This window comes from Clostridium sp. 1001271st1 H5 (genome assembly GCF_005845215.1).
Taxonomy (GTDB): domain Bacteria; phylum Bacillota; class Clostridia; order Lachnospirales; family Lachnospiraceae; genus Enterocloster.
On the sequence record NZ_SPHO01000002.1, the window covers coordinates 346,028 to 401,704 of the forward strand.

A 55,677-nucleotide genomic window follows, 5' to 3' on the forward strand; every position below is an offset into this window, starting at 1 on the left:
GCCATGAAGAACGGGGACCCGGATGTGTCCATGATGCGGGAATCCTACAATCAGCGCAGGCGTTTCCTTCTCCATGCCTATGAGGAGATGGGGCTTACCTGTTTTGAGCCAATGGGAGCATTTTATACCTTCCCCAATATCAGCCGTTTTGGCATGACTTCTGAAGAATTCGCCACCCGGTTCCTGGAAGAGGAAAAGGTAGCCGTGGTGCCGGGCACTGCATTTGGTGACTGCGGAGAGGGATTTGTCAGGGTTTCCTACGCCTACTCCCTGGATAACCTGAAAGAGGCCCTGGGGCGCATGGCAAGGTTTGTAAAGAGACTGGACGGCAGGGAATAGCGGAAAGAGGCAGCATACCATGATGAATATTGTACTTTTAGAACCGGAGATGCCCTCCAATACCGGCAATATCGGCCGCACCTGCGTGGCCACCAAGACCAGGCTCCATCTCATCGAGCCCCTGGGTTTTAAGCTCAACGAAAAGGCGTTAAAGAGGGCCGGACTGGACTACTGGGACAAACTGGACGTGACTGTGTACAGCGATTACGGGGACTTCCTGGAGCGCAATCCCCAGGCCCGGGGCAGCATGTATTTTGCCACCACCAAAGCCCACAGGGTGTATTCCGACGTGTCCTACGGTCCGGACTGTTATCTCATGTTCGGCAAGGAAAGCGCCGGCATCCCGGAGGAGATACTGGTGGACAATGAGGACCGCTGCATCCGGATTCCCATGTGGGGCGATATACGCTCCCTGAATCTGTCCAATTCAGCAGCCATTGTGCTGTATGAGGCGTTGAGACAGAATGGGTTTGAGAAGCTGGAGCTGAACGGCCGTCTTCACCATCTGCACTGGAAGGATGAATAGGCATCGATGGTTATTAGATTAGTGATAATACAAGAGTACCCCTGGAGCGGATGAGAATTCGCTGCTCCAAGGGTACTTTTTAGATTTGTTTGGGAAGTGCTGCTGTTCCAGGCACAAGACATATGGTCATATCTTTTAATAACAAGAAGATATATGCCGATTAACTCTCTTTTTCATAGACATGCTCAGCACGAATTTTATCTGTTAAAGCTTCATCAATAGAGTAATGCCGGTCCTTTTTCCGGATTACTACCCCATAACAATCCCTTGCGCGTTCAATTGAAATCAGTTCTTCACGCACATCTTTCAGGACTTTCTGAGGGTCGCGCGTGAAGGGATCTCCCCAACCGCCTGCGCCGGGAGTTATGATGGTCACGATTGTATCCGTATCCACAGGAAGCGTCATTTTTGAGTAAGCCAATTCTCTGACAACCTTATCAGGAGTCTGAAGAATGCAGTGTGATGTACCTCCTCCCATTCCGCCATAGACGCCCCAAGGATGCTTCGCCATACGGTCCGTACTTAAGGTGAGAGTGGTTTTGGTGCTTAGAACCTGTATACATCTGCGCATTCCAAGCCCGCCACGGAAACGTCCGGCACCGTCCGTGTCCGGCTCGAGAGAGTTGGAACGGACCATAAGAGGATAGGTCATCTCAATGACTTCGGCAGGTGCATTGCGCGTGTTAGTCATATGTGTCTGCACTGCATCCATTCCATCCAGTGTCTTCATTGCGCCCTGACCTCCGGCATATGTCTCAATGTAGTTATAGAGGTTGCCACGGCTATCCGTGCCTCCAATATTAAAGAGGCTGGTGACGCCATTGGATGCTGCGGCCGAACGCTCGGGAGCCGCTTTATAGAGAGCGCCCATTAGGACATCCACAACTTTTGGTGCAGTTATGATGGTTGAATTTGCAATCGCTGCTGGGGCCTTACAGTTTATTACGCTGCCATAGGGGGCTTTCACTGTAATCGGACGATATGTACCAATATTGGGTGGCAGACCTGGGTCCACTAAAACTTTGACTACATAATAACATGCAGACCTGGTGCAAGCAATATTACTATTGAATGAATCATCCACCTGTGGGTCAGTTCCTTCAAAATCAAAAAGGATTCCGTCATTGTCAATGATGGTTTTGACCTTAATTTTTACAAGGGGTGGGGTACGTTCCGTACCTTCAATGTAATCTTCATAGGTATATATACCGTGAGGTAAAGCTTTCAAACCTTCGCGCATACGCTTTTCGGAATAATCAAATTGCGCTTCAATATAGTTCTGTAGACTTGCCACCCCATATTGTCCGCACATTTCCTTCAGCCGCTTGGCCCCCACGTTATTGCAAGCCATCTGAGCATGAAGATCTCCCCGTACTTCCGTACTTGTACGCACATTTTGCACAATGAATGAGAGAAGTTCCTCATCTACAATCCCCTTTTTAACAATTTTAAGAGGTGGAATCTGTAAGCCTTCCTGATATATTTCTCTAAGGCCTGACGCCATGCTGCCGGGAGCATATCCGCCAAGGTCAGAATGATGGGCCATGTTGGCTGCTATGAATTCTATTGTTCCATTGACGAATACAGGAGTTAATAATAAGATATCGTTTAAGTGGCCTGGACCTACAGGATAAGGTACGTTAAATATTATATGGTCTCCCTCGTCTAAATCATCAAGGGACATCTGTTGGAATACATAGTCCAAAGCTGAGGGCATTATGCCAAGGTGTATCGGACAGCCCAGCTCTGTCTGTGAGATAACCTCAAGATTCTTTGTATATATAGCGCAAGAACAGTCTCGGCGGTCCTTGATATTAGTAGAATAGGCGGTACGAATCAATGCCAGGTTCATTTCATCGGTTATTGAATACAGCGCATTCATGATAACCTGCAGGGTAATCATATCAACATTTTTGCGGTTCATTTGTGTACTCCTTCCGTTGTTCAATGATTAAATTACGGTATTTATCTACGATGGCATCATAGCCTTCAAAAAGGACTGTGGTGGAATCTGCCTGCTCTACAATGGCCGGGGAGAAAATTTTGTTGCCATGGCGCAATTTCCGGCGGTCATATATATTTATTTCTTTATATGTACCATCCATATATACCCGTCGCATTCCTTTTATAGCAGCACTACAGTCCTCGCCTACATAAGGTTCTTCTGCAAGTTTAGGTTTACTAAGCAAACCGATGGCAGTTAAACGGATATTGACAATCTCCACAAATTCATCTTCCATTGCATAGCCATATTTATCCTTGTGAGTATTGCTGTAATCACGACAAATTGTGCGCAGGTCCTCAGCGGAGTACTGGTCGATATTAGGTATAGACAATTCCAGTTCATAGCCCTGTCCCTTATAGCGCAGGTCAGCGGAGCGATGGAATATGATATCATTTTCATGAACATGTTCTTCCACAAGTTGCATAAGCGCCCCTTGTTCCATTTGGGCATATTCTTTACTGAGTGCGGCAGAGTCCAGATTCCACAGATTATGAAGAAAGGTCTTTGAATAATCATGACGGAAGTCTGCCATTAGAAGACCCAGCGCGCAGTTAACACCAGGTGCTTCAGGCACAATTAGTTTCTGTATATTCATCTGTTTTGCCAGAGCTACTGCATGGACAGGGCCTGCACCTCCGAAGCAAACTAACGCAAACTTTCGGGCGTCATGGCCTCGTTCAACAGACACCATGCGGATTCCACGCACCATGGTGGCGTTTACGACCTTGAGGATTCCTTCAGCAGCCTCCTCAACGGTTAAATCCATTGGTTTTGCAATATGTTCATAGATTGCTTTTTTTGCGCCCTCTATATCCAGTCCCATATCACCGTTGGCAAAGAATTCGGGGTTTAGATAACCAAGCACTGCGTTGGCGTCGCTTACAGTCGGCCTTGTACCACCGCGCATATAGCAGACAGGTCCAGGGTCTGCACCGGCGCTCTCAGGGCCAACCTGCAGCGCACCGCCTGCGTCAACCCATGCTATGCTGCCGCCGCCAGCTCCCAGAGTCTTAATATCAATCATTGGAACCTTTATGATATGACCATCTATATCGCTTTCCACAGTATAAGAGGGTTTGCCGCCGCTGGCAAGGGAAACATCAAAGCTGGTGCCTCCCATGTCTACCGTGATGATATCTTCAATGTCAATCATCTTTGCTGTTACGAGACCACCAAGCAAACCGGCCGCCGGACCGGAAAGAACTGTCTGGACGCTTTTTTTGCTGGCTTCCTGGCTGGTAGCTACGCCGCCGTTGGATTGCATGATATGTAAATCTGACTGAATGCCCATTTTTTTGATTTCTTTTTGTATTTTTCCAAGATATTGTTCAATTATGGGCATTACATAAGCATTGATGACTGTAGTGCTGCTTCTCTCATACTCCTTATACTCAGGAAGGGTTTCGCAGGAAAGACAGACGCGTAGTTCGGGAGCAGTTTCTTTCAATATATCCCGAATACGGAGTTCATGGGAAGGATTCGCATAAGAATGGAGTAAACAGACTGCCACAATTCCAATGCCCTCATCCACCAGGATTTTAGCTATTTTGCGAACTTCTTCCTCATCAAGGGGGACCTGTACCTCGCCGGTATAGAGCATACGCTCATCTACTTCGAAACGATACTCCCGCGCAATAAAGGAATCAGGACGACGTGAAAAGTAATCATATAATTTTGGGCGGGACTGCCTTGCAATATGCAGAACATCACGGAATCCCTTTGTGGTAATAAGCGCAGTTGGTACACCCTTGCGCTCGATTAGTGCATTTGTGGCGACCGTTGTTCCATGTATAAGAAAGTCTACCTGACTCAGGTCCACATCATACATATCAACAATCTTATTAATCCCATTGATAACGGCCTTATTAGGTGCTTGCGGTACAGACGGGGTTTTGGTGAGGTTGATGGTGCCTTTCGCCTCATCAATCACCACCACATCTGTAAATGTACCGCCTACGTCAATGCCAAGTCTTACCATGTTTACCTTTACTCCTTTCAAATTAATATTAGTTGGAATTTTATTTTATGTTACATTGTGCCGGGCAGCCAGGTGGCAAGCTCCGGGAACAGGTAAAGAACGAAGACATATATTAACATTATAAAGAAATATGGCAAAGAGCCTCTTATTACCTGACCAAGGGTAAAACCATCCGGACTTTCAGGATTGGGATAGTTCTGAGCGATTCCGTGAATTACAAACAGATTCATGCCGATTGGAGGCGTTAGGCAGGCCACCTGAGCCATAACTACAAAAAATACTGCAAACCACAGCGGGTCAAACCCAAATGCAATAATAGCCGGGTAGAGAACGGGCATTGTCAGATAGAGCATGCAGGCAGACTCCATCAAACATCCAAGTACCAGATAAATCCCAATACAGATTAGGAAAAACCCAAATTTCGTGAGGTTTAGTGAAAGCAACCATTCGGTAACGGAGCGGTTGATACCAGTATTGACCAGAAGATAATTGTATACCTGGGCGCTGACAATGATGAGCATCAGAACAGCTGTGGTTTTACCTGCACTAATCATAGAATCACGCAGCATTTTCCATGAAAAAGAACGATTGATAATTGCAAAGAAACAGGCCACAGCCGTTCCCACGGCTGCTACCTCCGTCGGAGTGGCAATACCACCGTAGAGACAGCCAAATATGGTAACCATCAGCAGAATCATAGGCAGGATGTCGGGAATTGCCCGCAGTTTCTCTTTGCCGGTAGCTGCTTCAGGCGCAGGGGTTAGCCCTTTTTTTATAGTGCACCGGATACCAATGTAGAAAATGAATATTAAGGCAAGAAGAAAGCCGGGCACTACACCTGCCATAAACAGTTTGGTTACGGAGCCATTTGTCAGTGTACCGTAGATAATGAGGGGTATACTGGGAGGGATGAGAAGACCAAGGGTGCCGCCGGATGCAAGAGAACCAAAAAGCATTTCTGAGTTATACCTGCGCTTTGTCATTTCCGGTATCGATACCGACCCGATTGCCGCAGCTGTAGCTATTGCAGATCCGCTTATAGCAGCAAAAAATGCGGTGGCAGCGATATTAGACTGCAGAAGTCCTCCTGGCAGTTTTCCAATGAGTTTGGCCAGGCCGCGGTAAAATTTTGCGCTGATGTCAGCGCGAAGTACAATCTCGCCCATGAGTACAAAGAGGGGGATTGCCGTCATCGTATAGCTGATTGAGTTGTTCCAGACAATGGAACCGATAGCTGTCATGGCTGCTGCAGAGGTAGGTTTACCAAAGATAAGAAGTCCGATAACACCTGCCGTACCAAGAGCGAAAGCTACCCACTCACCGATGAAGAAAAGAGCGAATAATATGACCATAGTGAGGATAAATGTTACTGCCCAAGACATTATTTTTTATCCTCCTTTACTATGCTTAATTGCTCGATTATCTCTTTTTCTGTTGCAGACTTCTCTTCCTTCAGCAAAATCTTTCCGGTCGTTTTCAAAAAGTCCCGTCCGGTGAGAACGGTCAGACACAGGAATAGAATTAAACTCCCAAGAGGTATAAACAGTTGCGGAATCCACAGCGGTGTCTTAATGAAGCTTACAGAACGTGCACTGTTGACAAGAGATTTGTACATATAGTCAAAGGTGTACTTGAATAGAATTACGGTATAACACAGCACTACCAAATCAATGAAAATATCCAGGAAACATCTGAGTTTTAGAGGGAATCTGTTATATAGGATATCGATACGGACGATTGCGCCCTCCTGAAGGGCATAGGCTGAAGCAAGGAAAAAGCCGCCTGCCATAAGATAGCCGGAAATCTCATCCGAAACCATGGTAGAGCTGTTGAAAAATGTACGAAGCACCACTTCTGTGAATACCAGCAGAAACATCAGTACCAGCATGAATCCGCCGATATAGGCGCCGGCGTATGTTATTTTACGAACAAGCTTTTCATAGGAGTACCAAAGTTGCATTTTAAAATCACTCCTTTCGATAGTTGCAGGAGTTGTGAAGCCTGCTAGTTTGTATTGACTTTATTGATGGCCTCCAGGGCGGCTTCAAGCGCTAATTTTACATCGCCGCTGATAGAAGTTTTATAGGATTCAATGACAGCCGCTGCGGCTTGTTTACTTTTCTGCATTTCTTCTTCCGTAGGCTTAATCATCAGCACATCGCCTTCTTTCTCGGCACGTTCAAGATATTCGGCATCTACCTTCGGCATTATTTCACGGCAGCGGGTTTCCAGGTCGGTAAAGCATTCCATCATGGTTGCCCGCAGGTCCTCGGGAAGGGAGTTAAGGGCATCCTCGCTGGCTAAAATGTACTGAATGCCAGGCCCGTAGTTTGCCAAATAACACCAGTCCAGAGGTTCATGGAGATGGGAGTCAACTATGCCCATGGCGGAGGTAATAAGAGTGTCAAATATTCCGCGGTTAAGCGCATCCGGTACTTCTGCCCAGGTAAGAGCAATGGGAGTTCCTTTGAACTGCAGTACAAAATCGCTCTGGGTGCTGGCAAGTGTCCTTACTTTATGGCCTGCAAGGTCCTCAAACCCGCTCATTGGCGTACCTGTTCCCCAGATATACTGGCCGGGATACATAAAGAAACCCACCTCGGTAACACCGTATGTTTCGTGGAGATATTTGCCCATATACGGGCGTATAGCAGTGTCGCAGGCAATTGCCTCATCCAAATTGGTTACAAGATAGGGCAGCATGGGAATTTCTGTAAACTCACACTGGCCGCCCGCATAGCCGCCGTTGATGCTGCACAACTGTACGCCTCCGTCAGCCATGACCTGGATAATTTCATTGCCGGAGAAGGGAAGTTCGCCCTGGCTCTGGACCGTTATTTTGACGCGGCCACCGGTTTTTTCAAGAACATCTTCAGCCCATACCTTTTCCAGCTTTGGTATAGTAGACTCGCTGGTCATGTAATCAAACATAATCCATTCATAAATCTGACCATCATCAGTAGTTTTCGCTTCGTCTGTTTTTTCTTCGCTCTGCTTTTCGCTGGTCTTTGTGTTGGCGCCGCCTGAGCTGGAGCAACCGGCTAGGGCTAATATCACTAACAATAGAGATGCAGACAGTACAGAATGTCTTATTCGCATTTTTTAACCTCCTTATCATAATCATACATTTTGGGTTTGTTTTTAATACAATACAGAATTTATATCCAAGTGCGTGAAGCAGAGAATCCATTAAGGGATAAAATTGTTATATGTCCCTGCTGTTATGGTTGTATCTCTGCTTCACTATACACAAATTACTGTATGCAGCTTTCAAAACAAATTTTGCTTATTTTGGTATATTAAATGTCAGTATTTGCATTGTTCCTCTTCAGTATCTCAACCGTGCCGTTCCCTCCATCTACGCGGATATAGTCTCCCGTCTTGATTATGGTGAGGGGATTTATGTTTGTAAAATCGCATACGCAAGGTGTTTCAGTACTGGTAACTGCACCGCCTATGCGGCTGTCCATGTGCAGCACCACCCATGCGGCTGGAGCAAAACCGGACAACTTAGCAGATTTGAAATGTGCTGAAAATCCGTTTGAACCTTTACCCCCGGGAAGCACCAGAATACAATCCTTGATGCATATGCCTGCATGGGGATTACCTGGCTCATAAATAACACCATCCTTATCTCCGATACCACCGCTGTTACCTGATATGCCTTTGGGACAGACGATAGCAGTTCCTTGGGCAACACCTGGAAAAGCTCCACGGCCCTGTAAAATTGTGTTTTTCGTATATTTCCCCCTTACTTGAGTCAGACATTCCACTTGCCGCATAAAGCAGAATTAATACAATCGTCAATGGTTCCATAAAATATCTTTGCTTTTGTCTGGTTCCGCAGATTATGTGCCTGTTTAGCGCTGTTGACAAGGATAGATTTAGCATGACCATGGCTTTGAGCTCGCATAACCAGGGGACAAGTGCTGTTAAGAAGATGACCGCCACTGCGCTCAATGAATTCCTGATAACCATTTAGTTTTGCCAGAGCTTGAACTGAGTAGTCTGTCCATATCCAGAGCTCGAGATTTTCGGATATTTTTTTCCCATTCAAACGATTTGCGATATAAGCTACTTCTTCCAGGCTCAGATGGGGGCAGCCAATTGTGACTAAGTCAATGGAACTGCCATTGTCATCACACAGCATCTTTACCGATTGGTCGAATTCTTCCTGTGTAAGATTCACGGAAATCACTGGTTTATGCCCGCCTAAGGCGTCTTCCTGGTTTCTGGCTTCTGGAGTCAGCCCGTCAATATGGCAAATCTCTGCTGGACTGGGAACGGCGAGAGAGGCAAAGCATTGCTTTAGTTTAGTCATATTTGGCCTGTGGTAGTTTCCTGTGAGGAAAGGGCGGCCGCCAGGAGAAAGAAGGCGTCCCACTGTGTAGCCAATTACGTCCCAGTCAAAGGTGGTTTCGGACGGACAGCTTATATTAAATATATCGGTGGCATAACGCATTTCTTTGCAATGCATACCCCACAACGGAGTATATCCGGTTATAGCTGCACAGATTGCGGTTTCCACACCGTCACTGTTTCCATATGCCCCCATGATAGAGTTGCTGACAACGGCATTACTGGATTCATTGGTCACAAAATGTTCGCCGTGCAGCGGTAACCATCCACTGTAATAGGGAGTACATGTGTTGACTGTAGTTACGCCATATTTCCTCATATATGCAAGAATCCAGTTGTTTAATTCAAATTTGTCATGGGGCATATGAGTTACAACGTTATCGAAAAGATCAAAGGGCACGGAATCACTGATAGTAATGCAATCATGGCAGAATTGTTCTATTGGCAGTGTCTTATCGCTGTTCAAGATAAAACGGCTGAAATCTGATAGATAACTATCCTTGGTAAGATTTGGCTGCCAATGTTGGGCGCCAATACAGATTGTTGCTCGTTCTACCTTGCAGAGTTCCTCTGCACCAAGGACTTTGGCATAGTTTACAATCATCTCCATAGCCTTTTGTTTAAATTCGCCTTGTCTGCCATCTAGTATTTCTTGTTCTTGTTTTTTTAATTTTACCATGGCTATTTATCCTTACCATTAGAACTTAAAAACCAGGAGAAATTTTATTTTAGCCAATACTGTTTATCCCAGAAAGTCAAAATTTGTCCTATATTCTCCTTATTGGCACGCTCAAGAATCTTTTTCCCCCAGGCAACATCCTCTACAGCCATACCACTGGTAATGAAGATGATTTTATCATCCGGATTTACTCTGGCCGGTGCATTGCCAATTATGACATCTCCTACGCTTTTGATAGTGTCTCCGGATAGCTTGCCCTTATAAACTGCGTCAATAACTGGAGCAGAAGGGGCCCAGGACAGGATTTCATCGCGGATGCCTTCCCGTGGGTAATCCATTTCGTGAATGAATGCCTGATGCAGTTTCCAGTTATCTGCATAGATACTGCAATCATTAATCCAGTCTTCATTAATAAACTCGGCAGCTCCGGTCAGGCATAGTAATGCTCCCTTTTTGAGATGATTCGTATTAATGGCCGGCAGTTTTTCACCTGAAGCTGCAATATGTACGATGTCCATATCTTTTACTGCATCTTCCATAGTGTGTACAATGACTCCTTCAATACCGATTTCTTTTTCTGCATACTGCAAAAATTTTTCAGAAGCACTCTCAAATACATCATAAATGTAAACCCGTTTTAGTGTCTTGACAGCGGCAGAGATTCCCAAGAGAGCAGTCTTACCTACCATACCTGCGCCAATAATACCTAATGTTTCTGCGCCACTGCGCGCCAAGTATTTTGACGCTACGCCAGGAACCGCGCCAGTCCGCATCTGGCTTAACAGATTGCCCGACATGAATGCCAAGGGCTTTACATTATCGGGGTCATTGAGGATAACCGAATGGATGGATCTGGGCAGACCTATCTCGCGGTTGGCGATGTTGGAACCATACCACTTCTCTCCACATATGTGATAATCCCCTCCCAGATACGCAACCATGGCCATAAAACGACGGTCAGGACCGGCAACTGGCATCCGTGGCCCCCTTGGTTTTGGCGGAAACCAAATGAGATGCCCATGGTCGTTCTCACTGGGTCCGCCCATAAGGTAGTCGCCCTTTGCAATCAGAGCAAAGGAATCGCTTACTGCTTCCAGACACCCGTCCATGTCCATAACACCAGCTTTAATCATATCTGGCTCAGACAGAAACCTTAACCGTACACTTACATCCATAATAACTATCTCCTTTCTATATATGGGCGGTCCCGGTAATTCTGAGCTTCCCGAACCGCCATTTTTGGGTTCATTTTTAATGTTTACTAATTATTGGTCAGCATATACTATGAAGCAAATTAATAGGGGGGTGAAAAATGTATAAAATTAGGAAATGGGGAGGAGCTGTATGGTAAAATGAAAAGAAACATTTTGAAGTGTCTGTAACCTACTTTTATATTGATTTTATAGCAAATGAACACTATAATCAAATATAAATAATTGAAAGTTATTATAAATATAAATAAATATTTTTTTATATCAGAAAGAAGGGGGCTGGGTATAATGTTTCGTATATTCCATTATCTTGATGCAGTTTGTAAAGAGCAAAGCTTTTCTAAGGCTGCACAACGGCTTTATATTTCACAGCCTTCACTTAGCATCACGATTAGAAATTTTGAAAATGAAATCGGTATTCAGCTATTTGACCGCAGCAGCTTTCCTATCCAACTTACGGATGTTGGAGTGGTGTATATGGAAGGTGTTCAGAGAATATTAGCAATCGAACATGAACTGGAAGCTTATATTGATGATATTACTGAATTGAAATCAGGCAAACTTATTTTAGGTGCAGCTCATCTATTTGCAAGCTACCTTATACCAAGGTTTATTGCACAGTTTTCTGAGAAATATCCACAGCTTGAAATTCAATTGAAGGAGGCAGATATGTTCACTTTGCAAAACCTTCTTTTAAAGGGGGAAGTGGATATTATTATTGAAAGCGGTGAATTTGATGATGCTTTGTTTAAGGCTGTTCCACTATATAAGGAACAAACTCTTTTGGCGGTACCTTTAAGCGACCCAATTAATCTGTCTTTGGGGAGTTTTAGGCTAAGCGTTCAGGATGTTTTATCCAATCGACATATAGACGAAAGCGTGCCTTGCGTATCCTTTGTTGCATTCAGTAAGAGGCGCTTTCTGATATTGGAGAAGGGTCATGACATGCGCAATCGTCTGCTCCAGGCATGTAGGGAGAATGGTTTTGAACCGCAAATCTGCATGGTTATTAATCAGTTGATGACAGCGTATAATATGGTGGAACAGCAGATGGCTGTTTCATTTGTTTCGGATACAATTGTTAAATTGTGCGGTAAGAAGGAGAATGTCGCATTTTATAAGATTCCGCAATCTGTTAGGAATATTAACCTAATTTACAGCAAGAATCGGTATGCTACCAAAGCGATGCAGGAATTTATCAACTTTGTGACTACTATCAGTAAGTGTGGGATTGATTCCCTGCTAAAAAAAGAATAATAGTAACCATTCGATTGATAAGACGGATGGAGTAAAAGCAACCCTTTGTATAGAATGATGATTCCACCAAATATAGGCGGTTGCTTTTTTGTTGCACTACTATATTTATTTATTTAAATATTATTATTATTTTTATATATTTGACCGTATAGAATGTCGCCTATATAATCAAGTTAAAATAACGTACGTATTTTTCAGCACCTATGTAAACCTCTATAGTGTGACTTATAACATGGCATCTCAGTGAAGTAAATACGATATGGTTGTCAAAAGCGGCAAAAAAGGAGGCCAAGATGACGTGTCATTTTAAGATTTTGTTAAATGAAAAATGGTGTAAAGATTGTGGGATTTGTGCTGCATATTGCCCAAAGACGGTACTGGTAATAAACGAAATGAAGAAGCTTATTGTTGCGGGAGAGGAAAAATGTATTGGCTGTGGATTGTGTGAATTTAGGTGTCCGGACATGGCTATTACAGTTGAAAAGAGGGAGGTCAAATAAGAATGGGTAAGAATCAGCTTCTACAGGGGAATGAGGTATGTGCATTGGCTGCGATAAATAGTGGTGTCAAATTCTCAGCCGGATATCCCATAACACCCTCATCAGAAATCATTGAAGTATTGTCGGCTAAGTTACCGGATGCCGGTGGAAAATTTATCCAGATGGAGGATGAACTTGCCAGTATGGGAGCCATTGTCGGCGCTTCCGTTATGGGCGTTAAATCTATTACAGTAACAAGCGGTCCTGGTTTTGATCTTATGCAGGAAAATCTGGCATTTGCTGCTATGGCAGAGATTCCCTGTGTGGTGGTTGATGTTCAACGCAGCGGTCCCAGCACGGGAGGGGCTACTAATCCATCGCAGGGGGACTTGATGCAGGTAAAGTATGGGAGGTCAGCGGATACCTCGGTTATTGCTCTTTACCCTAATTCAGTGAAAGAAATCTATCAGATGACGATAGAGGCATTTAATATGTCAGAGACATACATGACTCCTGTAGTTCTGCTAATGGATGAGATAATCGGACATTTAAGAGAGAGTATCTGTATGGATGACTATTCGGATATTAAGCTCGTCACACGTAAACTTCCGGTATGTGATTCGAAAGATTACCATCCATATGCTACAGATGAAACCGGAATTGTAAAATTGATGCCATTTGGAAACAAAGAAGGTTTTCATTATGTAATAAATGGAATGCATCATACGGAAGACGGCATGCCAAACATCAGCCCGGTTAATACAAGGAAAACAATTTCGCGGATTAATGATAAGATTGACCGCTATGAAAGGGATATCTGGCGCTGGGAAGAAAAGAATGTAAAGGACGCAGAGATTTTGATTGTTGCATGCGGCGCGGCTTCACGTTCAGCAGCCGAAGCTGCCGATATCGCACGGAAAAAAGGGAAAGGTGTAGGCGTATTCAGACCTATAAGCATCTGGCCGTTTCCAATTGAACCATTCAGGATAGCAGCCAAGGGTGTAAAGAAGATAATTGTACCTGAAATGAACCGGGGGCAGTTGGTTCACATTATAAAAGAAAATACTCCTGAAACCATTGAAGTGGTGTCGATACAGCACTATGACGGTACTGCCATAATGCCTGAACATATTCTTAAAGCGCTGGAGGAAAACTAAATGAGTATGCATGATTATATAAAAGAGAAAGAATTTCCTTTGTTTATCTGTCCAGGGTGCACCCATGGAACTGTGACGAACGCGTTTCTTCATGTAGCAAGTCAGATGAATCTGGATAAAAATAATACGGTTCTTGTTTCTGCAATCGGATGTGCCGGCCGCATTCCTGTTTTTCTTGATTTTAATGTGTTGCGGGTCACCCATGGCAGAGCCCTTGCCTTTGCTACAGGGGTAAAGTTGGCAAAACCGGAAGTGAAGGTGATTGTGTTCATGGGGGATGGAGATGCCGTAGCAATTGGTGGAAATCATTTTATACATGCGGCAAGGAGAAATATCGACCTTACTGCTGTGGTGTGCAGAAACGAGATTTATGGAATGACTGGAGGCCAGTATGCGCCCACCACGCCTATGGGCTGCAAAGCGGTGACAGCTCCTTATGGTATGTTGGAACCCACCTTTGATGTATGCGATTTGGCAGCAGGAGCCGGCGCCACCTATGTGGCGCGCTGTGATGCATATCATGTAATTCACCTTCAGAAGACATTGAAAAAAGCGATGGACCATAAAGGTTTTTCTATGGTTGAGGTGGTTACCAGTTGTCCGACTCAGTTTGGACGCAGAAATAAGATGCCTGACCCGGTTGATATGCTGAACGACATAAAAAATTCTTCAATCATGAAAGAAGAAGCCGAAAAGCTAAGTAAGGAAGAATTGGATGGAAAAAACGTAATCGGTGAATTTGTAAACATAGCCAGGCCGGAGTTGTGTGATTCATTTATGAAACTGGTGGAACGGCGCAAATCAAAATAAAGGGGTAGTCGAATATGGATAACAGTGAACGTATTTATGAAATATGTCTTGGCGGTATCGGTGGACAGGGCGTCATGCTTATGGCCAAGATAATGGGGGAAGCGTTGTCAAATGACGGATACAATGTCCTGCAGACACAGGCCCACGGAATTGAAGCAAGGGGTGGAATTTCATATGGAGAGGTTTTATATGGCCATGGTGAGATAAACAGACTTTGTGTTACAAAACCAGATATACTGCTTGCCCTCAGCGAATCTGCCTTATCTGCGTATGCCGGTAAGGTGCCGGAAAATGGATATATCTTTTATGATACTTATATGATAAAGGATGAATACAGGGATAACCTGCACAAGATTTATGGAGCGCCCTTTACTGAAATAGCAATCAAAGAGCTGGGGAGCGCCATATACGCCAATTTAATCGCCATGGGATTTATCAATGGGATTACAAAAATCATAAATCCTGTTATTCTGCAGGGGGCTTTGCAGGTATGTGTTAAATCAAACAAGAAAAATAACTGTAAGGCATTGCAGCGCGGCTATGAAGAAGTAAAAAAATATAATGCAGAATGAGGTTTCTGCGTGTGATTGAGGTGAAAATATGAAGTTGTTTGAATATCAGGGAAAATGTCTCTTTTCAAACTACGGATTGAGAGTACCTGAGGGCGAGGTTCTTTTTTCTGCGGATGAAATAGAAGAAAAGACAGAAGGTATCAAATTCCCGGCCATGGTTAAAGCCCAGATTCTCGCCGGAGGCAGAGGAAAAGCCGGAGGCGTAGTACGCGTAAATAATGCAGAACAGCTAAATGACCAAGTGGCCGGAATGCTGGGCAGAGAGATAAAAGGCAAAACAGTGGACGCTGTTTTAATCGAACAGATGGTGGACTTTATCGACGAATATTATATTTCCATTACAATGGATGTACGGTCAAGGATGCCGATGATTATGTTCAGTGCCTGCGGAGGTGTGGATATAGAACAGGTCGCAGCGTCAAATCCTGAAAAGATAGTAAGAGTAATTATTGATCCACTAATCGGAGCCCAGTCATTCCATGTAGAGAAAATGTGTACAATATCCGGAATAACGGATAAGAACATTAAGAGATACCTTATGGATGTCGTTTCAAAGTTATATAAATTGTATATAGAATATGATGCCATGGTAGTTGAGATAAATCCTCTCATGATTCTTTCCGACCATACAATCATAGCTGCAGATGCAAAGGTTGAAATTGACGACAGCGCAGTTGCCAGACACAATGATATTAAGGAATGGAAAGCAATGCTTAAGATGGATCCTTTGGTAAAAGAAGGGTCGGAGGCCCACTTGTTGTATATCGATGTTGACTCTGAGGGAAATGTGGGTGTCATAAGTAACGGCTCCGGTATGGTTATGACTTGCGTAGACTGGATTGCACATGTGGGCGGAAAGGTGGCCTGTGGGCTTGATTTGGGGGGAGGAGCAACATCCGACCGTGTAGCTAAGGCCGTAGAATTAGTAGCTAAAAATAAGCGTGTCAAGACTATATTGATAAGTATATTTGGCGGAATAACCCGATGCAATGAGATATCGGAAGGAATACTAAGGGCAACTGCCGAAATGAAGCCGGCCATACCTATTGTAGTAAAACTTGACGGAACTAATAAGGAAGAAGGCATGGCGATTTTGACAAACGCCAATAACAAAGATGTCCGGATTGCAAAGGATATTAAAGAGGCTGCTTTAAAGGCAATGCTGCTGCAGTAGCATACAGACGAAACGGAGGTACAGGTAGTGAGCATTCTGGTTGATAAAAATACCCGCCTTATTGTTCAGGGAATAACCGGCAGGGAGGGTACCTTTCACGCGCGGCGGATGGTCGAATATGGCACAAATGTGGTTGCAGGCGTTACACCAGGTAAGGGAGGAACATTGATTGATGATATTCCGGTTTTTAACTCTGTCGAAGAGGCTGTCAGGGAAACCGGGGCCAACGCTTCTATTTTGTTTGTTCCTGCTCTGGGAACACTCAGCGGAATAACGGAGGCTATCTCAGCCGGGATTAAATTGGTGGTTACAATTGCCGAAGGCGTACCTGTAAAGGATATGCGTATGATATATCACCTCAACCGCATAATGCCGGATCTTACTGTGATAGGCCCCAATACATTCGGGCTTATCTCACCGGGGGAGTGTAAGGTGGGTTTTATGGATGGACGTATCTATACCAGAGGACCGGTAGGTCTAATGTCGAGAAGCGCCACCAATTCATATGAAACGGTCAACGAAATGACAAAGCAGGGAATCGGACAATCCACCTGCATTGGTGTAGGGGGAGATATCATCCCCGGTAGTTCATTTGCGAAATTGCTTCCGTTGTTTGAGAAAGATGATGAGACGAAGGCAGTTGTAATGATTGGGGAGATAGGTGGCTGCGATGAAGAAATGGCGGCGGAATACATTAAAAATCAGATGTCAAAGCCGGTTGTTGCATATATTGCAGGCCGCAACGCCCCTAAGGGAAAGGTAATGGGGCATGCAGGTGCCATAGTGGGAATGGATGGTGTAGGCAGTGCTCAGTCTAAGATAAAAGCTTTAACTGAAGCAGGGGTACATATTGCGGAAAGCCCGGGTGAGATTGTAGAAATAATCAAGGGATTGGTTTAATCTGAAATGAGGCTTTGTGGCTGCTTCTGAAAACTATTTGATTAATGGGTGATTTGAAATAGGGGCAGGGAGAGAATGTTATGAAGATAGAGGTTGGATTCGGTAGCGGAACGCAGTCACTGGAGATGGATAACAGTAATTTACTGGGAATACTGCTGCCAGACACAAGCATGGAAATGGAAAACGAGGAGGTGATAGTTAGAAACGCAATGGAGCATCCTATTGGCTCGCATAGACTTAGTAAAATTGTGTATTCGGGTCAAACAGTTGCGGTTGTCACAAGCGATATAACAAGGCCCGTACCCAGTAAATTGCTATTGCCCTTTGTTCTAAATGAACTAAACGCAGGCGGTGTTAGGGATGAAGATATAACTGTGGTTTTTGCACTGGGAATCCACAGAAAGCACACGGAAGAGGAACAGCGCAGATTGGTGGGTGACGATATATTTGATAGGGTCAGATGTATGGACGGCGATAAGGATGACTGCGTGGACTTGGGAGTTACAAGCCGTGGGACACCGGTAAATATTACCAGGATTGTAGCTGAAGCAGATGTCAGAGTTTGTCTCGGTAATATTGAGTTTCACTATTTTGCAGGTTATTCCGGGGGAGCAAAGGCCATAATGCCCGGTGTATCTGACAGAAATGCCATTCAGAAAAATCACAGGCTAATGGTAATGCCTGAAGCCTGCGCCGGACGAATAGAAGGAAATCCCATTCGCCAAGACATTGAGGAGGCAGCCGCTATCTGCGGTGTGGATTTCATATTGAATGTGATATTGGACGAGCATAAAAGAATTGTCGGCGCTGTGGCTGGAAATGTAACAGATGCCCACAGAAAAGGATGCTTAATACTGGACAGTATGTATAGCTGCAGGATGGACAGAAAAGCTGATATCGTAATTGTTTCCCAGGGCGGCACCCCGAAGGACATCAATTTGTATCAGACACAAAAGGCTTTGGATAACGCCAAAAATGCAGTGCGAGACGGTGGTATTATTATTCTGGTGGGTTCATGCAAGGAAGGATTTGGCGAGAAAGTATTTGAAGAATGGATGCTAACCAGCCCATCGCCGGAATATATGATTGAGCGTATAAGCCGGGACTTTCAGCTTGGGGGACACAAGGCGGCGTCTATTGCCATGGTACTGGTCCGTGCCAGAATCTATTTGGTTTCTGATATGGATAAAGATACTGTAAAGCGTATTTTTATGGAACCATTTATGTCAGTACAGGAAGCTTACAATGCCGCTCTGAAGGAAATGGGAAAAGATGCGCAGGTATTGGTAATACCATATGGTGGGTCTACACTGCCATGCCTAATGAATGACAATTGAAAAAGGAGACAGTTTATGGATTATGCAAAAGAAAGTCTTAGATTGCATGGGGAATGGAAAGGAAAAATAGAGGTTGTGGCTACTGTGCCTGTAGAGACTAAGGATGATTTGTCCTTGGCTTATACTCCCGGTGTAGCCCAGCCCTGCCTGGAGATACAGAAGAACATTGATAAGAGCTATGAACTGACCCGAAGGCATAATATATGCGCTGTCATAACCGATGGAACTGCAGTATTGGGACTGGGTGATATTGGTCCTGAAGCTGGTATGCCTGTTATGGAGGGTAAGTGCGTGTTATTTAAAACATTTGGTGATGTGGATGCTTTTCCACTTTGTGTGAAGACAAAGGATGTAGACGAATTCGTAAATACGGTTTACAATATTTCCGGCTCCTTCGGTGGTATCAACCTTGAGGACATCTCTGCTCCCCGATGCTTCGAGATAGAGCAAAAGCTCAAGGAAAAGTGTGATATTCCCATCTTCCATGATGATCAGCATGGCACTGCCGTTATTACGTTAGCTGGCCTTATAAATGCGCTTAAGATAGTGGGAAAGAAAAAAGAAAATGTTAAAATTGTGATTTCCGGTGCTGGTGCAGCAGCGGTATCTATTACAAAGCTTCTGCTCTCCGCGGGATTCGAAGATATCATAATGTGCGACCGAAAGGGGGCAATCTGTTCCGGACGGGAAGGCCTTAACTGGATTAAGGAAGAAATGGCAAAGAAGACTAATTTAAAATCAAGGAAAGGGTCCCTGGCTGAAATGTTGGTAAACGCCGATGTATTTATCGGTGTGTCTGCGCCGGGAGTGGTGACTACCGATATAGTTAAGACCATGGCAAAGGATGCTATTATCTTTGCATGTGCAAACCCCACTCCTGAAATTTTTCCGGATGATGCCAGGGCGGGCGGTGCGGCAGTAATTTCTACCGGGCGCAGCGATTTTCCCAATCAGATTAACAATGTTCTTGCTTTTCCAGGTATTTTCCGCGGTACGTTTGATGTTCGGGCAAGCGACATCAATGAAGAGATGAAAATGGCTGCTGCTATGGCGTTGGCTAATTTGATTACAGATGAGGAACTCTCTCCAGATTATATTATCCCCAAGGCGTTTGATAAACGTGTGGGGCCTGCTGTGGCAAAGGCTGTTGCAGAAGCTGCCCGCAGAACAGGTGTTGCCAGAATTTGATGTTATATGAAAGGGTAATCCCATACACATGGTTTACCGTATGTGAAAAATATGTATGTCATGGTATACTGAAAAGGAACTGGAAAAATGGAGTTAGGTCACCAACTCCACTTTTTCACAGCTTCCTTTTTAGTATGCTGTTTACAATCGTTTTTTTACAGCAGACTTATTGCCCGGCCCCGGACCTTCTCTCCGCCAGGTCCCTGGAAATCTGAGGATATATCTTATCAATATTGGTAAACATGATGATTACCAGGCCCACTGCAAACAGGGCAAAGGGAGCTGCCGTAAACAGGATTTTGATAGCTGATACGGTTTCGGCTGTCTGGGCAGCCAGCTTTCCGTTATAGTTTCCCCAGGCCAGCCCCCATCCGACGATAGCAGAGCCAAGCCCGGCCCCTACCTTCATGCCGAAGCTGGTGGCGGAATTGGTAAGGCCGTCAATGCGGACCCCGGTTTTCCATTCGCCGTAGTCAATCACATCCGCTACCAGGGCAAACAGGCCCGCTGTATGGGGGATGCCGCCGATTCCCAGCAGTACCAGGCCCGCAACAGCGGTGGTCAGGGAGGCAGGGGTCAGGGCCATGACGGCAACTCCTGCCATCTCCAGAATATAGCCCAGGACCAGACTCTTCCACTTGCCCATCATCCGGGTAATCTGGGGATAGAGAAGGTTTCCAATCATTTTGGGAAGGATGAAGCATAGGGTCAGGGTTCCCATGAGGCCGGCGTTGCCAAGGACATCCCTTGCATAGAAGATGCGCAGGCCGTTGTTGACTCCAAGAGCCGTATAATTTATGACAAAAATCAGGGTGACGAATACGAAATACTTATTCCTGAACAATAACCTGAAAGACTGCCCCACAGGAATCTTTTTTTCATTTTTTCCGGCTGCGCCTGTGATGGAGCGCTCTTTTGTAAAGAAGAAGGTTATGAGCAGCAGAACCACCGCAATGGCGCCAAAGGCCACAGCCATCCCATTCCATCCAAACCGTTCCACCAGATTCATGGTATTGTAGTTGATGACCAGCACAACGCCCATGGTGCAGAAGAAACGCAGGGAGCTCATAAGAACCCGGTCCTTTGGGTCAGGTGCTGTCAGGGACAGAAGCGTGTTGTAGGAAAGGTTGCAGGCTGTGTATATAACGGCAGCCATAAGGGTATATGTAACAGCTGCATATGCAATCTTTCCGCTGCCGCTCAGGGAGCCGGGTACGTTAAACAGAAGGACCAGACCCAGGCCCATGGGAACGGCGGACCAGAGGACCCATGGACGGGCTTTTCCCCAGCGGGTCCGGGTCCTGTCAATGACAGCCCCCATACCCAGGTCTGTTATCCCGTCAAGCAGCCTGGTCAGCAGCATGATGGTGCCTATGACGGCGGCGCTGATGCCCACGCTGTCCGTGTAATATAATGTAAGGAATGAACCAATGGTGGTCCATACAAAATTGCAGCCTCCGTCGCCAACGGCAAAGGCAAGTTTTTCCCATAAGGATGGTTTGTTTTCCATCTTTTTATCCCCCTATATTGTAATGGTAGTCATGAGCAGGTCTTCCGGCGCGCTGCTGGTGCCCATGTAAATCTCATATTCCATGTGCTCTGTCTCAAAGGCATCTGTCTCTTCATTAAACCATGCCAGTTCATCCACGGGACAGGAGATGATGACGGTTCTCTTTTCGCTTTGCTGGAGGCTGACCCGCTTAAATCCTTTTAATGTCCTGACAGGACGGTCCACCTTTGACTGTGAAAAGCCCACATACATCTGCAGGACCTCTGTTCCCTCCCTGTCCCCGGTGTTCTTCACATCGCAGCAGGCGTATACCAGGCCGCCGGCTGTCCAGGCTTTTATATGGTCCGCTGAAAAGGTGGTATAGGACAATCCGAATCCGTAGGGAACAGCGGGACGTATGCCCTCCTTGTCCAGTTTCCGGTATCCATGGTAATAGTCATAATACTGGCTGGTTCCGTTCCAGTCCACGGCCGGAAGCTGGTCCTCCCGTTCCGGTATGACAAAGGGCAGCTTTCCGCTGGGATTTACATCCCCGTAAATGATTTCCCCCAGGGCTGTTCCGCCTTCCATGCCCGGGTAATATCCCATGAGAATGGATGATACAGAGTCCTTCCAGCTGTCCAGCATAATCATGTTGCCTCCAATAAGGACCGCCACGGAGTTTTTATTGGCAGGACCGGCTGCCTCAATCAGTTTCCGGTCTGCGTCGTGAAGTCCCAGTCCGTTCCTCCTGTCACCGCCCACTGCCCCGGTGTATACATCCTTCTTGTCCTCAGCCACATACTCGCCTTCATCGTTAAAATCGTATCCCACCACAAAGATAACTGCATCAGCCTCCTCTGCCAGGCGCCGGCTGTGCTCCAGATTGCTGCCCTCATAGCAGATGACCTCTGTTTTCGGGGATGCCGCGGCAATTCCCCGGACCGCTGTGACCACATAGGGAGGGTATACCTGGCTGGAGCCCCTGTCACCTGTATTTTCCTTCTGGGCCAGCCGTCCCAGGACAACCACCTGCCTGGTGGATTTTTTGTCCAGGGGAAGCACATGGTTCTGGTTCTTAATCAGGGTGATTCCCTCCCTGGCAGATTCCAGGGCAAGCCTTGTGTGATTCCTGCATCCAATCACACTGGGCCTTACATGCTCCTTTTTATCTTCAAATGCCAATAGGGTGCGGACGATACGAAGGGCGGCATCGTCAATCCTGTCTTCATCCACCAGGCCTTCCTTGACCGCGTTTACCAGGTTCTGGCCGAAGTATTTGGTGACGCACATCTCCATGGTCTGTCCTCCGTTGGCAGCTTCCGCCGTATCCTTTACGCCCCAAACGAAATCGCTCATAATAAAGCCGTCAAAGCCCCACTCCTCCTTCAGGACCCGGTTCAACAGATATCCGTTGTGGCCGCACATGGTACCCTTGTAAAGATTATAGGAACTCATGACTGCCCCGGCTCCCTGGTCAATGCATTTTTTAAAATGGGGAAGGAAGACCTCCCGCTCCGTCCTCTTGGTGCAGTCCACATTTACCTTGAAACGGGCGTTTTCCATCTGGTTGAAGGCAAAATGCTTGACACATGCAATGACGCCCTTTTTCTGTATGCCCCGCACAAGGGCAGCGCCCATCTCGCCCAGATGGAAGGAGTCTTCGCCGTATGTTTCCTGGCTTCTGCCCCAGCCCGGGTTGTAGGGAAGGTTGATGCACACGCCGGCGGACAGGTTTCCGCCGTAGGCCAGGACCTCCTCTGCCATGGCAGCGCCGATTTCTTCCTCCAAGTCAATGTCAAAGGCAGCGCCCCGCAGCATGGACACCGGAAAACAGGTGCTTTTGCCGTTGCCGCAGACAACGCCCCTTGGACCGTCGCAGAAAAGGACGGCGGGGATTCCCTTTTCCGGGATACCTCCCGCGGGATAGGGAAACTGATTATAGTGCTCTTTTGTTTTCTTCTTGATTGCTCCCCTTACTTCCTCGAACGTCATGGAACCGCTCATTAAGGAGACCTTTTCTTCCAGGGTTAAGGAATCCACGATGTGCCGGGCCCTGTCCGTGCAGGCCAGCCTTTCTTCCTTGCTGTAATCCATTATTCCTGTTCCTCCAGTATTTCCAATATTATTGTCTCAGCCTCATATTCTTCAAAGTCCAGATAGCCTTTCAGGACGCCGCTGTCCCTCTGTTCAATGCCTTTCTGCCGGTATTCCCTGGGAGTCAGTCCTGTGTTCTGGCGGAAAATCCGGTAAAATGTGTTTTCAGAGCCAAATCCGCATTCATCTATGATACAGTTCATGTTTTTCTCCGTGTGTTTGAGAAGCTTCTTGGCCTTATCCACCTTCAGCGTGTCAACCATATCCTTTACCGACATGCCCACATGGTTTTTAAGATAACGGTGCACGGTTTTGCTGCTCATACCAATTTCCCTGCACAGGTGCGTTAAGACGTCCCGGTCCTCCACATGTTCCCTGAGATAGTCGATGATATCCATCAGCAGGGTAATGTCATGGTCGGACTGTTCGGTCTGGATGCTCATGTCATACTCTGCGTATTCAAACAGGTCGGCAATCAGGGCATATACCTCGGCCCGCACACGGTAGTATGTTTTTTCGTCCTTTTTAAGGGAACCCAGCACGATTCCTGCTGCTCTTCTGACAAAATGCAGATACCCGCCTTTCACGGGCAGTTCATCGGTCACACTGTTTAAATAGAAGCGGTAGAAGACGGACTCACCCTTTTCGTTTTTAAACAATGCAGGGTCCAGCTGAAGGACCATGCAAAGGTTGTCACCCTGTTCGCACTGGATTTCATGAACCACCTTGGAATTGATTAATATGATATCGTTCTTTTTAAGGACCAGTACCCTGGAGTTGACCCTGACCGTGATGCTTCCTTTCAGAACTGCCAGCAGTTCATATTCGTAGTGCCAGTGAAAGCTGCTGCTCTGGATGGATGCCACAAATGCATTGACCGGATATTTCGTTTCAAATTCCACTGTTTCAAAAATATATGAGCTCATGATTCATTCCTTTGTGTGCCTTGTAAATATTTACAGGATTATTATAGCGCTTTTTCAGAAGCGTTGTTGTCATTTTCGCGTTTCTTTACTGTCATATCAGGACATTCTGGCATGATGATGCCCGGATTGCGGATATGGTTTGTACATTATATACAAAGCGGGGAATAGGGCCGGTCCGCCATTTCTCCTGTCATAAACAACCAAATCTTTACATACCCTAGAAGTAGCTGAAACGGCAGCTTCCCGTTTCGACTAAATGTGATGGGATAAGAGTGTGGAGGGGTTGTGGATGAACGAGAAGTACGTGGAAGCCTTAGAACAGTATGATATGGAAGTAAGAGCCGTGAGAAAAGGCCGCGGCTCCTGGATTTGCGAGACAGACCAGGGCTGCAGGCTTTTAAAGGAATACCGTGGGACAGCCAGGCGTCTGGAGTTTGAGGACGAGGTCCTGGGACGGCTGGATACCAGGGGAAGCCTGAGGGCTGACCGGTACCTGAGAAACAGGGAAGGCGGCCTGATGACCGTGACCAGCGACGGCACCAGATACATATTAAAGGACTGGTTTTTGGACCGGGAATGCAATATAAAAGACGGATATGAAATACGCCAGGCCCTGTCCAGGCTGGCCATGCTGCACAGTCAGCTGCGAACGATTGAGTTTAAGGAGGAGTGGAGCATGGGCTCCATTCTCTCCGGCCCTTTGGAAGAAGAGCTGGAGCGCCATAACCGGGAAATGCAGCGGGCCAGGAACTATATCAGGTCCAAACGCAAAAAATCGGAATTTGAGCTGTGCGTTATCGGCAGCTATCAAATGTTTTACGACCAGGCCCTGGAAGCAGTACAGGGCATACGGGAGCTGTGGCCCGGCGCTGCCGGACTTCCGGCAGAGGGCGGCGGACAGTACGAAAGCGGACAGTACGAAAGCGGGCAGTACGGTGCCGGGAAATGCCTGAAGCTGGGGCAATACCAGGAGGACCAGGATGCCCTGGAAGCAGCGGAGGTCCAGCCGCCTGTCAAACAGGACAGGAAGCCCCTGTACCTGTGCCATGGGGACCTGGACCAGCACCATGTGCTCATGGGAGGCGGCTATACGGCCATCATTGAGTACAACCGGATGCACTTGGGAATACAGATATCGGACCTGTACCGGTTCATGCGCAAGGTTATGGAGAAGCACGGGTGGAATCTGGACCTGGGCCTGTCCATGCTGGATTCCTATGAAAGGGTGCTGCCCATGGAGCCGAAGGAGAGGGTGTGTCTGTACTACCTGTTCCTTTATCCTGAAAAATACTGGAAACAGCTGAACTTTTACTACAACGCCAACAAGGCCTGGATACCGGCCCGCAACACAGATAAACTGCGGGGTCTGGAGGAACAGCAGCAGGCCAGGAACAGCTTCCTGAGACGCCTGAAAGCGGACTGCGAAGGCTGTGTCTGACGAAAAATAATGGAGGGTTGTACTTCCTTTTTCTGGTTTGATATAGTATAATCTTAATCAGAAAATACGCTGCGGACCGGCCTGTTACGGCAGCGCCACAGCGGGAATGCCGGCATGTCATGCAGGGAATATCACATTCAGGAGGGAGTATAAAATGAAAGATTACATGAAGATATACCAGGAATGGTTATCAAACCCCTATTTTGATGAGGACACAAAAGCAGAACTTCGCGCCATTGAAGGCGACGAGAATGAGATTAAAGAGCGTTTTTATATGGATCTGGAGTTCGGAACAGCAGGACTGCGCGGTGTCATCGGCGCCGGCATCAACCGGATGAATATCTATGTGGTGAGACGCGCCACCCAGGGCCTTGCCAACTACATTATCAAGCAGGGCGGAGCAGATAAGGGGGTGGCCATTGCATACGACTCCCGCCATATGTCGCCGGAATTTGCCATGGAGGCAGCCATGACCCTGGCAGCCAACGGCATCAAGGCATATAAGTTTGAGTCCCTGCGCCCCACTCCCGAGCTGTCCTTTGCAGTGCGCGAACTGGGATGCATTGCCGGCATCAACATTACGGCCAGCCATAATCCGCCTGAGTACAACGGATACAAGGTATACTGGGAGGACGGCGCCCAGTTCACGCCGCCTCATGACAAGGGCGTGACAGAGGAAGTTCTGGCCATAGAGGACCTGTCCACGGTAAAGACCACAGACCAGGCATCTGCTGCTGCGGCAGGCAAGTACGAGGTCATCGGCAAGGAAATCGACGATAAGTACATTGCCCAGGTCAAGGCCCAGGTGGTGAACCAGAAGGCCATTGATGAGATGCAGGACCAGATTAGCATTGTGTACACCCCGCTTCACGGCACAGGCAACATCCCGGCCAGAAGAGTGATGGAGGAACTGGGCTTTACCCATGTATATGTAGTACCTGAGCAGGAACTGCCGGACGGCGACTTCCCCACGGTGAGCTATCCCAACCCGGAAGCAGCGGAAGCATTTGCCCTTGGCCTTAAGCTGGCCCGGGAAAAGAATGCGGACTTGGTTCTGGCTACAGACCCGGATGCGGACCGGCTGGGCGTATATGTGAAGGATGCCGGGTCAGGGGAATACATTCCGCTGACAGGCAACATGTCCGGCTCTCTTTTGTGCGAATACGTGCTGAGCCAGAAAAAGGCGGCAGGCATGATTCCGGAGGACGGCCAGGTTATCAAATCCATTGTTTCCACCAACCTGATTGATGCAGTGGCAAAGGAATACGGCTGTGAGCTGATTGAAGTGCTGACCGGTTTCAAGTGGATTGGGCAGCAGGTATTAAAGAACGAGAAGACAGGCCATGGCACCTATCTCTTCGGTATGGAGGAGAGCTACGGATGCCTGATTGGCACTTATGCCCGTGACAAGGACGCTATTTCCGCTACAGCAGCCCTTTGCGAGGCAGCTGCTTACTACAAGCAGAAGGGCATGACCCTGTGGGATGCCATGGTTGCCATGTATGAGAAGTACGGCTATTACAAGGATGCTGTTAAGTCCATCGGCTTATCCGGTATTGAGGGCCTGGCTAAGATTCAGTCCATCATGGAGACGCTGAGAAACAACACGCCGGAAGAGGTAGGCGGCTACAAGGTAGTATCCGCCAGGGACTATAAGCTGGATACCATAAAGGATATGGCAACCCAGGAAGTAAAACCCACAGGCCTTCCGTCCTCCAATGTGCTGTATTATGATTTAAACGACGGCGCCTGGATTTGCGTAAGACCGTCCGGCACAGAGCCTAAGATTAAGTTCTACTACGGTATCAAGGGCAGCTCCATGGAGGATGCCGACGCCAGGTCTGAGGCGCTGGGCGCAGCTGTGATGGCCATGGTGGATAAGATGATGTAGGGCATCATTGCCTGTAAAGGCACCATGAACGTAGTGCGAGCGAAACGTGAAAGTATTGAGAAGGAACCAGAACCATGAAGGCATAACAAAATAGTTATGACAGAATTATAAAAAGGGCTGCCGCCCGGTGAACGCAGGCCATCCGCATGCAGATACAGCTGGATACAGCTGATATGGGTGCAGAAGCAGATGGGGACTGTGGAGCCGGCGGCAGTCTTTTTGCTTGATATATTATGTTCTCTGTACAGGACTATTAGGGTATATTCTGTTCCCCAAAAGCACAGAATGCTATTTCGTATGAGTTGTATGAGGCTCATCCGGATGCTTCCTGTCCGCAATTTCGCGCAGTTCTTTCAGCGCTTCAGCAAACCGGGAGGAGGAAGCCGTTGGATTGCCCTTCAGTATGCCCCTGCGGTAGAAATCCATATGGGTTGACAGCATATGGCGTTTTTCGGAAATGGACGCAAGCCGCTGCGAAAGAGCGGACAGCTTGTCCCTGCGCTCCTGAACCGCTTTTTTGTTAAGCTCCTCACTCTGCACTGTCTGCGGCGAGTCTTCGCCGCGCTGGGCCAGGGTACCCGAAACCCTGGCTGCTGCATCCTCCGTAAGCTCCGACAGCCGTTCCGCTGTGCGGGCCACCCTCTCAGCGGTATTCTCCACAAGTCCGCCCACCTTTTCAGCGGTATTCTCCACAAGGCCGCCAACCTTCTCGGCCGTACCCTCCATAAATCCGCTCATTTTTTCCATGGTGTTTTCCACCAGCTCATTCAGCCGTTCCGCCGTGTCATCCTTTAATGCGGTTGCATGGCTGGCAGCCCCTGACTTCATCCGGTTCAGCCTGGCGGCCGCTTCCTCCCTGGCCTCTGCAACGCGCTCGCTTGTCTCAGCCTTCAGCAGGGCCATCTGTACCTGTATATCGTCCAGCTCGGCGCGCATGTCCGTCATGGCATCCAGTACCTTGGCCAAATCCAGGGCGGTCTTGACCGATTCAGCCGTATCCGCTGCGAACAGCAGGGATGTCAGCAGTACAAAGATTATGTTTACCATAACAGGAAGCCCCAGGACATAGTGCTCAATGGGGCGGTGCACCACCTCTGTAAGGAAAATGGTCAGAAAACCCCAGGCAATGGAGGAGCTGAGGCAGATATATCCTTTCACGTTGAATCTCTGGCTGCTGTAATCCCAGTATTTCATTTTAAACAGCTTTTCCATACCCCAGCCGGTAATATATTCCAAAATAGTGGCCGCAATAACGCCTGCCAGGTACACCAGGAACAGGTTATCCTTCACAGGGAGGGAAACCCACAGCATCATTACGGCGCCTGTTCCATACAGAGGGAGCAGCGGAAGGCGCAGGAAACCGCGGTTCACAAGGTGACCCGTTTTCGCGGAAACATAGGTGGATTCAAATATCCAGCCGAAAAAGCAGTATATAAAAAAGAACGTAAGCCATTGATACCAGGTATATTCGTACATATAAACCATCCTTTGCGAGTTTCTTATATGATACTGTTTTTTTGGAAAAAAAGCAATCTACCATGTGACGATTCGGTCGATAAGCTCTCTCTGCTCATCCGAGGACCGGGTCAGATAGATTCTTGTTGTCTCAATGCTCTCATGGCCCATAAGGTCTGCCAGCAGTGAAATGTCGTTGAATTTAGTCAGAAAGTTTTTTGCAAAGCGGTGCCGGAAGGAGTGGGGGTAGACGGTATCCGGGGATATCCGGTACTTTATGGCCAGCACCTTCAGCTGACTGCTTATGCCTCTGGGGGTAATGGGGCTGCCGCGGCGGTTGGTAAATATAAAGCCGGTCTGTATCTGACGGCTGTCCAGCCAGGCCAGCATTTCCCCGCAGAGTTTTTCCGGAAAATAGATGCGGCGCACCTTTCCGCCCTTGGAGTATAAATCCATGCAGCCAATCTGCACATGCTCAGCCTTAATCTGAATCAGCTCGCTGACCCTGGCTCCCGTAGCACCCAGAAAGCGGACCACAAAATACCAGAACATGTTGTTATCCCGCTTCAGCCCGCGTTTGAGGCGCTCATAATCCCTTTTGGATATGACATTGTTGAGAAAGGGTTTTTGCTGATGCCTGACAGATGGCAGCTTATAAGGCTCCGGAAAATCAACGGAGGCAGCCAGCGGACATGGCCCGGCGTCATCCGCGGTCACGGCGGACTGGAGGGCGGCCACATACTGGTTGATTCCATATATGCGCGTGTTCACAGTGCTGGGTTTGTAGCGTTCCATAAGCCATGCTTTGTAGGACTGGAGATTCTCCACGGTAACATCACGGTACAGACTGTGAAAATGGCGGACAGAGGTGAGATAGGAGTCAATGGTATTGGCAGAGGAACCCCGCCTTTGCAGGAAATCATGGAAATACTCTAAGTTTACCTGATACTTATCAGGATTATACATAAGGGGTTCTTCTCGGGGAGGGCCGCCGTAAACAACGCTTATACTGAGTTCTTTCATGACGCCTCCCTACCAGTCCACTACTTTGTTTACAATCCGGTATTGTTCACTGCTGCTGCGCCGGAGATAGATGCGGGTGGTTTCAATGCTCTCATGTCCCAGCAGGTCCGATAAGAGGGATATATCCCCGCATTTTTCTATAAAATTTTTGGCAAAGCGGTGACGGAAACTGTGGGGATATACCACCTCGGGGTCCAGGCCGTACCGTGCTGCAAATACCTTGAACTGGGCCCGTATGCCTGATGGGGAGATGGGCGAGTGAAAGCGGTTGAGGAACAGGGGGCCGGTGCTCCGGTGGGTGGCTGCCAGCCATTCCTGCAGTTCGCCAATCAGCCCGCGGGGAATATAGACGCGCCGCATCTTATTGCCCTTGGAATAGATATCCTTGTGGCCGGTGTGGACATCCTCAATCTGAAAGGTAATCAGCTCGCTGATGCGCACCCCTGTGGCTGTTATGAGCCGCACAATAAAATAATAGGTATACTCCTCACTCTCCGCCAGGCGCCGCTTCAGATATTCATAGTCAGCCTGGCTGATAATCTTATCCAGATATGTTTTCTGCTGAATCTTAATCATGGAAATGGGGGTGATGGAGGCCTGCCTGTATTCCATGTAGCAGTTCAGCGCCCGGATGCGCAGGTTCACGGTCTGGGGCCGGTAATGTTCCAGAAGATATACCTTATAAAGCTGGAGGTTGCGGGGGGTCAGCTGGGGATACAGATGATAAAACTGTTCTACCGCATAGCGGTATACGCAGATGGTATTTGGAGATTTGTTATGGGTCATGAGATATTTCTGAAACTGGTCCAATGCATGATTGGACGTTAACCTTGGTGTAGCTGTCATGATGTAATACCTCCTCTTGTGTGGTTAAATTTTCCAATAAATAATATAGTAATGGATATCTTCGGAAAATGTAAGAGGTGGGGGCACTGTATACAACACTATATAACACGCTATACTTTTTTCGGTAAAGTAGATTATAATGAGAGAAGCAGTAACAGTTCAGGCAGGGAAAAGCAATTAACAAGACCAGGGAGGGAATGACAGGATGAAGGTTTTAGTTGTCGACGATGAAAAAGATATTGTGAAGCTCATACGGCGCAGCTTTGAGATGGAAGGATATGATACCATAGGCGCCTACAATGGCACGGAAGCGATTCAAAAAGTAAAGTGCCAGGCCCCGGATATTGTGCTCCTTGATATTATGCTGCCGGATATGGATGGTTACGAGGTATTGCAGGCAGTACAGGAATACGATGAGACGCTGCCGGTTATCTTTATCACAGCCCAGGACAAGACATACAGCAAAATTCTGGGACTGGAGCTGGGGGCGGATGACTTTATCACCAAACCCCTCAATATTAAGGAGCTGGTGCTTAAGGTAAAGGTTTTGTGGAGGCGTATGAATTACATCCAGATGCGTCAGACGGATAACCAAAAGCCCCTTTGTTATGGAAACCTGGAGCTTCATCCGGGCATGAGGAAGGTGTTCATTGAAGGAGATACCAGGGAACTGACCTACAAAGAATTTGATACAGTATATTTTTTGGCCAGGCATTATGCCCATGTATTTACCAGGGAACAGCTTATCAATGAGATATGGGGGTTTGATTATGTTGGAAATACCAGGGCAGTGGATATACTTATCAAGCGGCTGAGGACTAAGATAGAGCCCTATGGAAATTACATACATACAATTTACGGAGTAGGTTATAAGTTCGAGGTGCCGGACAGTGGAGAAAAAGAAGATAAAGAGTAAGCTGAAAGTGCGCATGGTGAAGATGAACCTGTGCATCATAATCCCTTTTATTGTTGTGTTTAACATAATATCACTGATTGCATTGTCCAGGCAGCTGAATGCGTCTGCAGTGGAGCGGCTCACAAGCCGCAGCTATACGGGACAGGTATATACCATGAAATATTTCCGGGCCTCCACTGAGGATGACCGGCAGGGGTATTTAAAAAAGATAGCCTCCCATTTTGCCGGTTATCTCTCGGAGATGGCGGATGTCAGGGTGCAAATCTATTCCCGGGAAGGACTGCTTTCTGACTCGGATGTAAGGGGAGCCAGGGTACCTGTAAGCGCGGATGTGGAAAAGGCATTCAGCCAGAAAGCATACAGTTTTCTGAAGGTGGATAACCAAAAGGTTTTATCCTTTTCAAGCCCTATATACGATACCCATACAGACACGGCCACAACAGTGGGGGTGATTCGCTACATATATCCCATGGTACAGGAATACAAGGATATGATGTCGATAGCGGCCATACTGCTGACCATGTCGGGGATTGCGGTGGTGGCGCTTTCATTTCTTCTGTGGTTTCTGTTTGGCAGGCTGGTTGCATCTGTCAATGAGCTTCGCCAGAAGGTTTCCTCTATCCAGAAGGGGAACCTGAACCAAAGGGTGGTCCTTAACAGCAATGATGAAATACAGGAGCTGGGAGAGGCGTTTAACCACATGTGCGAGAGGCTGAATGAGTACATAACACGTTTGGACGAGCAAAAAGAACAGCTTCATCAGTTTTTTAATAATACCACGCATCAGTTGAAAACGCCTCTGACCTCCATTATCGGGTATTCCCAGATGATTCAGCTGCGCAGTGATAACAATGAGGTTTGCGAGGACGCTTTTATTATAGAGGAGGCAGGAGAGACTCTGCTGCATTCCATTGAGATGATGCTGGAGGAATCCCATATCAAGGCGGATTGGGGACCTCTTCATATCAGCTCCTTTGGTCTGGAGGAAGTGGTAGAGGAATGCGCCAGGCTGCTGAGGCCAAGATTCCACAGGTGGAACATCCGGCTGGAAAACCAGTGCAGCAGCGGAACTGTACTGAGAACGGACAGACAGATGTGTAAAGAAGTAATCCTTACCATACTGGATAATGCCATAAACCACAGCGGCTGTAATGAGATTTATATATGGGAGGAACATACAGAAGGAAACACCAGCCTGCACATTAGGGACAATGGCTGCGGAATCAGCCGTGAGAACGCCAAACTTATATTCAAACCCTTTTACCAGGTTCAGGGAGGCGGAGGACGAGGAAACGGTCTGGGGCTGGCGGTGTGCGCCTCCATTATGGACCGGCTTAAGGGCAGTATATGTCTGCGGGATGGGGAAGAATCAGGAGCGGAATTTGTGGTCACCTTTTCAAAGTTACATTTATGAAACAATTAGGGAATTATTATGAATAAATTACAGAATATACTAAAGTCACAACAAAAAAATGTGCAAAAAATGCAAAACAAAAGCGCTGCGCGGGCAGAGGTGGTGGCAATATGCTGCATAGCTGTGTCTGTATGCATGTTTTGGGTGTATATGCAGCTTCCATATGGCAAGGTTCATACCATTGAGGATGAGAATTATGTATATACCCTGATGAACCGGTCCGTGCCCATATCACTGGACCTGAGCGATGATTTGTGGGGGACAGTTAAAATTGAGTCCATTGAAGAAATCCTGGAGTATTATGAAATGCTGTACAAGCTTCCTGTTACAACAGAAGCAGGAAAAAAATCCGGTTCCCCGAGAAGGACCGTAAGCGGGGTCATCCATTTCCTGGAGAGTCCCAGTATTTACTTTACAGCGGATAGTTATATTGTGCGGGATGGAATCATGTACGGCAATGAGTTCACGGAGCATCAGGTTTCTTCCATGACAGACAGGATTTGCGACCATTTCTATACCACCGACAATCTGGGTGAACTTATAGGTTCCTACAACAGGGTGGTGCTGCGCAGGCAGTCGGAACGGTCCAACCTGACGGTAAATGAAAAAAGCCGGTTAAAAGAGATTGTCATGCAGGGCAAGAAACTGGAAGGAAGCAAAGACTTTTCCGAAATGGCCCGGAGCAAGGGAGAGGCGGTATGTCAGATTGAGATATATTCCTCCGATATCCAGAAGGATATTCCGCAGATTTACATTGTGGTGTTTGAGAATGGCTTCTGCCAGGTGTATGATGTGGACAACACAGTGGGAAGTATCATGTTCTTTGCGGCGGACACGCCGGCATTTTTGGCGGATTTTGCACAGAATCCACAGTAAAAGGAGAGGGTGGCTTATGAAACGGAATCTATTAGCAATTGCAGTATCAGCAGCAATGACGGCATCCCTGTTGGGAGGCTGCGGCGGCAGTAACCAGAAGGCAGCGGAAAGCACGGTAAAGCAGGAAGAGACAACAAAGGCTCCGGAGAGCGATGGGAAAACGGAAGAAGCAGAACCGGCAGAGGCCGGCCAGCTGGATTTGTCCGGTCAGGAAATCAGTATTCTGGGTTCTTACCATGAAGACATGGTAAAAAGACTGGCGGAAATGTTTGAAGAGAGGACCGGATGCAAGGTGTCATATCTGCGTATGCCTACCGGGGAAGCTGTTGCTAAGATGACGGCAGAAAAAGATAATCCATCTGTGAATGTATACTTGGGAGGAACTGTGGACGGTCATGAGAATCTGGTGCAGCAGGGACTTCTGGTACCTTATAAGTCCTCTACCGAGGCGGAAATTCCGTCTGAGTACCTGGACCCCAACGGTGTCTGGAAATCCCAGTACATTGAAACGCTTTCCATTGGCGTTAACACAGAGCGATGGGAGAAGGAATTCGCAGACAGCGGACTCGAGATGCCGACGACTCTGGAAGAGCTTATAAACCCTGCTTTTAAAGGGGAAATCATCACACCGGACCCGTCCTCTTCCGGAACAGGCTATACCTTTATTTCTTCTGTGCTGGAATACATGGGTGAGGAAAAGGGATGGGAATACCTGGAACAGTTTAACGAGCAGGTGGGACAGTATACCTCCAGCGGCTATACCCCGGCTGAAAAAACCGGCCTGGGAGAGTACCTTATCTGCGTGAACTTTCTTGCCGACCAATTGATAGTAAAGACATCAGGCTATCCTATGTCAAGTACGGTATACGAGGGAGCCGGATGGACAATGGTTCCGGTTTCCATGGTGGCAGGCTCTGAGGATAATCAGGCCGCCCAGGCCTTTGTGGATTTCTGTCTTACAAAGGATGCGCTGGATGCCCTGGTAGAGCTGGCCAACTGTGTGGCTGTAAGGGATGACTGTATTGCGCCGGAGGGCGGAAGCAAATTATCGGAACTGAATTTCAACCGGGAGTATGACCCGATTGCGGCGGCGTCTGTAAAGAGTGAGACGGTAGATAAATTTGCAGCTATGATGCCGTAACATAGAACACACCTGTGTACTTGTGTATGGGGGCGCTCCATATTTTCCAGACGGAAAAGGGAGCGCCCCCAAAATATACACCAAATTCAATGAAAGAGGTGATAATGAATGGAAAGTTCACAAAAGGTACGTGAAAAAAAGGGACTGCTGACAGATATGAAGGATATGATAGCAGACCCAGGACTGACACTTTTTGTATTACTTATTTTCCTTGTCTTTATTCTGTTTATTGTATATCCATTTTTAAAACTGGCATTACTGCCCGGGGCGGAGGACTGGACAAAGGCATTTACCTCATCCAAGGTAATGACTGCGTTCCGGCATACCATGGTTTCTTCTGTGCTGGCTACCACAACTGCCATTGTAATCGGGTTTATTTTCGCCTATGCCATGAATTATGCCAGGCTGCCCGGAAGCAGGGTGTTCCGCGTCATAGCACTTCTGCCCAATATGGCGCCGTCCGTTATGACGGGTCTTGCGTTCCTGCTGCTGTTTGGACGCCGGGGTGTCATAACATACAGGCTTCTGGGACTGACCACGGACCCATATGGATGGTTCGGTCTGTGGATTGTACAGAGCCTTGCCTTTTTTCCTTTGGCCTATATTACCATTTCCGGCGTGTTAAGGGCTATCAGCCCCAACGTGGAGCTGTCGGCACAGAACCTGGGAGCGTCGGGATTCAGGCTGTTCTGCACGGTGACGGTTCCCCTGGCAACTCCCGGAATAGCCAGCGCGTACCTGCTGGTATTCATCAATACACTGGCAGATTTCGGAAATCCGAAACTGATAGGAGGCAACTATAATACATTGGCTACATTGGCCTATACCACAGTGACCGGAAATTATGATATGCCTCTGGCAGCAGCCTTGAGCCTGTTTCTTGTGGTTCCCTCCCTGCTCATGTTTTTTATCCAGAAGTTTTATCTGGACCGGAAATCATACGTAACGGTAACCGGAAAGCCCACAGGAGGTCTTACAAGAGAGTTTGTATCAGTGCCGGTCAAAGTGTTCCTGTTCTCCGTATGCTCCTTTGTGTGCCTGATTATCTGTATCCTGATTGGCGGAGTGGTGGGATTCTCCTTTACGGAAACACTTGGCGTGGACAATACCTTTACATTCAGTCATTTTTACAGCAATGTACTGAATTCAAAGACCATGGCAAACAGCTGGAAATTGTCGGTTGTGGCTGCAATTGCGACTGCCTGTCTGGGCATACTTCTGGGTTATCTGGTTACCAGGAAACGGTTTCCGGGGCGTCAGACCGCTGATTTTCTTGCAATGCTTCCGGCATCCCTGCCGGGAACCTTTATCGGTATATCTCTGATTATTGTATTCAATAAGAAGCCGTTGATGCTGACGGGAACCGGAGCAATCATCGTTATCGGTATGGTAATCCGCCAGATACCGGTAGGGTACCGGAATGCTGTGGCCGGATTTAAACAGATTGACAAATCCATTGAGGAGGCAGCAGCTAATCTGGGCAGCTCCAGTGTAAAAACATTCAGGACCATTGTCATGCCCATGCTTAAGAATCCAATGTCCATCTGCCTTGTATACAGTTTTATGAAATGTATGAACACTCTGAGTACAGTCATATTCCTTGTATCCGCAAAGTGGAATGTGGCATCCAATACCATTCTGAATCTGGCTGACTGGGGGGCTTATGGAGATGCTGCAGCAACGGCCCTTGGCATGATGCTGATTATTCTGCTGACCTTTGGCATAGCGAAGCTTTTGCTTCGTGATAAAATCAACATATTTGACCTATAGAACAGAGAGGAGACGCATCATGAGTGAAAAGGATGTTTTATTACAAATGAAGGATATAGTAAAGGTGTTTGGGAAAAACGTGATTATTAATCATATTTCCCTGGATATAGAAAGAGGAAAGTTCATCACCTTCCTGGGCCCGTCCGGATGCGGAAAAACCACACTGTTAAGAATGATTGCCGGTTTTTACCATCTGGATGGGGGAAGCATCGTCTTAAACGGGCGGAGCATTGAGGGACTGCCTCCGCAGAAGAGGAACACTCCCATGGTGTTCCAGGAGTATGCGCTGTTCCCGCATATGACAGTGGAGGAAAATGTATCATACGGGCTTAAGAACCAGAAAATTCCCAAAGAGGAAATCAGCCGTAAGGTTAAAGAGGTGCTGGAACTGGTAAATCTTACAGGATTAGAGAAAAGATATCCAAACCAGATGTCCGGGGGACAGCAGCAAAGAGTGGCGATTGCAAGAGCTCTGGTAAACAGCGCTGACCTGCTGCTGCTGGATGAGCCGCTTTCCAATCTGGATGCGAAGTTAAGGGAGTCCGTGCGGGTGGAGCTCCGCCTGATTCAGAGAAAACTGGGAATTACAATGATATATGTTACCCACGACCAGCAGGAGGCGTTGTCCATGTCTGATAAGATACTGGTTCTGGAGCACGGCAATATCCAGCAGTATGGGGAACCCAGGGAGATTTATTTCAAGCCCAAAACCAAATTCGTGGCAGATTTCATAGGAGTGGCCAATTTCATTGAGGGAATGAATGAGGATACCGGCAATCACGCAGTGCTGACCTATTGCGGCCAGAAGATAGAGGCAGATGAAAATTGTGGGAAAAAACAGAATATCACGGTAAGCATCCGTCCTGAATCCATCCGCCTTGTGACAAAGCCTGAGAATGAGGGATGCATTTACATAAAGGGCAGGGTGAGGCATTCCATGTTCCTGGGGGAAAAGGTACGCTATTTTATTGTGGACCAGCAGGATAAGGAGTGGATTGCGGATGCGTTCGACACTGGGATGCAGGTCCATGAAGGGGACATATATATGGAAATACAACAGGGAAAGCCCCACCTGATATCAGAGTAAAAGCTTGTGGTGGCAGTTGGGAATAAAGGAGAGCAGATGAGCTGTGACATTTATTTTGTAAGGCATGGGGAGACATACTGGAATGTAGAACGGAGAATGCAGGGGCAGGTAAATATCCCGTTAAATGAGCGCGGGAGAGAACAGGCGCAGGCTGCCGCCTGTAAATTAAGGGACGTGCCGCTGGAGGTATGTTATACCAGTCCGCTGGACAGGGCCGGGGAGACGGCCCGAATTATACTGGGACAGAGGCGCATACCAATCATAGATGAACCGCTGCTGATAGAACAGGGGTATGGACTGTCGGAAGGCGCTTATCAGGACCATGGCTATCACGATTTGGCAGCGCCTATCTATGGATATGAGGATGCCCCGGAGACTTACAGGCCGGATATTGGAGCGGAGAGCTTTGAGGATATCATGAACCGGGCAGCCACGGTGGTGGAAAAGTTACTGGTCCCCATGGAAGAGAAGTACCGCAATGTGCTGATTGCGGCCCATGGAGCCATTATATGCGGCATTTTAAATACAATGCTTGGCAGGCCAATCAGACAGTTTTGGGATACAAAATTGGATAACTGCGGAATCGCGCAGGTGACCTTCCATGGGAGGACTGTGGATATGAATCTTTCGGAATGTATTGGCGTATCAAGGGGGAAGATGGATGGAACATTTAAAGGCATTGTCATTTGAATTAAGAAAAGATGCAGTCAATATAATTATGGAGGCAGGGACCGGACACATTGGCGGAGACATGAGCGTTATGGATATCCTGGTGGCATTATACTTTAAACATATGAATATCAGCCCGGATAACATGGACTCTCCTGAACGGGACCGCTTTGTGCTCAGCAAGGGCCATTCAATGGAGGCCTATTATGCAGTCCTTGCCGCCAAGGGGTTTCTGGATATAAAGGATGTAAGAGCTAATTTCTCGAAATTTGGTTCCAGGTATATCGGACATCCCAATAATAAACTGCCCGGAATTGAGATGAATTCCGGTTCCCTGGGTCACGGACTTCCGGTCTGCGTGGGCATGGCCCTGGCAGGCAGAATGGATGGGAGAAGCTACCGGGTGTACACGGTAATGGGTGACGGGGAACTTGCTGAGGGAAGCGTCTGGGAGGGCGCTATGGCAGCCGGACATTATGGACTGGATAACCTGTGTGCGGTGGTGGACAGAAACCATCTCCAGATTTCCGGGAATACAGAAGCAGTAATGAGGCAGGAGTGTCAGAAGGAGCGTTGGGAAAGCTTTGGATGGCATGCCATTCAGTCTGATGGAAATGACATTGACAGTCTGGACCGTGCATTCAGGGAGGCAAAGTCGGTGAAGGGGAAGCCGTCGGTTGTGATTGCAGACACGGTCAAAGGGTATGGTTCAGCGCTCATGGAGAATAAGGCTGAATGGCATCATAAGGTGCCAAGCCGTGAAGAATACGAACAAATTATAAAGGACCTGGAGGAGAGGAAGGAGGAGGCGCTGCATGAATAAAACAGCAAACAGACAGGTTATCTGTGAGGTGCTGATGGAGCAGGCAGAGACAGACAAGGACATTGTGGTATTGTGCAGCGATTCGCGTGGCAGTGCATCCCTGACAGATTTTGCCAGGAAATATCCCAATCAGTTTGTGGAAACCGGGATAGCGGAACAGAATCTGGTCAGCATAGCGGCAGGACTGGCAAAGTGTGGGAAACGGGTATTTGCAGCTTCTCCGGCAAGCTTTATTTCCGCCAGGAGTTATGAGCAGATTAAGGTGGATGTGGCATATTCGGACACAAATGTAACCTTGATTGGCATCAGCGGGGGAATCAGCTATGGCGCCCTGGGAATGAGCCACCATTCTGCACAGGATATAGCCGCTCTGTCGGCCATTCCCAATATGAGGGTTTATCTGCCCTGCGACAGGCATGAAACCCGGTGTCTGATGGAGGAGCTGGTGAAGGATGACAGACCGGCTTATCTGAGGGTGGGACGAAATCCGGTAGAGGATGTATATGAAGACGGAAGGGTCCCCTTTGTCATGGACCAGGCGGTTACTTTGATGGACGGAAACGATGTACTGCTTGTGGCCTGCGGTGAGATGGTGCGTCCTGCACTGGATGCGGCCCGTATGCTTCGCGGGGATGGGATAGAAGCAGCCGTGCTTGACATGTACTGCCTTAAGCCCATGGACAGAAAAACATTGGTGGAAAAGGCGTCAGGGGTAAAGGCGGTCATGACGGTTGAAGAACACTCGCCCTTCGGGGGACTGGGAGCCATGGTCAGTCAGGCAATAGGTGAGGAGTGTCCCAGAACAGTGGTGCACCTGGCTCTTCCTGATGAGCCGGTTATCTCAGGCACCTCCGGTCAGGTATTTGAATACTATGGCCTGGATGCAGAAGGAATCAGAAAAAGGGCTGTTGATTTAATGAAGCAGGTTGAATCATGCAGGCAAAATTAGAAATTAAAATTCCGAAAAAAAGAACCGGCATCCGCGAAATACGGTGCCGATTCTTTTTCTGCTTTTTTTCGCATGGCTCATTGCCTGCGTGGGAATGGTAGGTATATAAAAAAGAAAATGTTATAGGGGGGCCGGACGGATTGCTCCGTCCGGTATGAGTATGAAAAAGCTTTGTGATTTCAAGTAATCACTTGAAACAAAGGCCTCGTCCACCTCTCGGTGAACTTGTTATTATAATAAGCAATAATTGTGACGAAAATATGTCCTTGGCATGAAAAAAACATAAAGAAAATAAAAAAGAAAAAAACCCTTTGAAAACTTTACAATATTGTATATAATAGAAGCAATGCATAGGAGTAATGCAATGGAACCATTTATATTTTAAGCAATTGATGCGGTCTGCCCGGCGTTTTGTCCCGATGGGGGACAAGCATGGAAGCCATACGTGTGAAGGAAAGATTTACGTATACTTCCGGACCGGCTCAGTCAGCGAGGAGGAACTATCTATATGTTTTCAATGATGTCCAATGATATTGGAATTGACTTAGGAACTGCCAGCATCCTTGTATATATTAAGGGAAAAGGCGTTGTATTAAAAGAACCGTCCGTTGTGGCCATTGACCGCGATACCAACAAAATCATGGCCATCGGTGAGGAAGCCCGTCTTATGATTGGACGTACCCCGGGCAATATTGTTGCTGTCCGTCCTCTGCGTCAGGGCGTTATTTCAGATTATACCATTACAGAGAAGATGCTTAAATATTTTATCAGCAAGGCAGTGGGCAAGAAAACGCTGCGCAAGCCCAGAATCAGTGTATGTATCCCCAGCGGCGCTACGGAAGTTGAGAAAAAGGCAGTGGAGGATGCCACCTACCAGGCTGGCGCCAGGGAAGTGGCCATCATTGAGGAGCCGGTTGCGGCAGCCATCGGCGCCGGTATCGACATCGGCAAGGCCTGCGGCAACATGATTGTGGATATCGGAGGCGGTACGGCTGACATTGCAGTCATTTCCCTGGGAGGCCCTGTTGTCAGCACCTCCATCAAGATAGCAGGTGATGACTTTGACGAGGCCCTGGTGCGCTATATGAGGAAGAAACACAATCTTCTGATTGGCGAACGTACGGCTGAGGAGATAAAGATTAACATCGGAGCAGCATACCGCAGGCCGGAGGTCCTGACCATGGAGGTCAGGGGACGTAACCTGGTGACCGGTCTTCCGAAGACCATCGTGGTTACCTCGGACGAGACGCTGGAGGCGCTCAGAGAGCCGGCCCTGCAGATTGTGGATGCTGTTCACAATGTACTGGAGCGCACTCCTCCGGAGCTGGCAGCCGATATTTTCGACAGAGGTATTGTCATGACAGGAGGCGGTTCCCTGCTCAGCGGCCTGGACGCCCTGATTGAGGAAAAGACAGGCATTACAACCATGATTGCAGAGGACCCATTGACCGCGGTTGCCATTGGTACCGGCAAGTTCATTGAGTTTGCCCACGGTATGAGCATGGCCATGGAGGCATCCATGGGAGTAGGCGGCGGTAGAGAAGATTACTAAAAACAGGATTACTAAAAACAGGATTACTAAAAACAAGAGCGTGTTTGAACATTTATGATTGCTGCCTGTACGCTGCACAGCTGCCGGGAAGCAATTAAAAAGCACGTCCCAGAACCCGGCACAGCGTGATGGACTGGAGCATTCCGGACACGCCCTGGCACCGGGTTCTTTTGAACTTTTGATAAAACGATGGCGACAATAACAGGATTTATAGAACGGATTAAGTTCCGCAACGAAGAAAACGGTTATACGGTAATGAGCGTCACGGACCAGAGTGACGGGGAAGAAGTCATTATGGTAGGCAATCTGGCCTACGCCGCAGAGGGCGATATGATAGAGGCCAGCGGCCATATGACCCAGCACCCGGTATATGGGGAACAGCTCCAGATAGAAAGCTATGAGATGAAAACACCCCAGGACGAGCTGTCCATGGAACGCTACCTGGGCTCCGGCGCCATCAAAGGCATCGGGGCTGCTTTGGCTGCCAGAATCGTGCGTCATTTCAAGGCGGACACCTTTCGGGTCATGGAGGAGGAGCCGGAGCGCCTGTCCGAGGTAAAGGGCATCAGCGAGAAGATGGCCATGGCCATAGCTGAGCAGGTGGAGGATAAGAAGGACATGCGCCAGGCCATGATGTTCCTCCAGAACTACGGCATCACCATGAACCTGGCGGCCAAGATATACCAGGAGTACGGTCCCACCCTGTACGGAATCATCCGCGAGAACCCCTATCGTCTGGCGGACGACATTCCGGGAGTTGGCTTTAAGATGGCCGATGAAATTGCGGAGCGAGTAGGCATTTTCACGGATTCCGATTACCGCATCAAGGCCGGTATTCTGTACACCCTTCTCCAGGCCACTGCAGGGGGGCACACCTATCTGCCCCAGGCGGAACTGTTTGCACAGGCATCAGAGCTTTTAAAGGTGGAGCCCTCTGCCATGGAAAAGCATCTCATGGACATGCAGATAGACCGCAAGGTGGTGGTGAAGCCGTCTGACCAGGGAGCCCTGGTCTACTCCTCCCACTACTATTACCTGGAGCTCAATGCAGCCCGCATGCTCCATGACCTGAACATCAGGGGGGACATCCCCCAGGCGGAAATCAAGGCCAATCTCCTTAAAATCCAGCAGCAGGAATCCATCCACCTGGATGAACTCCAGGAAAAGGCGGTATATGAAGCGGTAAACAGCGGCCTGCTGGTCATCACCGGCGGCCCGGGTACCGGCAAGACGACCACCATCAATACCATTATCCGGTATTTTGAGATGGAGGGCATGGAAATCCTCCTGGCAGCGCCCACAGGCAGGGCAGCCAAACGGATGACAGAGGCAACTGGCTATGAGGCCAGGACCATCCACCGTATGCTGGAACTGGTGCCTGTGGGAATGCCCGGCAATGACGCGCCTGTCATTCCCGGCGCCACAAGGTCAGGCAAGGGCGCCCAGAGCATGGGAATGCATTTTGACAGAAATGAGGAAAATCCTCTGGATGCAGATGTCATTATCATAGATGAGATGTCCATGGTGGACATCAGCCTGATGCATTCCCTGCTGCGGGCAGTGAACGTGGGCACCCGTCTCATCCTGGTGGGGGATGTGGACCAGCTCCCCAGCGTTGGCCCCGGAAATGTGCTGCGGGATATCATTGAATCCGGCTGCTTCAATGTGGTGAAGCTGACCCACATCTTCCGCCAGGCCGCCCAGAGCGACATTGTGGTCAATGCCCATAAAATCAATGCAGGAGAACAGGTTGACCTGGCAAAGCGCAGCCAGGACTTTCTCTTCATCCGCAGGGACAATCCGGATGCAGTCATAAACGCGGCCATTACCCTGATTCAGAAAAAACTGCCGGACTATGTACATGCCAATGCCTTTGACATCCAGGTCATGACGCCCATGCGCAAAGGCGCCCTGGGCGTGGAGCGCCTGAACCAGATTATGCAGAATTACCTGAATCCGCCGGACAAGTCAAAGAAGGAAAAGGAAGCAGGCGGGACCATTTACCGGGTAGGCGACAAGGTAATGCAGATAAAGAATAACTACCAGATGGAATGGGAGGTCCGCAACAAATACGGTATTCCTGTGGACAAGGGAGCCGGCATCTTTAACGGCGATGTGGGAATCATCCGGGAAATCAATGATTTTGCGGAGATGCTTACCGTTGAGTTTGACGAAGGCAAGATGATTGAGTACAGCTTTAAGCAGCTGGAGGAACTGGAACTGGCCTATGCCATCACGATTCACAAGTCCCAGGGAAGCGAATACCCGGCAGTCATCATTCCCATGTACAACGGCCCCCGCATGCTTATGACCCGCAATCTCATATACACGGCCGTAACCCGCGCCCGGGCCTGCGTGTGCCTGGTGGGACAGCCGGATGCATTTTATACAATGGCCTCAAACTGCGTGGAGCAGAAGCGGTATTCCGGGCTTAGGAGCAGGATTGGGGAGATATACGCGCAGCCGGATTCGGCCGGCTGAGAAGGTACAGGAGTATTGGAAAGTGCAAGAGGATTTTGGAGGTGACGGAGATACTGAAAAAGCTGTCTGAAGAAACAACGGCGGATGCGGGGACAAAGCATCCGGTTAATATGCTGACAAACATAATCCGCTATAGCTCTGAATTAATGACAGACATCCTGTTCCCCCGCCGCTGTCCGGTGTGCGGCGATATCGTTCTGCCCAAAGGAAGCCTCATATGTCCCGGCTGTATGGCAAAGCTGTCCTGGGTCCGCCGTCCTGTCTGTAAAAAATGCGGAAAGGAAGTGGCGGATGGGACCATAGAATACTGCTATGACTGTACCCGGCATAAGCGCACTTTTGACTATGGGCTGAGCCTGATTAATTACGATGACACGGCCAGCCGTTCCATGGCCCGGATTAAGTATAATAATAGAAGGGAATATCTGGATTTTTACAGTGAGGCAATGGTCAGGAAAATGGGAAAACGCATCCAATCCATGAACGGGGACGTCCTTGTCCCTGTGCCGGTCCACCCCTCCCGCCGCCGTGAACGGGGATTCAATCAGGCGGAAGAATTAGCTGTCCGGCTGTCCGGCCCTCTGGGAATACCGGTCAATACAGCCATCCTTAAAAGGGAACGAAAGACGGCTCCCCAGAAATCTTTGGATTCCAGCGGACGGTTAAAAAACCTGGAGCAGGCATTTTCGGCATCTGCTCTGCCGCCCGGTATAAAAAATATTATATTGGTGGACGATATCTACACCACAGGGAGTACCGTTGAGGCATGTACGCGGGTTCTCAGAAAAGCCGGCGCAGAAAACGTGTATTTTGTGACCATATTCATTGGCCATGGATAAAGAATATTTTTAAGTAAAAGCGGACCCGGGCGTCTGACCGGGTCCGGCTCCGGATAACAGCCCCGGATACAGACCTAACACCGCAGCAGACGGCCCGGACAACAGACCGCGGCACAGGTCCCGGCCCCCATAAATCCGCAAAAATCCCTTGACGTATCAATATTTCTATGGTATAGTAAACGGGCGAATGGAAGAGCTTAGGTCTTTTTTTTATGCTCAAAATTAAGTACCTGAGCGGCAAATGTGAACTACGATAATATAAGTGGAGGTGGAAGTCGTGCGCACAAAAATTACACTGGCATGTACAGAATGCAAACAACGCAACTACAACATGACTAAGGACAAGAAAACTCATCCGGACCGTATGGAAACAAAGAAGTACTGCAGATTCTGCAAGAAGCATACCATGCATAAGGAAACAAAGTAATCCTGCTCAGTAAAGGACGTGAAATTATGGAAGAGAATACAGTTAACGCTGTAGAAACCACAGAGAAAACGGCCAAGGCTGACAAGGTTGAGAAGAAGGCAGCTAAGAAGGACAAAAAGCCTAGCTTTTTTCATGGGCTGAAGAAAGAGTACAAGAAAATCGTCTTTGCTGACAAGGAAACCGTGGCAAAACAGACCGTGGCAGTGCTTTTCATGTCAATTGCCATTGGCGTGATAATTGCTGTCCTGGACTTCGTTATGAAGTTTGGTTTGAGCTTTATTCTTTAATTAAAGGCGAGGGTGATTGTATGTCAGAAGCACATTGGTATGTAGTCCATACCTACTCAGGATATGAGAACAAAGTCAAGGTCGACATTGAGAAAACAATTGAAAACAGGAACCTTCAGGACCAGATTTTGGAGGTGTCCGTCCCCATGCTCCCCGTAGTCGAGCTTAAGAACGGCGTGGAGAAAAAGGCGGACAAGAAGATGTTCCCGGGGTATGTGCTCATCAACATGGTCATGAACGATGATACATGGTATGTAGTGCGGAACACCCGCGGTGTCACGGGCTTTGTGGGTCCGGGCTCCAAACCGGTTCCTCTGACAGAAGAAGAGATGGCCAGCCTGGGATTCCATAGAGAAGAAGATGTCTTAGTCGACTTTGAAGTAGGAGATATGGTAGTTGTTATCTCCGGTGCATGGAAGGATACTGTAGGGGCCATCAAGGCCATCAACGACAGTAAGAAAACCATAACCATGCACGTTGAGATGTTCGGCCGTGAAACACCGGTTGAACTTGGATTTGCCGAAGTCAAGAAGATGTAGGCGTCCGTTTGTAACACAAGGAATCAGCTTCTGCAGGGCAGGGGCTGGTGGGAGGGACATTCCCGACAATACCACATAATTTTAGGAGGTGCCTAAGATGGCAAAGAAAGTAACAGGATATATTAAATTACAGATTCCAGCTGGCAAAGCAACACCAGCACCACCAGTTGGACCAGCACTTGGTCAGCACGGTGTCAATATCGTTCAGTTTACCAAGGAATTCAACGCAAGGACAGCAGACCAGGGCGATATGATTATCCCTGTTGTTATTACCGTATATGCGGACAGAAGCTTCAGCTTCATCACCAAGACCCCGCCAGCAGCCGTTCTGATTAAGAAGGCCTGCAACATTAAGAGCGGTTCCGGTGTTCCTAACAAGACAAAGGTAGCTGTGCTTAAGAAGGCTGACCTTCAGAAGATTGCAGAGACTAAGATGCCAGATTTAAATGCTGCCAGCTTAGAGGCTGCCATGAGCATGATTGCCGGCACTGCAAGAAGCATGGGCGTTACCATTGAGGAATAATTCCAAAGAATCATATCTGGGAATTATACCAAGGAATAATACAATTGGTGCATGAATCCGGAGACACCCGAGCAAGGTTTCCGGGTTGCTAAGGCATTTACCCGTTATATGAACGTGGGAGGGAGATTCCCCGTCAATACCACTAGGAGGTTATTAGAATGAAATCAGGTAAAAGATATGCAGAGGCTATGAAAAACGTAGACCGTGCTGCACTTTATGACATTGCTGATGCTATCACATTAGTGAAGAAAAATGCATCCGCAAAATTTGATGAGACTGTAGAGCTTCATATCAGAACAGGCTGTGACGGACGTCATGCTGACCAGCAGATTCGTGGCGCTGTTGTTCTTCCTCACGGAACAGGTAAGACTGTACGTATCTTAGTATTTGCAAAGGGACCAAAGGCCGACGAGGCTCAGGCAGCAGGTGCTGATTACGTAGGAGCAGAGGAACTGATTCCGAGGATTCAGAACGATGGCTGGCTGGATTTTGACGTTGTAGTAGCTACCCCTGACATGATGGGCGTTGTAGGCCGTCTGGGCCGTGTACTGGGACCCAAGGGCTTAATGCCAAACCCAAAGGCCGGAACCGTAACCATGGATGTTACCAAGGCTATCAACGATATCAAAGCTGGTAAGATTGAATACAGACTCGACAAGACAAACATTATTCACGTGCCAGTAGGAAAAGCTTCTTTCACAGAGGAGCAGTTAGCGGACAACTTCCAGACGCTTATTGATGCAATCATGAAGGCTAAGCCAAGCACTGTTAAGGGCGCATACCTTAAGAGCGTTGCCCTGACCTCTACCATGGGTCCCGGCGTTAAGCTGAATGTTGCAAAGCTTGTGAACTAATTGATTGCAATAATATAGTGCTATAAGCACAAATCCCCGTTCATTTGAAGGATAAAAGCCGGAAGGCTTAAACCTGAATGGGGCTTGACATCATTCATACAATATGATATGATACCACAGTATTGAATGCCCTGAGACAGCAGGTACCGTAAGGTGTAAGGCGAAAACGCCTGCCGAGGAACATACAAAACTCTGATTATTTATGATGAGATTTTGCGAACCTCTCTGTCTTTACGGCGGAGAGGTTTTTTTGTCCGGTCTTTGCAGCTTGTCTGCAGTTCTGGATTATGAATCGTTCCCGTGCTATGACGGTTTTCAATGCGAAAATATATAAGGAGGTAAACCATTCATGGCAAAAGTTGAATTAAAACAGCCAGTCGTAGATGAGATTAAGGCTATGCTGGAAGGCGCTGCCGGTGCAGTCATCGTTGACTACCGCGGTCTGACAGTAGAGCAGGATACTCAGCTGCGTAAGCAGTTAAGGGAAGCTGGGGTTGCTTACAAGGTATACAAGAATACCCTGATTAAGCGTGCAGCAGAAGGAACAGATTTTGCAGCACTTGCACCACAGCTGGAAGGACCTACCGCATTAGCAGTTTCTAAAGAAGATGCTACTGCTCCGGCACGCATCTTAGCTAACTTCGCTAAGACAGCTCCAAAGCTGGAACTGAAAGCATGTGTAGTTGAAGGAACCTACTATGACCAGGCAGGAACCCAGGTTATCGCAACCATTCCTTCCAGAGACGAACTTCTTGGCAAGCTGCTTGGAAGCATCCAGTCACCAATTACCAACCTGGCTCGTGTACTCAATCAGATTGCAGAGCAGCAGGGTGGAGCCGCAGAGGCATAATCTTGTTGACAGAAAAAGGCTTATCTGCCCGGCAGCCAATCGGTGCCGGACAATATTGAAAACAACTATTATTAAATATTAAACAGGAGGAACATAAAATGGCAAAGTTAACAACCGCTGAGTTTATCGAAGCTATCAAGGAATTATCTGTATTAGAACTGAACGAATTAGTAAAAGCATGTGAGGAAGAGTTTGGCGTATCCGCAGCAGCAGGTGTTGTAGTTGCAGCAGCAGGCGCTGGCGCAGCAGCAGCTGAGGAGAAGACTGAATTTGACGTAGAGCTGACCGAGGTTGGTCCTAACAAGGTTAAGGTTATCAAGGTTGTACGTGAAGTTACCGGCTTAGGCCTGAAGGAAGCTAAGGACGTAGTTGACGGAGCTCCTAAGGTAGTTAAGCAGGGCGCTTCCAAGGAAGAGGCTGAGGATGTTAAGGCTAAATTAGAGGCTGAGGGCGCTAAGGTTACATTGAAGTAATTTTGGACCAGGGCTGATAGATTTATATAATCGGAGTTCATTGGAATTCAGTTGATAAAGCTGAGGATGACTTAGATGGAAAGACCGTTGCGCTGAGACGTGTGAGACATGTTGAGGCGGGCGGTTTTTTGTTGTAAAGGCGGTGCGATGTATTACAAAAGGGCTATTCGCTGTTATAAGTGAATAGCCCTTCTTGGAATCCTCTAACCCCAAACCCCATGTTATATAAAAAGTAAATCCTAATAATACCAATACATAATTTACATAAGATTACTGAACATAAACCCCATCATCGTTAAGACGGTAACCATCAATACTGGTGGATTTCTTCATATCTCCATTTGTCCTGTCAAAATAATACCACTTACCGTCAATTTCTAACCAACCTTTTGCAGCAGCTCCGCTTTCGGTAAGATAATAGGAGCGATTATTATACTCAAACCAAGTATTGGCCAGCATTTTTCCATCCTGTCCAACATAATACCAGTTATTCGTAATCGGTATCCAGCTGTCAGTAACCATGGCTCCCTGCGCATTCACCCAATACCAGCTGTCATCATATTTTACCCATGACTGGATTGCCATTTCTCCATTATCCTTGAGCCAGAAAAGATTATTGTCCTCCTGTACCCACTGATTACGGATGGAATTGCCAGCCTCATCATAATAAAACCATTTACTTTGTACATTAAGCCATCCGGTATTTGCTAAACTGGTTACTGCAGATGCCATAGCTAATGTAGCGGCTGCCATAATTGTTGCAAGTGCTTTTGTGTGCTTTCTCATACGTACTTCTCCTTTTAATTCATAATTTTGTAAGAAAAAATATACTTTATATTTAATATAATAGTATGTTTTTGTAAGAAAGTCAATAATATTAGGAAGATATTTACAAAATAAATTACAAATGATTTCTTTGGGTGATGAAAATGTGCAATAAGAAACATTTGTATGGCTTAAAGGAATTGTATTCGTAGCAAATAAAAATAGAAGAATAAGCTGATTGAATACAAGAGAAGAAAAAATAAAATGTAAATACTTACAAAAAAGTGTGTAGTACTCTTGCAAAATTCTGGGCTATGTTGTATAGTAATCTAAGTAATAAAGTAAAGTTAATTGCACACAAAAATGTAAGCACTTACAAAACGTGGAGGTAAAGAGATGAGCAACGCAGTAAAAGAAACAGTTATACAATTTGGAGAAGGTGGATTTTTACGTGGATTCGTAGATTATTTTTTCCATAAGCTTCAGGAGAAAGGCTTATATGATGGCAAAATAGTCGTGGTACAACCTATCGAAAAAGGAATGTGTGATATGCTGGCAGACCAGAACTGTGAATACAATCTGTTCCTGCGGGGAATTGATAATGGGAAAGTAGTTAACGAGCATACTCATATAACTTCTATTTCCAGAGCATTAAATCCATATGTTGAGTATAATGAATATATTGCATTAGCAGAGAATCCGGATTTACGTGTTCTTGTGTCTAATACCACTGAGGCAGGAATCGAGTATCTGGGAGTGGAAAAGCTGACTGATATGCCTCCAAAATCATATCCAGCTAAACTCACCCAATTTTTGTATAGGAGGTACAAAGCTGGATTGCAGGGCCTTATACTTCTTCCGTGTGAACTGATTGATGACAATGGTGATAATTTGAAGAGGTGTGTTCTTCAGTATGCAGATTTGTGGAAACTTGAGGATGGTTTTATAAACTGGATTGAGAATGAGAATGACTTTTGCAGTACATTGGTAGATCGAATCGTGACAGGCTATCCTAGAGATGAGATTGAAGGACTGACGAAACAGATTGGATATGAAGATAAACTTATAGATACGGCAGAGATATTTCATCTGTGGGTTATCGGCGGCCACCATGAAGATGAACTTCCATTCCAGAAAGCGGGCTATAACATTGTCTGGACAGATGATGTACATCCATATAAAAAAAGGAAAGTGCGTATTCTGAACGGAGGCCATACCTCTATGGTATTGGGCGCATATCTGTATGGACTTGAGACTGTCGGTGAATGCATGAAGGATGAAATGGTATCTGCATTCTTGAGAAAGTGTATTTTTGAAGAAATAATTCCTACAATTGGTGATACAGAAGATAATCGTAAATTTGGAACAGCTGTGCTGGAGCGTTTTTCAAATCCATTTATTAAACATCAGCTGCTGAGTATAGCTCTGAATTCCGTAAGTAAGTTCCAGGTAAGAGTCCTTCCTACTATTTTAGAATATAAAGAAAAGTTTGGAAATTATCCAAGGGCCCTTACGTTTTCCATGGCAGCACTGATATCATTTTATCGTACAGATAAGGCGAATGACGGAGAAGAAATCATACGGTTTATGAAGCAGGCCTCTGTCAGTGAGATAATGAAGAGAGATGATTATTGGCATGCCAATCTTAGCGATATGATTCCTCTGGTGGAGGAGTCTTATGAGCTGATTCAGAGTAAAGGGATGGCTGAGGCATATAAAATTATTTTAGAGAAATAGTTTTAATTACTTTATGATTAAAGTTTAGCAGGTCAATTGGATGAATCAATTTTAAACGGGCATTATGCTTATAAGTAATTGAGAGCATTAATGCCCGTTGCCTGTTTAAACATTTTAGTATGATTAAATTATGACAGAATGTTCGAAATAGGCAGCGATACGAAGATGCATGTATAGATATAAATGCAATCCTTAGGGTACATAACACATCTGTAATAATTATGTAAGAAAATACACAGGTAAAAGTTATGGTATTTTTGCGGAATTTATAATATACTAAGTGCGTGTGATGGAGCTGGTTAACTTTAGAGGGAGTTGTCGATATTACATAATTTTAGTAGAATTTGCAAAAAATGCAAAAAAACTATTGATAATTTTCCTTATCCGAAGTATAATCAACTCGTAATGCAAAAAAGGAATTTCAAAAAGTATTTCAAAAAGAAAAAGGAGAGTGCATTAATTATGAGAAAGCAGACAAAGTTAGTTGCTGTATTATCAACAGCAGCACTGCTCGCTATTGGTGCATCCATGACTTCTTTCGCAGCTACAGGATGGGCTGAGGAAGACGGTACTTGGGTATATTACAACAGAGATGGCGAGAGAGCAACTGATCAGTGGAAAAAATCCGGTAATAACTGGTATTGGTTAGATAGCAATGGCGAGATGGCTATTGATCAGCTGATTGAGGATGGCGACAACTACTATTACGTAGACATCAACGGTGTTATGGCAGCAAACCAGTGGGTAGCCATTGACAACGAGGATGCAGGACAGGATGACGAGCCAGACCATTACTGGTACTATTTCCAGGCTAATGGTAAGGCTTTAAAGAATGGCGATAATGCCAAGGTAGCCCTGAAGACAATCAATGGCAAGAAGTATGCTTTTGATGACGAAGGCAAGATGCTTTTCGGATGGGTAGATGAGAACAGTGCAGAGCGTCTTGATAATACAGACGGCGATGCATTTAAGGAAGGCGATTACTACTTCGGCGGCGAAGACGATGGTGCAATGACTGTTGGCTGGCTGCAGATGGATATCACATATGATGATGCTGTTACAAACAGCACACTGGCATATGAAGTTGCTCCAGCATTCAACGATGATGAGGATCAGACACGTTGGTTCTACTTCAAGGCTAATGGTAAGAAAGTAAAGGCTGAAAGTGGCGATGTTCAGAAGAGCAAAACCATCAATGGTAAGAAGTATGAGTTCGATGAGAACGGCGCAATGACTGCAGAGTGGTCCTTAGACGTTAAGAGCGCATCCAACAGCCAGACTAACGGTGTTAATGACGACTTACTTGCAAGCCACAGTGAGGCAGGCAGTTCTGCATCTGTTAGTGTACCTGCTAAGTACTCACAGCAGTGGAGATACTTCCAGGATGTTGAGAATGGTGCCCGCGTAAGCAAGGGCTGGTTCAAGGTTGTTTCTGCTGAATACCTGAACTATGATAAGTACAATGATGACGAAGATGCTTGGTACTATGCAGATGGAAGTGGTAAGCTGTATGCTGGCGAATTCAAGACCATCAAGGGTAAAAAGTATGCGTTCCGTAATGACGGCCGTATGGTTGATGGCCTTAAGTTCATCAAGGATAATGGCGATGGCTTAGATGTTAAGGCAGATGATGATTCCGCTCATCCATTTGATACCGAGGATGACTTCAATACAAGCTCCATCTGGTACTCAAATAATGGTTACAGATGCTACTACTTTGGTGATGGCGATGATGGTTCTATGAGAACCAACAAGACCAGCATCACTATTGATGGCGATAAGTTCACATTCTTCTTCGAGAAGTCTGGCGCTCATAAGGGTGCTGGTAAGACCGGTGAGAAGGATGACAAGATGTATCAGTCTGGTAAGATGTTAGCTGCTGGTTCCGACGAGAAGTACCAGGTTGTCCAGGCTAGCCCAGCAACCGGTGCTGATGCAGCAAGCACTACCACATATAAGAAGTTAGATGATGTTCAGGCATTCCTTGCAGCTGTAGGAATGAGTGCATCTGATAGCAATACTTCTAAGACAGATGCGTTAAAGCAGTTTGGTGTAAATAAGAAGGCAGAAGATTTAGCAGAACTGTATATTATTGATTACACCAAGGGTAGCACAGCCGCTGCTAAGGATTTCAAGAACTTCTATCTGGTTAATACTTCAGGTAAGGTTATTGACAGCAAGTCCAAGAACAAAGACGGCAATGACTACTACTATGTAATTAACAAAGAAGGCGGACATGGCAAGATTGTTGCTATCTATGCTGAGAACTAATATTATTTAGTTAATACAGATAATTAAGGGGGAAGCGTTGTGGCTGATTAGGAAACTAAACTAGTCGCAACGCTTTCTTTTTATAATTTAATAGGAGGAACAACCGAATGATTAAAAGAAAACTAGCCATGATATGCCTTGCAGCGGCATTGTGCATCCAGAATACAACAGTGGCATTTGCCGACACAACGACAGGGATTGATACAACCACCATGGAAAGCTGTGGAGCCTATCTTTTCGAGTGGAGACCAGTGGATTGCGGTAATGGTCACTATTTTGCCATTTTGGTTGGAGGTAATTCTATTGCAGAGAGAAATGTTATTTTAAAGAGGGGATATGATTATGCATATACCTTTAATCCAATGGAGTATCATAGACCGTGGGGGGAAGTTCCCAACTTAGTCAATGTAGATGGATTATGGGCTATTCCTGAAAATCAGCCTTTGCTTCCGGAGGGTACACAGCCCACACTACAGATTGTTCTTTATACAAATAATGGAAAGTTGCCGACTAAAGAGCGATACATAGATGTGGTGAGCTTACCGGGCAATGTGTCTTCAGCAGATTTGCCTCCTGAGGTAAGAAAATATTTAATTAATATAGATGGATCTGACGCTGGTGCGTATACTGGTACGACTGTCTCAGGATGGGAAATAGGAGAAAATGGAAGATACCGTTATCGCAAACCAGATGGGACATTTGTCAGCAATGGCTGGTTAAATGTAGATGATGAGTTATACTATCTGGATGGAGAAGGATATATGTTGTCTGATACCATAACACCAGATGGATTCTACGTAAATGCTAGTGGTGCAAAACAAAAATATCTCCCTGGTTGGATGCAAAATGAACGCGGTTGGAAGTATGTCCTTAAAAATGGATATTATGCTGCTTCGACATGGGTAGAAGATCAGGATGGAAAGTGGTATTACTTTGATATCGGTGGCTATATGAGAACGGATTATGATACACCAGATGGTTTTCATGTGGGTGCAGATGGTGTCTGGGATGGAAATCCAACAACCCAAACCGTTGATACCATGAAGTTGGGGCCGGGTGCTCAGCCGCAATCAGATGATACCACTTCAGAAACCAGTACAGATAATACGGTATCTGATGAGTCAGTGAATTAAATATGATGGTATAAACTGCTCTGAGCCGGACTTTTATTAGTCCGGCTCATGGTATGAAACATAAGTGAATATGCGATAAAGAGTGTGTGAAGAAAAGTCTGTAAAAGCTGATCTTCTATGATAATAACTGGGCTGAAAGTTCTTTCTTGGACCTTCAGTCCTTGT

Annotated in this window: 50 protein-coding genes and 1 other annotated feature (1 of these 51 running past the window's edge); of the genes, 35 read left to right on the forward strand and 15 right to left on the reverse strand. The window is 47.0% G+C overall.

All coding sequences use genetic code 11. The annotated features are described in order from the left end of the window. Both FGS84_RS04800 and FGS84_RS04805 read left to right on the forward strand, forming a co-directional pair. Positions 1–339 carry the end of an aminotransferase class I/II-fold pyridoxal phosphate-dependent enzyme gene (locus FGS84_RS04800; protein WP_138306539.1) on the forward strand. Its footprint begins 834 nt before the window's first position, so only the last 339 of its 1,173 coding nucleotides appear in the window; its start codon lies beyond the left edge, outside the window; its stop codon occupies positions 337–339. 22 nt (positions 340–361) lie between these two features. After that, positions 362–865 carry a tRNA (cytidine(34)-2'-O)-methyltransferase gene (locus FGS84_RS04805; protein WP_347563792.1) on the forward strand — a complete coding sequence of 168 codons (504 nt, stop codon included), beginning with the start codon at positions 362–364 and terminating at the stop codon, positions 863–865. 160 nt (positions 866–1,025) lie between these two features. On the opposite strand, the gene FGS84_RS04810 is transcribed toward FGS84_RS04805, so the two are convergent. The 8 genes from FGS84_RS04810 to FGS84_RS04845 all read right to left on the reverse strand — a co-directional run bounded on the left by FGS84_RS04810 (position 1,026) and on the right by FGS84_RS04845 (position 11,061). Further along, complete coding sequence (locus FGS84_RS04810) at positions 1,026–2,789, reverse strand: hydantoinase B/oxoprolinase family protein (RefSeq protein WP_138306541.1); 1,764 nt, start codon at positions 2,787–2,789, stop codon at positions 1,026–1,028. Further along, positions 2,770–4,848, reverse strand: coding sequence for a hydantoinase/oxoprolinase family protein (locus FGS84_RS04815; RefSeq protein ID WP_138306542.1), 2,079 nt, complete (start codon positions 4,846–4,848; stop codon positions 2,770–2,772). The genes FGS84_RS04810 and FGS84_RS04815 overlap by 20 nt, the downstream gene beginning before the upstream one ends. Before the next feature lie 50 nt (positions 4,849–4,898). Continuing rightward, positions 4,899–6,230, reverse strand: a complete 1,332-nt coding sequence (locus FGS84_RS04820) for a TRAP transporter large permease (RefSeq protein WP_138306543.1) — start codon at positions 6,228–6,230, stop codon at positions 4,899–4,901. Next, complete coding sequence (locus tag FGS84_RS04825) at positions 6,230–6,808, reverse strand: TRAP transporter small permease (protein ID WP_138306544.1); 579 nt, start codon at positions 6,806–6,808, stop codon at positions 6,230–6,232. Before FGS84_RS04825 ends, FGS84_RS04820 begins: the two co-directional genes overlap by 1 nt. 44 nt (positions 6,809–6,852) lie before the next feature. Beyond that, positions 6,853–7,947, reverse strand: a complete 1,095-nt coding sequence (gene dctP, locus FGS84_RS04830) for a TRAP transporter substrate-binding protein DctP (protein ID WP_138306545.1) — start codon at positions 7,945–7,947, stop codon at positions 6,853–6,855. Between the two features lie 200 nt (positions 7,948–8,147). Continuing rightward, complete coding sequence (locus tag FGS84_RS04835) at positions 8,148–8,621, reverse strand: DUF126 domain-containing protein (protein ID WP_195469878.1); 474 nt, start codon at positions 8,619–8,621, stop codon at positions 8,148–8,150. Beyond that, the gene (locus tag FGS84_RS04840; protein ID WP_138306547.1) at positions 8,609–9,886 is read right to left on the reverse strand and encodes an aconitase X; all 1,278 of its coding nucleotides are present in this window, start codon (positions 9,884–9,886) and stop codon (positions 8,609–8,611) included. The genes FGS84_RS04835 and FGS84_RS04840 overlap by 13 nt, the downstream gene beginning before the upstream one ends. 44 nt (positions 9,887–9,930) lie before the next feature. After that, the gene (locus FGS84_RS04845; RefSeq protein WP_138306548.1) at positions 9,931–11,061 is read right to left on the reverse strand and encodes a tyramine oxidase subunit B; all 1,131 of its coding nucleotides are present in this window, start codon (positions 11,059–11,061) and stop codon (positions 9,931–9,933) included. A 324-nt stretch (positions 11,062–11,385) separates the two neighbouring features. Here FGS84_RS04845 and FGS84_RS04850 point away from each other — a divergent pair, with 324 nt between their 5' ends. The 9 genes from FGS84_RS04850 to FGS84_RS04890 all read left to right on the forward strand — a co-directional run bounded on the left by FGS84_RS04850 (position 11,386) and on the right by FGS84_RS04890 (position 19,971). Continuing rightward, the gene (locus FGS84_RS04850; RefSeq protein ID WP_138306549.1) at positions 11,386–12,354 is read left to right on the forward strand and encodes a LysR family transcriptional regulator; all 969 of its coding nucleotides are present in this window, start codon (positions 11,386–11,388) and stop codon (positions 12,352–12,354) included. Between the two features lie 293 nt (positions 12,355–12,647). Then, a complete protein-coding gene (locus tag FGS84_RS04855) occupies positions 12,648–12,854 on the forward strand; it encodes a 4Fe-4S binding protein (protein ID WP_138306550.1) in 207 nt (68 codons plus the stop codon). A 2-nt stretch (positions 12,855–12,856) separates the two neighbouring features. Continuing rightward, complete coding sequence (locus FGS84_RS04860; protein WP_138306551.1) at positions 12,857–13,990, forward strand: 2-oxoacid:acceptor oxidoreductase subunit alpha; 1,134 nt, start codon at positions 12,857–12,859, stop codon at positions 13,988–13,990. 105 nt (positions 13,991–14,095) lie between these two features. Continuing rightward, positions 14,096–14,800 carry a thiamine pyrophosphate-dependent enzyme gene (locus FGS84_RS04865; protein WP_207671110.1) on the forward strand — a complete coding sequence of 235 codons (705 nt, stop codon included), beginning with the start codon at positions 14,096–14,098 and terminating at the stop codon, positions 14,798–14,800. Positions 14,801–14,814: 14 nt separating this feature from the next. Then, positions 14,815–15,372: a 2-oxoacid:acceptor oxidoreductase family protein gene (locus FGS84_RS04870; RefSeq protein ID WP_138306553.1), complete on the forward strand. Its 558-nt coding sequence runs from the start codon at positions 14,815–14,817 to the stop codon at positions 15,370–15,372. Between the two features lie 28 nt (positions 15,373–15,400). Beyond that, the gene (gene sucC / locus FGS84_RS04875; protein ID WP_138306554.1) at positions 15,401–16,546 is read left to right on the forward strand and encodes an ADP-forming succinate--CoA ligase subunit beta; all 1,146 of its coding nucleotides are present in this window, start codon (positions 15,401–15,403) and stop codon (positions 16,544–16,546) included. Between the two features lie 27 nt (positions 16,547–16,573). Then, on the forward strand, positions 16,574–17,446 hold the full coding sequence (gene sucD, locus FGS84_RS04880; RefSeq protein ID WP_138306555.1) for a succinate--CoA ligase subunit alpha: 873 nt from the start codon (positions 16,574–16,576) through the stop codon (positions 17,444–17,446). An 80-nt stretch (positions 17,447–17,526) separates the two neighbouring features. Then, positions 17,527–18,783: a nickel-dependent lactate racemase gene (gene larA / locus FGS84_RS04885; protein WP_138306556.1), complete on the forward strand. Its 1,257-nt coding sequence runs from the start codon at positions 17,527–17,529 to the stop codon at positions 18,781–18,783. A gap of 15 nt (positions 18,784–18,798) precedes the next feature. Then, entirely contained in the window at positions 18,799–19,971 is a 1,173-nt protein-coding gene (locus tag FGS84_RS04890) for a malic enzyme-like NAD(P)-binding protein (protein WP_138306557.1), read from the forward strand. 166 nt (positions 19,972–20,137) lie between these two features. On the opposite strand, the gene FGS84_RS04895 is transcribed toward FGS84_RS04890, so the two are convergent. From FGS84_RS04895 to FGS84_RS31370, 3 genes are read right to left on the reverse strand one after another with little or no spacing between them, the layout of a single operon-like run. Next, entirely contained in the window at positions 20,138–21,481 is a 1,344-nt protein-coding gene (locus tag FGS84_RS04895) for a glycoside-pentoside-hexuronide (GPH):cation symporter (protein WP_138306558.1), read from the reverse strand. A gap of 12 nt (positions 21,482–21,493) precedes the next feature. Further along, positions 21,494–23,557 carry a glycoside hydrolase family 3 C-terminal domain-containing protein gene (locus FGS84_RS04900; protein ID WP_138306559.1) on the reverse strand — a complete coding sequence of 688 codons (2,064 nt, stop codon included), beginning with the start codon at positions 23,555–23,557 and terminating at the stop codon, positions 21,494–21,496. Then, positions 23,557–24,483: an AraC family transcriptional regulator gene (locus tag FGS84_RS31370; RefSeq protein ID WP_227147024.1), complete on the reverse strand. Its 927-nt coding sequence runs from the start codon at positions 24,481–24,483 to the stop codon at positions 23,557–23,559. The genes FGS84_RS04900 and FGS84_RS31370 overlap by 1 nt, the downstream gene beginning before the upstream one ends. 289 nt (positions 24,484–24,772) lie before the next feature. Between FGS84_RS31370 and FGS84_RS04915 the strand changes: the two genes are divergently transcribed. Continuing rightward, on the forward strand, positions 24,773–25,921 hold the full coding sequence (locus FGS84_RS04915) for a spore coat protein CotS (protein WP_138306560.1): 1,149 nt from the start codon (positions 24,773–24,775) through the stop codon (positions 25,919–25,921). A 154-nt stretch (positions 25,922–26,075) separates the two neighbouring features. Next, a complete protein-coding gene (locus FGS84_RS04920; protein ID WP_138306561.1) occupies positions 26,076–27,812 on the forward strand; it encodes a phospho-sugar mutase in 1,737 nt (578 codons plus the stop codon). 288 nt (positions 27,813–28,100) lie between these two features. Here FGS84_RS04920 and FGS84_RS04925 read toward each other — a convergent pair whose 3' ends face one another. The 3 genes from FGS84_RS04925 to FGS84_RS04935 form a co-directional block, all read right to left on the reverse strand. Further along, the gene (locus tag FGS84_RS04925) at positions 28,101–29,288 is read right to left on the reverse strand and encodes a putative ABC transporter permease (protein ID WP_138306562.1); all 1,188 of its coding nucleotides are present in this window, start codon (positions 29,286–29,288) and stop codon (positions 28,101–28,103) included. 57 nt (positions 29,289–29,345) lie between these two features. Further along, positions 29,346–30,233 (reverse strand): tyrosine-type recombinase/integrase, encoded by an 888-nt coding sequence (locus FGS84_RS04930; protein WP_171042545.1) that lies wholly within the window; start codon positions 30,231–30,233, stop codon positions 29,346–29,348. Positions 30,234–30,299: 66 nt separating this feature from the next. After that, the gene (locus FGS84_RS04935; protein WP_138306564.1) at positions 30,300–31,136 is read right to left on the reverse strand and encodes a tyrosine-type recombinase/integrase; all 837 of its coding nucleotides are present in this window, start codon (positions 31,134–31,136) and stop codon (positions 30,300–30,302) included. A 205-nt stretch (positions 31,137–31,341) separates the two neighbouring features. Between FGS84_RS04935 and FGS84_RS04940 the strand changes: the two genes are divergently transcribed. The 19 genes from FGS84_RS04940 (at position 31,342) to rplL (ending at position 49,606) form a co-directional block, all read left to right on the forward strand. Then, positions 31,342–32,052: a response regulator transcription factor gene (locus tag FGS84_RS04940; RefSeq protein ID WP_138306565.1), complete on the forward strand. Its 711-nt coding sequence runs from the start codon at positions 31,342–31,344 to the stop codon at positions 32,050–32,052. Beyond that, complete coding sequence (locus FGS84_RS04945; RefSeq protein ID WP_138306566.1) at positions 32,027–33,466, forward strand: HAMP domain-containing sensor histidine kinase; 1,440 nt, start codon at positions 32,027–32,029, stop codon at positions 33,464–33,466. The genes FGS84_RS04940 and FGS84_RS04945 overlap by 26 nt, the downstream gene beginning before the upstream one ends. 135 nt (positions 33,467–33,601) lie before the next feature. Further along, complete coding sequence (locus FGS84_RS04950; protein ID WP_171042541.1) at positions 33,602–34,342, forward strand: DUF3919 family protein; 741 nt, start codon at positions 33,602–33,604, stop codon at positions 34,340–34,342. Between the two features lie 16 nt (positions 34,343–34,358). After that, entirely contained in the window at positions 34,359–35,483 is a 1,125-nt protein-coding gene (locus tag FGS84_RS04955; protein WP_171042542.1) for an ABC transporter substrate-binding protein, read from the forward strand. Between the two features lie 108 nt (positions 35,484–35,591). Further along, positions 35,592–37,253 carry an iron ABC transporter permease gene (locus FGS84_RS04960; protein WP_138306569.1) on the forward strand — a complete coding sequence of 554 codons (1,662 nt, stop codon included), beginning with the start codon at positions 35,592–35,594 and terminating at the stop codon, positions 37,251–37,253. Positions 37,254–37,272: 19 nt separating this feature from the next. Further along, the gene (locus tag FGS84_RS04965) at positions 37,273–38,340 is read left to right on the forward strand and encodes an ABC transporter ATP-binding protein (protein WP_138306570.1); all 1,068 of its coding nucleotides are present in this window, start codon (positions 37,273–37,275) and stop codon (positions 38,338–38,340) included. Between the two features lie 36 nt (positions 38,341–38,376). Further along, positions 38,377–39,030 carry a histidine phosphatase family protein gene (locus FGS84_RS04970; RefSeq protein ID WP_138306571.1) on the forward strand — a complete coding sequence of 218 codons (654 nt, stop codon included), beginning with the start codon at positions 38,377–38,379 and terminating at the stop codon, positions 39,028–39,030. Beyond that, positions 39,002–39,832: a transketolase gene (locus FGS84_RS04975; RefSeq protein WP_138306572.1), complete on the forward strand. Its 831-nt coding sequence runs from the start codon at positions 39,002–39,004 to the stop codon at positions 39,830–39,832. Before FGS84_RS04970 ends, FGS84_RS04975 begins: the two co-directional genes overlap by 29 nt. Continuing rightward, positions 39,825–40,781, forward strand: a complete 957-nt coding sequence (locus FGS84_RS04980) for a transketolase C-terminal domain-containing protein (protein ID WP_138306573.1) — start codon at positions 39,825–39,827, stop codon at positions 40,779–40,781. The genes FGS84_RS04975 and FGS84_RS04980 overlap by 8 nt, the downstream gene beginning before the upstream one ends. Before the next feature lie 517 nt (positions 40,782–41,298). After that, the gene (gene mreB, locus FGS84_RS04985) at positions 41,299–42,333 is read left to right on the forward strand and encodes a rod shape-determining protein MreB (RefSeq protein WP_347563793.1); all 1,035 of its coding nucleotides are present in this window, start codon (positions 41,299–41,301) and stop codon (positions 42,331–42,333) included. Between the two features lie 189 nt (positions 42,334–42,522). Beyond that, positions 42,523–44,814 (forward strand): AAA family ATPase, encoded by a 2,292-nt coding sequence (locus tag FGS84_RS04990; RefSeq protein ID WP_138306575.1) that lies wholly within the window; start codon positions 42,523–42,525, stop codon positions 44,812–44,814. 110 nt (positions 44,815–44,924) lie between these two features. After that, positions 44,925–45,653, forward strand: coding sequence for a ComF family protein (locus tag FGS84_RS04995; protein WP_138306595.1), 729 nt, complete (start codon positions 44,925–44,927; stop codon positions 45,651–45,653). Between the two features lie 277 nt (positions 45,654–45,930). Then, on the forward strand, positions 45,931–46,080 hold the full coding sequence (rpmG, locus tag FGS84_RS05000; RefSeq protein ID WP_007038517.1) for a 50S ribosomal protein L33: 150 nt from the start codon (positions 45,931–45,933) through the stop codon (positions 46,078–46,080). Between the two features lie 26 nt (positions 46,081–46,106). Further along, complete coding sequence (secE, locus tag FGS84_RS05005) at positions 46,107–46,367, forward strand: preprotein translocase subunit SecE (RefSeq protein WP_138306576.1); 261 nt, start codon at positions 46,107–46,109, stop codon at positions 46,365–46,367. A 20-nt stretch (positions 46,368–46,387) separates the two neighbouring features. Beyond that, the gene (gene nusG / locus FGS84_RS05010) at positions 46,388–46,906 is read left to right on the forward strand and encodes a transcription termination/antitermination protein NusG (protein ID WP_002566636.1); all 519 of its coding nucleotides are present in this window, start codon (positions 46,388–46,390) and stop codon (positions 46,904–46,906) included. 97 nt (positions 46,907–47,003) lie between these two features. Continuing rightward, on the forward strand, positions 47,004–47,429 hold the full coding sequence (rplK, locus tag FGS84_RS05015; protein ID WP_002587303.1) for a 50S ribosomal protein L11: 426 nt from the start codon (positions 47,004–47,006) through the stop codon (positions 47,427–47,429). 158 nt (positions 47,430–47,587) lie between these two features. Next, the gene (gene rplA, locus FGS84_RS05020; protein WP_002566638.1) at positions 47,588–48,283 is read left to right on the forward strand and encodes a 50S ribosomal protein L1; all 696 of its coding nucleotides are present in this window, start codon (positions 47,588–47,590) and stop codon (positions 48,281–48,283) included. Between the two features lie 112 nt (positions 48,284–48,395). After that, positions 48,396–48,543, forward strand: a sequence feature (ribosomal protein L10 leader region). A gap of 89 nt (positions 48,544–48,632) precedes the next feature. Then, the gene (gene rplJ / locus FGS84_RS05025) at positions 48,633–49,133 is read left to right on the forward strand and encodes a 50S ribosomal protein L10 (protein ID WP_138306577.1); all 501 of its coding nucleotides are present in this window, start codon (positions 48,633–48,635) and stop codon (positions 49,131–49,133) included. Positions 49,134–49,231: 98 nt separating this feature from the next. After that, positions 49,232–49,606: a 50S ribosomal protein L7/L12 gene (gene rplL, locus FGS84_RS05030; RefSeq protein WP_002566640.1), complete on the forward strand. Its 375-nt coding sequence runs from the start codon at positions 49,232–49,234 to the stop codon at positions 49,604–49,606. 270 nt (positions 49,607–49,876) lie between these two features. On the opposite strand, the gene FGS84_RS05035 is transcribed toward rplL, so the two are convergent. After that, positions 49,877–50,392 (reverse strand): hypothetical protein, encoded by a 516-nt coding sequence (locus FGS84_RS05035; RefSeq protein WP_138306578.1) that lies wholly within the window; start codon positions 50,390–50,392, stop codon positions 49,877–49,879. Between the two features lie 375 nt (positions 50,393–50,767). Between FGS84_RS05035 and FGS84_RS05040 the strand changes: the two genes are divergently transcribed. The 3 genes from FGS84_RS05040 (at position 50,768) to FGS84_RS05050 (ending at position 55,512) form a co-directional block, all read left to right on the forward strand. Further along, entirely contained in the window at positions 50,768–52,108 is a 1,341-nt protein-coding gene (locus FGS84_RS05040) for a tagaturonate reductase (protein ID WP_138306579.1), read from the forward strand. A gap of 462 nt (positions 52,109–52,570) precedes the next feature. Then, positions 52,571–54,379: an argininosuccinate lyase gene (locus FGS84_RS05045; protein WP_138306580.1), complete on the forward strand. Its 1,809-nt coding sequence runs from the start codon at positions 52,571–52,573 to the stop codon at positions 54,377–54,379. A 107-nt stretch (positions 54,380–54,486) separates the two neighbouring features. Continuing rightward, positions 54,487–55,512 (forward strand): choline-binding protein, encoded by a 1,026-nt coding sequence (locus FGS84_RS05050; RefSeq protein ID WP_138306581.1) that lies wholly within the window; start codon positions 54,487–54,489, stop codon positions 55,510–55,512. Positions 55,513–55,677: the final 165 nt, after the last annotated feature.

Excerpts from the sequence above, each read along its gene's own strand:
- FGS84_RS04805 (WP_347563792.1), top strand. The coding sequence starts at position 362 with ATGAATATTGTACTTTTAGAACCGGAGATGCCCTCCAATACCGGCAAT.
- FGS84_RS04810 (WP_138306541.1), bottom strand. The coding sequence starts at position 2,789 with ATGAACCGCAAAAATGTTGATATGATTACCCTGCAGGTTATCATGAAT.
- FGS84_RS04815 (WP_138306542.1), bottom strand. The coding sequence starts at position 4,848 with ATGGTAAGACTTGGCATTGACGTAGGCGGTACATTTACAGATGTGGTG.
- FGS84_RS04820 (WP_138306543.1), bottom strand. The coding sequence starts at position 6,230 with ATGTCTTGGGCAGTAACATTTATCCTCACTATGGTCATATTATTCGCT.
- FGS84_RS04825 (WP_138306544.1), bottom strand. The coding sequence starts at position 6,808 with ATGCAACTTTGGTACTCCTATGAAAAGCTTGTTCGTAAAATAACATAC.
- dctP (WP_138306545.1), bottom strand. The coding sequence starts at position 7,947 with ATGCGAATAAGACATTCTGTACTGTCTGCATCTCTATTGTTAGTGATA.
- FGS84_RS04840 (WP_138306547.1), bottom strand. The coding sequence starts at position 9,886 with ATGGTAAAATTAAAAAAACAAGAACAAGAAATACTAGATGGCAGACAA.
- FGS84_RS04845 (WP_138306548.1), bottom strand. The coding sequence starts at position 11,061 with ATGGATGTAAGTGTACGGTTAAGGTTTCTGTCTGAGCCAGATATGATT.
- FGS84_RS04850 (WP_138306549.1), top strand. The coding sequence starts at position 11,386 with ATGTTTCGTATATTCCATTATCTTGATGCAGTTTGTAAAGAGCAAAGC.
- FGS84_RS04855 (WP_138306550.1), top strand. The coding sequence starts at position 12,648 with ATGACGTGTCATTTTAAGATTTTGTTAAATGAAAAATGGTGTAAAGAT.
- FGS84_RS04860 (WP_138306551.1), top strand. The coding sequence starts at position 12,857 with ATGGGTAAGAATCAGCTTCTACAGGGGAATGAGGTATGTGCATTGGCT.
- FGS84_RS04865 (WP_207671110.1), top strand. The coding sequence starts at position 14,096 with ATGAATCTGGATAAAAATAATACGGTTCTTGTTTCTGCAATCGGATGT.
- FGS84_RS04870 (WP_138306553.1), top strand. The coding sequence starts at position 14,815 with ATGGATAACAGTGAACGTATTTATGAAATATGTCTTGGCGGTATCGGT.
- sucC (WP_138306554.1), top strand. The coding sequence starts at position 15,401 with ATGAAGTTGTTTGAATATCAGGGAAAATGTCTCTTTTCAAACTACGGA.
- larA (WP_138306556.1), top strand. The coding sequence starts at position 17,527 with ATGAAGATAGAGGTTGGATTCGGTAGCGGAACGCAGTCACTGGAGATG.
- FGS84_RS04890 (WP_138306557.1), top strand. The coding sequence starts at position 18,799 with ATGGATTATGCAAAAGAAAGTCTTAGATTGCATGGGGAATGGAAAGGA.
- FGS84_RS04895 (WP_138306558.1), bottom strand. The coding sequence starts at position 21,481 with ATGGAAAACAAACCATCCTTATGGGAAAAACTTGCCTTTGCCGTTGGC.
- FGS84_RS04900 (WP_138306559.1), bottom strand. The coding sequence starts at position 23,557 with ATGGATTACAGCAAGGAAGAAAGGCTGGCCTGCACGGACAGGGCCCGG.
- FGS84_RS31370 (WP_227147024.1), bottom strand. The coding sequence starts at position 24,483 with ATGAGCTCATATATTTTTGAAACAGTGGAATTTGAAACGAAATATCCG.
- FGS84_RS04915 (WP_138306560.1), top strand. The coding sequence starts at position 24,773 with ATGAACGAGAAGTACGTGGAAGCCTTAGAACAGTATGATATGGAAGTA.
- FGS84_RS04920 (WP_138306561.1), top strand. The coding sequence starts at position 26,076 with ATGAAAGATTACATGAAGATATACCAGGAATGGTTATCAAACCCCTAT.
- FGS84_RS04925 (WP_138306562.1), bottom strand. The coding sequence starts at position 29,288 with ATGTACGAATATACCTGGTATCAATGGCTTACGTTCTTTTTTATATAC.
- FGS84_RS04930 (WP_171042545.1), bottom strand. The coding sequence starts at position 30,233 with ATGTATAATCCTGATAAGTATCAGGTAAACTTAGAGTATTTCCATGAT.
- FGS84_RS04935 (WP_138306564.1), bottom strand. The coding sequence starts at position 31,136 with ATGACAGCTACACCAAGGTTAACGTCCAATCATGCATTGGACCAGTTT.
- FGS84_RS04940 (WP_138306565.1), top strand. The coding sequence starts at position 31,342 with ATGAAGGTTTTAGTTGTCGACGATGAAAAAGATATTGTGAAGCTCATA.
- FGS84_RS04950 (WP_171042541.1), top strand. The coding sequence starts at position 33,602 with ATGTTTTGGGTGTATATGCAGCTTCCATATGGCAAGGTTCATACCATT.
- FGS84_RS04955 (WP_171042542.1), top strand. The coding sequence starts at position 34,359 with ATGAAACGGAATCTATTAGCAATTGCAGTATCAGCAGCAATGACGGCA.
- FGS84_RS04960 (WP_138306569.1), top strand. The coding sequence starts at position 35,592 with ATGGAAAGTTCACAAAAGGTACGTGAAAAAAAGGGACTGCTGACAGAT.
- FGS84_RS04965 (WP_138306570.1), top strand. The coding sequence starts at position 37,273 with ATGAGTGAAAAGGATGTTTTATTACAAATGAAGGATATAGTAAAGGTG.
- FGS84_RS04970 (WP_138306571.1), top strand. The coding sequence starts at position 38,377 with ATGAGCTGTGACATTTATTTTGTAAGGCATGGGGAGACATACTGGAAT.
- FGS84_RS04975 (WP_138306572.1), top strand. The coding sequence starts at position 39,002 with ATGGAACATTTAAAGGCATTGTCATTTGAATTAAGAAAAGATGCAGTC.
- FGS84_RS04980 (WP_138306573.1), top strand. The coding sequence starts at position 39,825 with ATGAATAAAACAGCAAACAGACAGGTTATCTGTGAGGTGCTGATGGAG.
- mreB (WP_347563793.1), top strand. The coding sequence starts at position 41,299 with ATGATGTCCAATGATATTGGAATTGACTTAGGAACTGCCAGCATCCTT.
- FGS84_RS04990 (WP_138306575.1), top strand. The coding sequence starts at position 42,523 with ATGGCGACAATAACAGGATTTATAGAACGGATTAAGTTCCGCAACGAA.
- FGS84_RS04995 (WP_138306595.1), top strand. The coding sequence starts at position 44,925 with ATGCTGACAAACATAATCCGCTATAGCTCTGAATTAATGACAGACATC.
- secE (WP_138306576.1), top strand. The coding sequence starts at position 46,107 with ATGGAAGAGAATACAGTTAACGCTGTAGAAACCACAGAGAAAACGGCC.
- nusG (WP_002566636.1), top strand. The coding sequence starts at position 46,388 with ATGTCAGAAGCACATTGGTATGTAGTCCATACCTACTCAGGATATGAG.
- rplK (WP_002587303.1), top strand. The coding sequence starts at position 47,004 with ATGGCAAAGAAAGTAACAGGATATATTAAATTACAGATTCCAGCTGGC.
- rplA (WP_002566638.1), top strand. The coding sequence starts at position 47,588 with ATGAAATCAGGTAAAAGATATGCAGAGGCTATGAAAAACGTAGACCGT.
- rplJ (WP_138306577.1), top strand. The coding sequence starts at position 48,633 with ATGGCAAAAGTTGAATTAAAACAGCCAGTCGTAGATGAGATTAAGGCT.
- rplL (WP_002566640.1), top strand. The coding sequence starts at position 49,232 with ATGGCAAAGTTAACAACCGCTGAGTTTATCGAAGCTATCAAGGAATTA.
- FGS84_RS05035 (WP_138306578.1), bottom strand. The coding sequence starts at position 50,392 with ATGAGAAAGCACACAAAAGCACTTGCAACAATTATGGCAGCCGCTACA.
- FGS84_RS05040 (WP_138306579.1), top strand. The coding sequence starts at position 50,768 with ATGAGCAACGCAGTAAAAGAAACAGTTATACAATTTGGAGAAGGTGGA.
- FGS84_RS05045 (WP_138306580.1), top strand. The coding sequence starts at position 52,571 with ATGAGAAAGCAGACAAAGTTAGTTGCTGTATTATCAACAGCAGCACTG.
- FGS84_RS05050 (WP_138306581.1), top strand. The coding sequence starts at position 54,487 with ATGATTAAAAGAAAACTAGCCATGATATGCCTTGCAGCGGCATTGTGC.